Genomic DNA, 54,416 nt, shown 5'->3' with positions numbered 1-54,416 from the left:
CGAACTGGGCCAGGTCGCCGGCGTAGCCATGGCTTTGCAGCAGCCGCTGGGCGGCGGTGAAGATGCTGACCGGGCGCTGCAGTGTCTCCGCGCTGTGTGCCAGATGGGGTTCGGCCAGCACCGGCAGATCCTCGGGCAGGCGAGCCAGCAGTGGCTGCAACAGGCCGCCATCGGCATGCAGGGGCAGGACGACGAGGCAGGTCTGTGCATCCAGTCCGGTGGCACTCAGCTGGGGCAGGGTGCTGTCGCCCGACAGAAGCAGCTGGGCCTTGCTGCTGGGCCATTGTTCGGGCACCAGGCGGCTGGCGGCATGACCATGCTGCTCCAGGGCCTGCAGATGGGATTGCAGCCAGCCCTTGTCGCAGGCAGCCACCCAGCAGGTCTGACCCGCCGCCGAGCCAGCGTCCAGTGCCAGGTGCATGGCGGACGGCTCATCGAGCAGCTTTTCTTCCAGCAAACCCTCAAGCACGGCGCGCAGACGCTGCTGGCGCCGGCTTTGCACATTCAGCCCCAAAGGCAGGGTGACGGCATGCCAGGACAACTGAGCTGCGGGGATGACGGCGGTGATCTGGGCCGTGCGGCCCGTGGCCGGCAGCAGGGACGCCGCAGCCTGGCCGCTGCGCTGAATGCTTTGACCATCGTCGCTGAGGACGTAGAGATATTCTGTGGCGGAGTTGGCGTGCTTCGCCGACAGCTGTATTAGCAATGTGCTCATGAGGGAAGATGCAGCATTCTATGGGGGCAGTGTGACATCAGGGTGTCAGGGTCTGGCAACCGCGGGCATACCCCAGTCGGCGTGCTCCTGCCACAGGGTAGTCACGCTCATGTCCTTGCGCTGAATCAGTGAACGCTGGCTCAAGACGTTGTCCCCGAGGCGCAGGCGACCGCGGGCTTCGAAATAGCTGGTGGTCACGGAGTGCATGGCACTGTTGAAGACGCCGCTCAGGCCTATGGCCGCAGCCGCTGCATTCAGGGACTTGAAAGGCGAGGCGTCGCGCAACTGCACCAGCTGGTTGGCGCGGGCCCAGTCCAGGTCCTCGGTGCTGGCCCAGATGACCTCGGCGCTGGCCGTATTGAGATTGACCATGGTGCGCTCGGGCAACAGCGAGACATAGGGCTCGATGCGCGCGATGATGCGCGGATCGACGCCCAGCCAGCCCAGTTGCCCGACGGTGCGCGGCATCAGCGGCGCAGCCTGGCTCTTGCCGCGCAGGGCTTGCTGCAAGGCCGTGGCGATCTGCATGACGGAGCTGCCGGGCAGACCCAGGCGCTCGAACAGGCGCAGAAAAGGCTTGAGGTTCTCCTCCTTCACGCTCGAATCGGCCCCGCTAAGCAGATTGCGCAGATTCAGGCGCGACTGCAGATCCACGATCTCGCCCGAGAGAAAAGCGTCCTGCATGTCGGCAAGACCGTCATCGACCTGGCTGACATTGTTCTTGGCTGCCAGAAATGTGGACAGGCGAGCCTCCTTCAGCGGCACCGCCCAGGGCTCGCCCAGATGATCGACCGGGTTGCTGCGGTTGGCGCGCGAGTCCTCCTGCAGCACCACGCGCGACCAGTCCAGCGCGCCCAGCAGCAACCAGTTGGCCTGCACGCGATTGCGTTCGGCGGTCTCGATTTCCACATCGCGCCATTGCTGCCAGAGCGCGGCCGAGGCCAGGGTGGCAACCAGCACCACCGTCAGCATGGCTGCCAGCAGTGCTGCACCGCGCTGGCGCGCGTGTCTGAAACTGGCACGCCCCAAGCCGGAAACCCCGAGCATGGGCCGTCCCGTAGCGATGGCGTTGTCCCCCTGGGGGGAAGGCGCGAAGCGGCTCAGGGGGGATTTCATGATCTGGAGTTCGAGCGCAGCGGGTTGACCCAGTCCACCGTCATCACTCCATTGAGCGCGCGGCCTGGGGGCAGTGTCAGTTCTATGCGTATGCCGTCGGGCACGACGGGCAGCACGGGGTTGCTGTCGCTGCCGACGCTGCTGCCGTCATCGCTGCCCTGATCGCTGGACTGCGGATTGGTCCAGGCGTTGCTGCGGTAGTAGTAGACGCGCCACAGATCAAGCGGGATCAGCACGGTCTCGCGGCGCATCTGGTCGCTGGAAGGATTGCGGCCCCATTGGGCCGCCTGGTTCCAGGCATCGTTCCATTCGCTGACCGTGCGCGCGGGCAGCGATTGCCAGCGCACCCATTGGAAGCGGCCATCGACATTGCGACGGCTCCAGGCCACGATGAGCGCCCCGTTGTCGGCGGCTGCACTGGTCTTGCGCGTCAGGCGCAGCACCTGGCCGTCCCAGTCCAGCACCTGGCGGCCCTGCAGCGGCATCAGCGCGTTGAGGTCGGCATTCCACTGGGCCAGCACGGTCTGCATGACGGCGTGTTGCTCACCTTGCTCGCGTGTCACTTCCTGCGCCCTCAGCATGCCGTCGATGCCGCGCCAGCTCATGATGGCCAGCAGGGCCATGGCGGCCAGGGCGACCAGCAGCTCGATCAGCGTGAAACCTTGGTTTCTGTTGCGCATGCTGCTCATGATTCAGTAGCGACCGACGATGGTGGAGACGCGCAGCACCGCAGCAGCCTCGGAAAACACCTGGGCATCCACGCGCCTGAAACTGGGATTGGGCGTGGGGCGCACGCTGAGCTGTACCTGCATCTGTCTGCCGGCCTGCTGGCACTGGATGGTGGTGTCGCCGACGGCAGGCATCTGATTGAACAGGCGCAGTCGCACCAGTTCGTTCTGCGCGCAGAGCTGGGCCAGGATGACGTCGGACTGGCGTTGGGCGTTGCGCGTCAGGGCGCTGCTGGCCTGAAGTCCAGCCAGCAGGGTGACGCCGACAATGCCGACCGCGACCAGTACTTCGATCAGCGTGAATCCGCGCTGCAACAGGACGGGCTTCATGGCGTCACCTGCAGGCTTTGAATACTGAACGGGCGCAGCCCGTCGGTGGCCAGCCGCAGTGGTGCCGAGTTGCTGCCGGGCAGCGACAAGGTAATGCTCTGTCTTGGAATCAGCGGCTCCGGCCCCAGCACCACGGGTGTATTGGGCTGCACCAGCACAGGAGTCTGCAGCCATTGAGTGGGCATCTTGACGTTGGGTGGCAGGCCTTCAAACCGGAAGCCCTGCGGCAGCGGGCGCCAGACCACCAGGGCGCCATTGGTGCGGGCCTGGGCGCGTGCCGACTCCAGCAGCGTGGCCAGGCGCTGGGCTTCGCGTTCAAGCTGTTGCTCTCCGCTGTCGCGTATGGCCAGGCTCACACCCGCCGTCGCCAGTGCCATGATGGAAATCACCACCAGCAACTCCAGCAAGGTAAATCCGGCGTGTTTGAGTTGAGCCATGAAGGAGTGAGCGGCCGAATTGCTGATGTGAAGCGGGTTAGACGGAGGACGTTTCGCCGCCGGGCAGCCCCAAGGCGAAACTCGGCTTTAGCCGGTCAGGGCCCCTTGGGGGCAGCGACCACACGCAGTGAGGGAGCGTGAGGTCGATGCTCTTGTGGGGCCTCCTTAACGCTCATTGCCAGGAGCCAATATCCGCATCCTTGCCTTCGCCGCCGGCTTTGCCGTCAGCGCCCAGGGACATGATGTCGATGGGGCCCTTCACGCCTGGGTTCAGGTATTGATAAGGATTGCCCCAGGGGTCATTGGGCAGCTTTTCCAGGTAGGGCTTCCAGTTCTGCGGAGCGGGGCCGGTGGTGGGTTTGACCACCAGCGCCTGCAGGCCCTGTTCGGCCGTTGGATAGCGCTGGTTGTCGAGGCGGTAGAGCTTGAGCGCCTGGTTGATATTGGCGATATCGGTCTTGGCTGCGGTCACGCGGGCATCGTCGGCGCGGTCCAGCACATTGGGCACGATAAGAGCTGCCAGCACGCCAATGATGACCAGCACCACCATCAATTCGATCAGGGTAAAGCCGCGCGATGCGGCGTGGCGAATAGCAGACATCGGATGACGGCAGTTGGTGCTCATTGGAAACTGTAGGAAAAATGCAGTATTGCACCATCATAATCGTCGAATGCGACTGCAATCTTTCAATACCGGTCAGGGCCTTTCCATGCCGGTCAAACTCACGACCCTGCTGCTGTGGGCGATTGCCGCTGCGGTGGTGGTGTTCTGGACACTCCGGTTCGTCGGCAGTGGCAGTGAGCAGTTACCTTCGGTTGTACCTGCTCAGCCGGTACAGGCCAATGCCCAGGCCATGGCCAAGGCTTTGGGGGCGGTCGCCGCGCCTGTTGCCGCCGTGGCTGCACCGGTGGCCAGCCGCTATGCCCTGCTGGGGGTGCTGGCAGGGCACGAAACAGGTGGCGGTGCCGCGGTGATTGCCGTGGAAGGCAAGGGCAGCAAGGCCGTGCGTGTGGGCGAGGCCGTGGAGGATGGCGTGATTCTGCAATCGCTGGCGGCGCGCGAAGCGCGACTGGGCCCTGCCAACGGGCCGGCCAGCACGGTGCTGCAATTGCCCAGGCCGCCCATGGCCAGCTTCAACTGAGTTCGAGCTGCAGCCACTGTCCATAGGCGGGCGCCGGCAAGGTCCATTCATGGCTTTGCGGCAGCCGGCGGCCATGTTGCAGCAGCCACTGCGCACAGCGTGCCACACCGGCATGGCAGATCCACACCATATGCTCGCTGTCGCTGCTGAGCGCGTCCTGCAGCGCCTCGTGGACGCGCTGCAGCATCTGTTCCAGTGACTCGCCCTCGCCAGGTGCGTGCCGCGCCAGATCCTGCGCCCAGGCACCGATGGCAGCTTCGCCGATGTCATTCCAGCGCAGGCCTTCCCAATGCCCGAAGTCCATCTCCAGCAGTCTGCCGTCGGGGGTGGAGATGAAATCCGGCTCCAGTACCTGCAGATCCAACGCCAACTGCCTGCATCTTTGTAGCGGCGAGTGCCGGATCTGCAGCCTGCCATGCAGGGGCTGCAGAGATTGCTGCAGGGCCTGAGCGGCTTGCCGGGTGGCTTGTGCATCGGCGGCGATATCGAGGCGGCCGTAACAGCGCTCTGTATCGATCAAGGGGCGTGCGTGGCGCGCCAGCCATAGAGTCTTCATGGCTGTTCTATAGCAGTTGGCGCAGATAGATGCAACTGGCCAGCAGCAGAGCCAGTTCATTGAGCTGCTGGCAGGCACCCAGGCAGTCACCCGTCATGCCGCCAAGGCGCTGCAGCAACCAGCGCTGCAGCAGCCAGGTGGTGAGCAGCATGGCCGCCAGCAGGCTGGGCACAAAGCTCCAGACGCCGAGCCAGCCCAGCAGGCCCAGTGCCGGCAGGCACCAGAGGCTGCCTGTCAGCAGTCCTTGCCAGCCCAGCTGCCTGCCCGCGATATGCAGGGTCTTGCTGCTCGCGGCCAGGCCGACGTGGGGCAGGCTGCGCATCAGCACCAGCGGCGCAAAGCGCGACAGCACATGAATGCAGCACACGAGGATGAGCACCGGCACCGGTCCCCAGAACGGCTGCATGAAGGACAGCAGCAGGGCGATCAGCACGACCTTGGTGAGCAGGGCCATGAGCAGTGCCATCACGCCATAGGCGCCGATGCGCGAGTCCTTCATGATCTCCAGTGCGCGCTCGGGCGGGACCAGGCCGCCCAGCCCGTCGGCGACGTCGGCCAGGCCGTCCTCATGAAAACCGCCGGTCAGCCACAAGGTGCCGGCGGTGCTGATGAGAGCAGCCGCCAGCGGCGACCAGGGGCTTGCCGGCAGCAGCCAGAGCAGGGCTGCCAGCAGCAGCGCGGCCCATAGGCCCACCAGCCAGCCCACGCCCGGCAGATGCGCGGCGCTGGCACGCTGCATCTCGGGGCTCCAGCCCACCCAGGCGGCCAGACGTCCAGCCACGGGGATGCGGCTGAAGAACTGGACGGCCAGCAGATAGTGGCGCAGGGCTTGCATGGTGTTGCGAATAAAAAAGGAGCTGGTTCCGCTTGATACTTCTATGTTTCAGAGTCTTTTCTATCTGAAATCATTGTGGAGATTGCAGTAACAGCTCCTTTTTTTATTACTTCAGGAACAACTGGTAAGCAGGATTGCTGGTTTCCTCCACCCAGGGATAGCCGAGGTTTTTGAGGAAGCTGTCGAACTTCTTGTGGTCCTTGGCAGGTACCTGCATGCCGACCAGGATGCGGCCGTAGTCGGCGCCCTGGTTGCGGTAGTGGAACAGGGAGATATTCCAGGTCGGCGCCATCAGGCTCAGGAACTTGAACAGCGCGCCGGGACGCTCGGGGAAGACAAAGCGCAGCAGGCGCTCGTCCTGGGCCAGCGGTGAGTGGCCGCCCACCATATGGCGCAGATGTTCCTTGGCCATCTCGTCAAAGGTCAGGTCCAGCGCCTCAAAGCCGTTTTTCTGGAAGTTCTTGCAGATCTTCTCGGACTCGCCCCGGGTCGGCGTGGTCAGGCCCACGAACACATGGGCCTTGCTGTCGTGGCTGATGCGGTAGTTGAACTCGGTCACGTTGCGCGGGCCGCCGGGCAGCTTGCCCACCACCTCGCAAAAATGCTTGAAGCTGCCGCGCTCTTCGGGGATGGTGACGGCGAACAGGGCTTCGCGCTCCTCGCCGACCTCGGCGCGCTCGGCCACAAAGCGCAGGCGGTCGAAGTTCATATTGGCGCCGCTCAGTATGGCGGCGTAGGTCTCGCCCTTGGTCTTGTGCCTGGCCACGTACTGCTTGATGGCCGCCACGCCCAGGGCGCCCGAGGGCTCGACGATGGAGCGGGTGTCGGTGAAGATGTCCTTGATGGCGGCGCAGACGGCATCGGTGTCCACGGTCACATAGTCATCCACCAGGCCCTGGGTAACACGGAAGGTTTCCGCTCCCACCAGCTTCACGGCGGTGCCGTCGGCGAACAGGCCCACATCGGCCAGCTCCACGCGCTCGCCCGCCTGTACGGACTGCATCATGGCGTTCGAGTCCTTGGTATGCACACCGATCACCTTCACCTCGGGGCGCACGGCCTTGATGTAGTTGGCAATGCCGGCAATCAGGCCGCCGCCGCCGATGGGCACGAAGATGGCATCCAGGCGCTGGCTGCCCAGCTTTTGCAGCTGGCGCAGCAGCTCCATGGCGATGGTGCCCTGGCCGGCAATCACATCGGGGTCGTCAAAGGGGTGGACAAAGGTCAGGCCCTCGGACTTTTGCAGCTTGACGGCGTGTTTGTAGGCATCGGAGTAACTTTCTCCGGCCAGCACCGCCTCGCCGCCCAGGGCGATCACGGCATCGATCTTCACCTGGGGCGTGGTGGTGGGCATCACGATCACGGCGCGGCAGCCCAGCTTCTTGGCGCTCATCGCCGTACCCTGGGCATGGTTGCCCGCGCTGGCGCAGATCACGCCCTTTTGCAGCTGCTCGGCCGTCAGATTGGCCATCTTGTTATAGGCGCCGCGCAACTTGAAGCTGAACACGGGCTGCTGGTCCTCGCGCTTCAGAAGCACTTTGTTGTGCAGGCGGCGGCTGAGGTTCTTGGCAATGTCCAGGTCCGACTCCACGGCAACGTCATAGACGCGTGCATTGAGGATGCGAGTCAGATAATCGGCAGGGGTCAGGGCTTGAGTCATGGTGCAAATCGAAAGCAGAGCACCAGAGCCAGGGCAATCAGCCTGCCGGGTGCATGGAAGCCGATCATGATAGGCCCTTGCTTGCTGCGCTGCAGTACTCGCTCAAGAGGTGCATGCTGCTGCTCTGAGAAGCAGGATGAGCAGGCACGAAAAAAAGCCCCTAGCTCAGGAGCTAGGGGCTGAATCCACCATTAGAGGAGGTGGAGGAGACAAAGGGTGCGATACAGATCGGTATTAACCAGCAATCTGCAGTCTGCCTGCGGGTTTGACCTCACAGGTAACGCTTGAGTTGTATTGTATGAGGCTTGTGTTTTCTGTGCATCAAAAGATTCGGGTTTTTATGTATTTGATGCAAAATTGCAACAGTTTTGAGAGGAAAAACAATGGAATGCACGGTTAGTTGGACAGGCGCGGCCACCGGAACGCGCTCGGGCATGGGCTTTGTGGCAGAGACCGGCAGCGGCCATGTGGTCAATATGGATGGTGCGCCGGACGAGAAGAACCCGGCCAACGGCGGTCGCAACCAGGCACCGCGCCCCATGGAGATGCTGCTGGCCGGCGCCGGCGGCTGCACGGCCTACGACGTGGTGCTCATCCTCAAGCGCGGTCGCCACGATGTGAAGGGCTGCAGCGTGCAACTGACTTCCGAGCGCGCAGAGACCGACCCCAAGGTGTTCACCAAGATCCACATGCAGTTCACGGTCAGCGGCAAGAACCTGCCGGCCGGTGCCGTCGAACGCGCCATCGCCATGAGCCACGACAAATACTGCTCGGCCACCATCATGCTGGGCAAGACGGCAGAAATCACGACGGGTTTCGACATCGTCGAAGCCTGAACCGGACGTTCGATCGAAAAACGGGCCTCAACGGCCCGTTCTTGTTGAACGGGCGCTAATCAGATGCGATGCGCCGTAATCGTCATGACTTTGGCCGCCACACGCATCAGCCCCTGGGCAATCGGGGGCAGTTGCATTGCACCTTCGTCGATCGCTGCTGCAGCATGACGCTCTTCGTCATCCTTCATGCGCTCGACCACGGCACGCGAAGCCTCGTCCTCCTCGGGCAGGCGGCCCAGATGGCTTGCCAGGTGGGCGGAGACCTGGTTTTCTGTCTCGACCACAAAACCCAGGCTGGCGGCATCGCTGAATTTGGCAGCAATCGTGCCAATGGCAAAAGCGCCAGCAAACCACAGCGGGTTCAGCAAAGAGGGTCTGTCACCCAGGGCATGCAGGCGCTCGCGGGTCCAGGCCAGGTGGTCCATTTCCTCGCGAGCGGCATGCAGCAGATGCTCGCGCAACTCCATGTCCTTGGTCACCATGGCCTGGGCGTTGTACAGGGCCTGCGCACAGACCTCGCCCACATGATTGACGCGCATCAAGGCTGCGGAGAGCTTGCGCTGTTCATCGCTCAGATCGGCTTCGGCGATCCCTGCTGCAGGCGAGCGCTCTGCGGCCACGGGGTCGGCAAACAGAGTGCGAAGAGCTGCATCGGCAGCGGTCAGAAACTTGTCCATGGCTAAAAAGAACTCAGTGCGGCGCCTGTCTGGCGTCAATGCACATAAGGTACACCAGAGTGGCTCATCCGCAACTTGCGCTGGGGCAATCCTAGGCAGGAACCCCTAAGGGTGTGCCCGCTAGTGCGGCTTGGTGTTTGTTGCGGTGGTGCAACGAAAACGCGCCGAATCGAGCAGTTTTGGGTGAATTCCTTTGCGCTGGGCTCGGCGGTCTGGTGCAATAGACCCAACTTCCCCACCAGGAGGTTGGCGCGGGAAACCGGTGGAGCTCGAGGCTCAAGTCTCTCTCCCATAGAACCGGCGCCCTTCTAAACCTTGGAGTAACTCGTAATGAAAAAATCTCTGATCGCCCTGGCAGTGCTGGCCGCTTCCGGCGCCGCAATGGCTCAATCTTCCGTGACCCTGTTTGGTGTGGTTGACACCGGCGTTTCCTACGTCAAGGGCAATGGTAGCGCTGGCAATTCCAACTACGGTCTGCACAACGGTTCCAACGCTTCTTCCCGTCTGGGCTTCCGCGGCGTGGAAGACCTGGGTGGCGGTCTGAAGGCTGGTTTCTGGCTGGAAGGCGCTATCGGCACCGACGTGGGTGACGGTTCCGGCGCTGGCCTGTCGGCTGGTAAGGGCTTCCAATTCGGTCGTCGTTCCACCGTGAGCCTGATGGGCAACTTCGGTGAAGTGCGTCTGGGTCGTGACGAAGTGGTGGCTTACAACAAGCTGTCTGCTTACTCCAACTTCAGCGTGATCGGCGTGGGCGGTTTCCGCGGCTGGGCTAACAGCCAAGGCGATGCAATCCGTCAAAACAACAAGATCACTTACCTGACACCTAACTTCTCCGGCTTCACTGCTGGCGTGGACTACGCTTTTGGTGAAGTGGCTGGTGACGGCCAGCGCGGTCGCTACTTCGGTGGTTTTGTGTCTTACAACAACGGCCCTCTGGCTGTGACTCTGGGTGCTGACCGCAAGAACAATCCTGTCAGCGGTACAGGTGTTGATGCTGGTTACAACGGCTCCAATGCCAACTTCGTTGATGGCAACAAGCTGGACACTATCGGCCTGGGCGCTTCCTATGACTTCGGCGTGGCCAAGGTCAACGGCCTGTTCCTGCAAGCCAAGGAAAAGGGCGCTGCTGTGAACACCAAGCTGAACAGCTACGCTCTGGGTGTGTCCGCTCCCGTCGGTGGCGTGGGCGAAGTCAAGGCTCAATACGCTCTGTACGATCTGAAGAACGCAGCTGCTGGTAACGGCAAGGCTCACCAGCTGAGCCTGGGCTATGTGCACAACCTGTCCAAGCGTACAGCTCTGTACGGCACATACTCCTTCCTGAAGAACAAGGACAACGCTCAGTTCACCCTGGGTGGCGTTCCTTCCTACGCAGTTGGCGTTGGCAAGGCTAGCAACGGCGTGCAAGTTGGTATCCGCCACGCTTTCTAATCAATTGCTGGCATAAGCCAGTAATTGCTTAAAAGCCAAAAGGCCTGTCGAAAGACAGGCCTTTTTTATTTCTGGGGTTAAACCTGAAAGGGTGTTTGCTGAGAGGTTTGTCCCCAGAGGGAAAGGCCTGTGTTGCGCTTGTGCCAAAGCTCTCGTTGCTGGAGAAAGCATTTCTAGAATGAAATTTCCACCAACTGTTAGTGAATTAAGAGAGAGGCAACACAATGACATCTTCATTTGTGAAAAAAACATTGGCTTTGGCTGTGCTGGGTTCTCTGGGAACAATGGCTTATGCACAAAGCAGCGTGCAACTGTATGGCATTGTGGATGCAGCGATTCGTCACACGACTAATGAGGGGCCAAATAAAAGCGGTCTGACCAAAATGATCGGTGGTGGCATGTCGGAGAGCCGCTGGGGGATCAATATCAAGGAAGATTTGGGTGGTGGCCTGTCGGCTATTGCCAACCTGGAAAATCGTTTCTGGACGGATTCGGGCACGCCCAGCACCGCTCAGCCTTACTTTGCGCAGTCCTGGGTGGGCTTGCGCAGCACCAGTTTTGGTCAGGTGACCATGGGGCGCCAATACAACGTGCTGTTTGATCTGGTGACCTCTACCTATGCATCGTTCCCATATTCGCCTTATATGGATGCCTACAAGCCTGAAATCGGCATGTCTCTGGGCGCGCGTGCAAACAATATGCTGAAGTACGTTGCCGAGTTCGGGCCGGTTCGTGCGGGGTTGCAGTATTCTTTTGACGAAGGAAATACCTTTGCCAAGAAGGGCGGCAGTATTGATATGACGCCAGGTGGTCTGGCATTGAAGACCGCAGGTGGCTATCTGCGCTATTCTGCCGACGGCATTTCCGTGGGCGGTGCTTTCCAGCGCTCCACCTTGCCGGCCGGCACCGATGTGGATGCCTGGACATTGGGCGGCTCCTATCGCACCGGGCCTCTGTATCTGATGGCTGGTTACGGCCAGAACAAGGTCAAGGATAGTCTCGGTGCTGCGGGGGCTGGTGCCATTTTTGACGCCGCCCTGCTCAATGCATATTGGACAGGCTCTTCCAATGGTGGCTTTATCGCGGGTAATGCGCCCGGAAATTTTGCCAACAAGCGTGAGATGTTCAAGGTCGGTTTTGGCTACCAGGTCACGCCGCAGCTCAATGCAGGTCTGCATTACTACCATGCCAAGCAATCGGGATCGGCGACTGGCGCCTTCAATGGCAAGGCAGACTTTATCGTTGCCGTGGCTGACTATGCCTTCTCCAAGCGCACGGACGCCTATTTCGCGGTGGATCACACCAAGACCAAGGGCGGTGCGGGTGTGATGCTCGATTCCAATGGTGCGAAAAAGCGTACCGGTATCACCATCGGTCTGCGTCATCGTTTCTAAGGCGAATCTCTGGATACAAAAGCCAGCCCGATATCGGCTGGCTTTTTTATGCTCGGAGCAGCTCGTGAAGCTCGGCGCAAAAGAAAAAGGCCGCAAATGCGGCCTTTTTGTTGTGGGCAAACCAGGTGGAGCAAACCACCCGGTCAGCAGCAGAGCAATTACATGCCCATGCCGCCCATGCCGCCCATGCCGCCCATGTCGGGCATGGCAGGAGCTGCGTCAGCCTTGGGGGCTTCGGCGATCATGCACTCGGTGGTCAGCAGCAGGGAAGCCACGGAAGCAGCGTTCTGCAGAGCAGTGCGAGTCACCTTGGTGGGATCCAGGATACCCATTTCCAGCATGTCGCCGTAGGTGTCGTTGGCAGCGTTGAAGCCGTAGTTGCCGGAGCCGTTCAGCACGGCGTTCACGACCACCGAGGGTTCGCCACCGGCGTTGGCCACGATTTCGCGCAGAGGTGCTTCAATGGCCTTCAGAACCAGCTTGATGCCGGCGTCTTGTTCGGCATTGCCGGTAGCCAGGGCGCCAACGGCTTGCTTGGCGCGCAGCAGGGCCACGCCACCGCCGGCCACGATGCCTTCTTCCACAGCAGCGCGGGTAGCGTGCAGGGCGTCTTCAACGCGGGCCTTCTTTTCCTTCATTTCGACTTCGGTGGCAGCGCCAACCTTGATCACGGCAACACCGCCGGCCAGCTTGGCCACGCGCTCTTGCAGCTTTTCACGGTCGTAGTCGGAAGTGGCTTCTTCGATCTGGATGCGGATTTGCTTGACGCGGGCTTCGATTTCGTCAGCAGCGCCGGCACCGTCGATGATGGTGGTGTTTTCCTTGCCGATTTCGACGCGAGCAGCCTGGCCCAGATCTTCCAGGGTCACCTTGTCCAGCGACAGGCCCACTTCTTCAGCGATGACCTTGCCGCCAGTCAGGATGGCGATGTCTTCCAGCATGGCCTTGCGACGGTCGCCGAAGCCGGGAGCCTTCACAGCCACAACCTTCAGGATGCCGCGGATGGTGTTCACCACCAGAGTCGCCAGGGCTTCGCCTTCGACGTCTTCGGCAATGATCAGCAGGGGACGGCCGGCCTTGGCCACAGCTTCCAGCGTGGGGAGCAGGTCGCGGATATTGCTGATCTTCTTGTCGAACAGCAGCACGAAGGGGTTGTCCAGAATCGCGGCTTGCTTTTCGGGGTTGTTGATGAAGTAGGGCGACAGGTAGCCGCGGTCGAATTGCATGCCTTCGACGACATCCAGTTCGTTGGCCAGGCTCTTGCCTTCTTCAACGGTGATCACGCCTTCCTTGCCGACCTTGTCCATGGCTTGAGCGATGATTTCGCCCACGTCGGAGTCGGAGTTGGCGGAGATCGTGCCCACTTGAGCGATTTCCTTGGAAGTGGTGGTGGCCTTGGATTGCTTCTTCAGCTCTTCCACCAGGGCGGCGACAGCCTTGTCGATGCCGCGCTTCAGGTCCATGGGGTTCAGGCCGGCGGCCACGTACTTGGAGCCTTCGCGCACGATGGCTTGGGCCAGTACGGTAGCGGTGGTCGTGCCGTCACCAGCGATGTCGTTGGTCTTGGAGGCCACTTCCTTCACGAGCTGGGCGCCCATGTTCTGCAGCTTGTCCTTGAGTTCGATTTCCTTGGCCACGGACACGCCGTCCTTGGTCACGGTGGGGGCGCCGAAGGAGCGCTCCAGAACCACGTTGCGACCCTTGGGGCCCAGGGTAACCTTGACTGCGTTAGCCAGGATGTTCACGCCTTCAACCATGCGTGCACGTGCTTCACCGCCGAAAACTACGTCTTTTGCTGCCATTTTTTGGCTCCTAAAGAATGAGGTTCAATTGGGCTGCCAGCGCTTGTCAATCAGTCGCCGACAGCCATGAAGAGGAGAATGTGTTCGGGAAGGATTACTTCTCGACGACTGCGAACAGGTCGTCTTCCTTCATCACCAGCAGCTCGTCGCCGTGGATCTTCACGGTTTGGCCAGAGTACTTGCCGAACAGAACGCGGTCGCCGACCTTCACGTTCAGAGCGATCAGCTCGCCCTTGTCATTGCGCTTGCCGGGACCCACAGCCAGCACTTCGCCCTGGTCAGGCTTCTCGGTGGCAGCATCAGGGAGCACGATGCCCGAGGCTGTCTTGGTTTCGTTTTCGAGGCGCTTGACGATCACGCGATCGTGCAGGGGACGCAGGTTCATACCAACTCCTAAATACATCAACAAAGTTGAAACAAGACTTGCCAGCCATCCTGGCCGACATTCGGAATATCTAGGGTCAAGCTGTTAGCACTCAACCCCATCGAGTGCTAATAATAAGGCAAATTCCTGAGCTTTCAAGACCTCTCCCCCGTCGGTCGCAGGACAAATCAGCGAGGAAACAGGGTTTGTTCTTAGTCATGTGTAACGTGTTTTTACAAATAGGCCTGGCTTTTGCTCTGCCAAAACATGCCTCCAGAAACCATGACTGCCCCGGCGCAGCGCGCCCAAGACCTGTTGCAGACAGATGTCTTCATTCCCCATATGCGCCAGGTCGGGCGCTGCGAGAGTTCGCTCAGGGAGCTGAATCTGATGTGGCGGCTCATAGAGTCCTCCGCCAAGATGAACTGCCCACAGGAAGCGCAGGCCTTGCTGCCCATGATGGCCGCCACGCGCGGCGGCTTCGAGCGTCTGGAGCAGGACCTGGTGCAGTCCATGGTGATGCAGGCTGTGACGGGGGTGACGGCGGGGCTGGCCAGTCAGGCACAGCATCTGATCGATACCCTGGTGCGTAATCTCTACGAGCGCACGGCCGACGTGGGGTTTCTGGCGACCGACGCCATGCTGTGCCAGTTCATGGCCGCAGCGGATGGCGATGAGGCGGCCATCACCCAGCGTCTGCGTGCCTACCGCAGCAAGTACACGGTCTACGCGGACATTCTGCTGCTGGATGCCGAAGGCCAGGTGCGAGCGAGTGCGCGCGAGAGGAGTCAGGCCACAGATCAGCCATGCCGGGATGCATTGATTGCCCGCGCTCTGCAAAGCCAGGGCTTTGTGCAGAGTTTCGGCGCCACCGACCTGCTGTCGGGGCACGGCAGCGCGCTGATCTATGCGCATCGCATGCTGCACGCCGGCAACCGCCAGCCTATTGGCGTGCTGTGCCTGTGTTTTGACTTTGATGGCGAGATGCAAGGCATCTGGAGCGGCCGAGACCGGACAGACGGTAGCGGTGCGCCCGAAGCTCAGACCAGCATCGCCCTGTTGCTCGATGATCAGGGACTGGTGCTGGCCAGCAGCGATCCGCACTGGATTGGTGTGGGGGCGAAGCTGCAGGCTCACCGTGATGGTGCGGATCCACTGTATGTACACTGCGGGCGCACCTATCTGGTGCAATCGGCGGCATCGGGAGGCTATCAAGGCTATATGGGCCCCCAGGGCTGGCGGGCGCAGATCATGACGCCGCTGGAGCTGGCCTTCGGTCTTCAGTCGCAAGCGGGTCTGGGTGGGCTGGACGCGGCCGTGGCCCAGGGCCTGCTGGCGCATGCACGTCGCTTCTGTCCACCTCTGCACGCCATACGCAGCGCAGCGGACACCATACGCCGTGTGGTCTGGAACGGCCGCGTCATGACGGCAGGCAAGCAGATGGACAACACGCGGCTGCAGGCCGTGCTGGAGCAGATTGGCGAGACCGGGGCAAGGACCAACGAGGTCTTCTCCCAGTCCATTGATGCGCTCTACGGCACGGTGCTCAATACCGCACTGAGAGACAACAGCCTGTTGACCAGTCTGCTGGTGGATCTGCTCGATCGCAATCTCTACGAGCGTGCCAACGACTGCCGCTGGTGGGCCTTGACGCCGCAGCTGTCCGAATTGCTCGAGGACCAGGCCCTGGGCGAGACGGCTCCAGATCAGGTGAGCGAGGCCTGTGCGCTGCTCACCGCCATTCACGACCTGTATACGGTCTACCAGCAAATCATGGTCTATGACGTTCGCGGCAGGGTCGTGGCCGTCAGCCAGCGAGGCCGCCCGGATGCCGAGGTCCGTGGGCTGCTGGGCACTTATATAGAGATGGACAGCCTGCACCAGGTTCTGGCGCTGGGCGGGACCCAGGCCTATCACGTCTCGCCATGGCGCCCCTGTGTGCAGCACGAGGATGACGGCGCGACCTATGTCTATCACGCGGCCATACGCAATGCCGATGGCGTGGTGCTGGGCGGGATTGGCCTGGTGTTCCATGCACAGCGTGAGTTCAAGGCCATGCTGGAAGGCGTGACCCGCGCTCAGGCGGCAGGTGCAGGCAGCAGACAGGTGGCCTACCTGAACCGCTCGGGCCTGGTCATGTCCTCCTCGGATGTGCAGCTGCAGCCGGGCATGCAGCTGGATCTGCCGCCACAGATGCTGGCCCTGGCACCTGGACAGAGCATGGCCCGTGCCATGGTATATCAGGGCCAGTATTGTGTGGTGGCGATCACGGCGGGCAGCGGTTACCGGGAGTTCAAGCGCAGCGATGGCTATCGCGAAGAGGTACTGGCCTTGTCCGTGCAGGCGTTTGGTGCCGTGCAGGACGATGCGCTGGCAGCCGTCTCTCGACGCAACACCAGGGTGCAAAGCCTGGTGGCGGCCAGCCAGGGCAGTGCAGCCGGCATGGAGATGGCGACTTTTTTTGTGGGGCGCAGCGTGCTGGCCGTTGATGCGGCCTGCGTGCTCGAGGCCCAGAGCGCCTCGGCCATCGCTCCCGTTTCGGCCGGTCGCTTGCCGCACTGCGTGGGAACGCTGGCGCGGCGCAGCCAGGGAGTCGTGGCCGGCTATGTATGGGTCTTCGATCTGGGAGCCCTGCTCTTTGGCAAACCTGTCATCAGGACGGCGCAAAGCCAGGTGATCGTGCTGGAGCTCCAGGGGCTCAAGCTGGGCGTGCTGGTCAGTGATCTCGAAGGCGTGGTGCGCTTCGAGAGCGGGCAGTTGCGACTGGCTCCTGCAATGGCGGGTGCGGCGGATCAACTGGTTGACCGCTTGATCCGTGCCAATGACGGAGATCTGCTCATCCAATGCCTGAACGTGACGGCCCTGGTGCGCATGCTCAAGGCACCGCTGCCGGCGGAGCAGGGTGCCGGCGGCTGAACGGCCGGGCCGCTTATTGAACCGGGAACGGGTTTTTTTCGTCGCGAGGGGCGCTGAAGTCCACGGTAGGCGTGGTCTTGATCTCGTACTGGCCGCGATCCTTGCCTTCGATCCACTTCGGGGGCTTGCCGCGGCCGGTCCAGGTCGCACCACTTTCGGGGTCGTAGTACCTGGCTTCGACCTTTTTCTTTTCTTCAGGCTTCCAGGGGAAAACCTGCTGAGAGGTAAAGCCGAAGGTGGCGATCAGTTGCTTGACGGTGGCCAGGGCTTCCTTGGCTTCGGTGCTGCGCGCTTCTTCGATGCGCTTGTCCAGCGCATTTTTCTGAGCGATGAGTTCTTGATAGCTTGGCATTCTGGATTCCAGAGATAGTGTGAAAGGTCAGCACTGATTGCCGCCTTGGTTATTGCTTTGCAAAACCATTCATTCTGGCCCAAGCGCGAACGCGCCGCATTGTTGATGTTGCGTACACTCAATCTGCAAAGGGGCGCACATCACTTCGAAGGGCTGCACACATCACTCTGGATGATCCGGTCTGGGGCTCAAGCCTGTTTGTCACCCGTGGCCATGGCCTGCAGGGCCGAGCCCGTCATGCGATAGCGGATCCACTCGGTCTGTGGCAGAGCGCCCAGGCTGTCATAGAACTTGATGGAGGGCGTGTTCCAGTCCAGGCAACTCCATTCAAAGCGGCCGCAGTCCTTTTCCATGGCGATCCGGGCCAGATGCTGGAGCAGGGCCTTGCCGGCGCCGTGGCCGCGGGCGTCGGGAGTGATGTACAGATCTTCCAGATACAGGCCATGCTGGCCCTGCCAGGTGGAATAGTTGAAGAAATACACGGCAAAGCCCACGGCCTTGCCCTCGATCTCGCAGATCAGTCCAAAGACAGAAGGGTTGGCGCAGAACAGCGTGCGACGCACATGGTCGGGCGTGGCCTTGACCTCATGCTCGGCCTTTTCATAGATGGCGAGTTCGCGCACGAAGTGCAGGATCAGGTCGATGTCTTGCTCGGTGGCGGGGCGGATATGGAGCTGGCTCATGGAATAACAGGGAAAAGTAGCTCAAGCTCTTGATAGTAAAGCACTTTAAGCTATGGTTTTGTTCTATCAGGCGACCTGGAGCTCGGGCTCGCTCTGAGCCAGAGTCACGGGCAGGAACTGGCACAGGATCTGGAAATGGTCCTCGAAGAACTCGGCTTCCATGCGGGGCAGATCGGCAATCGGCACCCAGCGGGCCAGGGCGGCGTCGTCCGCGCCCTGTACCGGGGGCAGGCTGGGCTGCACGCCCAGGTCCAGATAGTGCACATGGGTGATGGTACGCCCGCGCAGGCTGCGGTCCGGGTGATCGAAGACCTGCACGGCCTGCAGGGCCGCCAGCAGATCGGCCTCGCTGATGGAGGAGCAAGTCTCTTCGCGCAGCTCGCGCATGCAGGATTGCCAGAGGCTGTCACGCTGCTCGAGAAACCCGCCGGGCAGTGCCCAGAGGCCCTGGCCCGGCGCATGGCCGCGCTGGATCAGCAGCACCTGGTCCTGGCCCTTGGCACGGCAGCGCAGCAGCGCGTCCACGGTGACGAACACCGGTGCATAAGGCGCCTTGGCCCAGGCCCGCTTGTAGTCCTGCAGCATATGCCATTCTTTTTGCAGGCGCAGATACAGCGGTGTCTGGGCCCAGCGGCGCAGAAAGTCCAGCGTGCTCTCGGGCATCTGGGAGGAAAGCCTGGCCAGAGCGGCATCCATGGTTTCGGGCGAGGCGCCGCCTTCGCCAAAGAAGATTTCGCGCAGCGGCGTGGCGTCGAACTGGCCCAGGCGCGGCAGGCTGATCAGCTCCCAGCCCGGAAAGCGGGCCAGATAGCTGCTGCTGGAGTCTTTGAAATGCCCGACCAGGGCCACGCTCGCGCCCTCGGGCACATGGGCCTGCACGGCTTCGCGCACGGCATGCACCCACAGCGGCTCGTTGTAATAGTCGCGCACGGGAACGCAGCGCACGCGCTCGGCATCCTCTTTCGATAGCGCATTGCGCAGCATCTGCGCGCGCTCCTGCCAGCTGAACGGGTTTTTGGGATTGGGTGCCTGCCAGGCGCTGCCCAGCACCACCACGACCTGGCGAGCCCGCTCCAGTGCGGCATGCAGCAAGGCCATATGGCCGTTGTGCAGTGGCTGAAAGCGGCCGATCAGCACGGCGGTATGCAGGGGCACGGAGGTGGGCAGGATCTCGGGGGCGGCGGCGATGACACGCTTGCTGGAGGTGTTGGGACTGGCTTGAGGCATGAGAGCGAAACCCGTACAGAAATCGGCGCCCGCAAGGGCAAATATTGGTAAAAACGCGCTAAATGCTTACTGGGTAAGCGAGAGTAGCTCACATTTTTAAATGTTTAGCCAGGCCCGGCACGGCCAAAGTCGGCATTCGAGACAGGCCGCCAGGCGTTTGGTCGCATCCAAGATGCGAGAAGGCTTTGCCACCATGTCTCAAGCAGATGCCGGGCATTGCTATTCGTAGTGTGCCGCAATCGGCATCTGCCGGCCCGTGCCAAAGGCCCGTGGGCGTACTCTGAGCATGGGCGGAGCCTGGCGGCGCTTGTATTCGCTGCGGAACACCAGCTTCTGCACGCGGGCAATGGTCTCGGGCCCGCCGGCCTGGGTGCGCAGCTTGGCCACAAAGGTTGCGGCATGCGCATATTCCTTGTTCGACAGATGCTGGCCCTCGATATGCCATTTGAGAATCTCGTCGAGCACGGCATAGGGCGGCAGGCTGTCCTCGTCCTTCTGGCCGGGAGCCAGTTCGGCCGAGGGCGGCTTGTCGATGATGGCCTGCGGGATCAGCTCGCGGCCCGCATGGCGGTTGATATGGCGTGACAGCTCGAAGACCTCGGTCTTGTACAGATCACCGAGCAGACCCAGACCGCCGTTGGTGTCGCCATAGAGGGTGCAATAGCCCACCGAGACTTCGGACTTGTTGCCCGTGGTCAGCAGCAGATGACCGAAGGCATTGGAGAACTCCATCAGCGTGGTGCCGCGTGCGCGGGCCTGCAGATTCTCCAGCGCCAGACCCTTGAGCGGTTCGCCAAAGCTGGCCTCGAACTGGCGTGCATAGGTGGTGACCAGCTCCTTGATCGGATGCTCGTAGAGTCTGATGCCCAGATTGCGGCACAGCTGCACGGAGTCGTCGACCGAGCCCGCCGAGGAGTAGCTCGACGGCATGGTGATGCCAACCACGTTGTCCGCCCCCAGGGCATCGACGGCCAGGGCCAGCGTCAATGCCGAATCGATGCCGCCCGAGCTGCCCACCACCACCTGCTTGAAGCCGCAGCGGCGCGCATAGTCGCGCAGGCCCAGCACGATCTGCTGGCGGTAGAACTCCATGGTGGGCAGGCCTTGCGTCGGCACGGCAGGCAAGGCAGTGCCGTCACAGGCCTGAAACCGGCCCTGCGCATTCAGCTCCAGCGTGCAGACATCTTCTTCGAAGCGCCTGGCTTCAAAAACCAGCCCCGCCTCGGGCTCGACGGCAAACGAGGCGCCGTCGAACACGATCTGGTCCTGGCCGCCGATCTGGTTGATGTAGAGGATGGCCAACTTGTGGCGGGCTGCCGCCTGGGTGAAGACCTCATGGCGCTGCTCGCGCTTGCCCAGGTGGCTGGGGCTGGCGTTGATGCTGATGACCAGATCGGGGGCCGCATCGCCCATGCGCACGAACGGGTTGGTGGCGTAGTCGGCGCCCTGGTCGTTCCAGCCGTCCTCGCAGACCAGAAAGCCCACCTGGCAGTTGCCCACGCGCAGCACCTTGGCCGTGTCGGCCCCGGGCTCGAAGTGGCGGCGCTCGTCAAAGATGTTGTAGGTGGGCAGCAGTTGCTTGTCGTACTGCAGGCGGATCTGTCCGTTCTTGAGCACCAGCAGGCTATTGTACAGCGGTTTGCCGGGGCCATCGTGGCGAGTGGGCGCTCCCACGACCCAGTGCAGATCGGGGAGTAGGCGCGTGGCCTGCAGCAACTCCTGCAGACCTGCATCGAGTCTTTGCAGAAAGCTGGGCTCGTCCAGCAGGTCGCCGGGGTAGTAGCCGCACAGCGACAGCTCGGAAAACACCACCAGATCGGCCTGTTCGGCCGCCGCCCTGGTTGCGGCTTCTCTCATGCGGCGGATATTGCCGCTGATGTCGCCCACCATGTAGTTGAGCTGGGCGAGGGTGACTTTCAGCATGGTTTTCTCCAGGGAATCAGGCGGCCTTGGCAGCAGGCTCAGGAATGTTGAAGACCTGGCGCAGATAGGCCAGATAGGTCTCGTCGTTGCACAGCGTCTTGCCGGGCGAGTCCGAAATCTTGGCCACGGGCTGGCCGTTGGCATGGGTCAGCTTCATCACGATATTGATCGTGGTCAGTCCCATGTCATTGGTCAATCGCGTGCCTATGCCGAAGCCGCACTGGATGCGATCGGCAAAGCGGTGGTAGAGCGCCAGTGCCGTGTCCAGATCGAGTCCGTCCGAGAACACCAGGCGCTTGCTCTGCGGCGCAATGCGCAGCTTTTCATAGTGGGCAATGGCCTTCTCGCCCCACTCGAAGGGATCGCCGGAGTCATGGCGCAGGCCGTCGAAGAGCTTGGCAAAGTACATGTCGAAGTCGGCCAGAAAGGCGTCCATGCCCACGGTATCGGTCAGGGCGATACCGAGGTCGCCGCGGTATTCCTGCACCCAGTCCTCGAGGGCGGCTACCTGGAAGTCGCGCAGGCGCACGCCCAGGGCCTGATAGGTCTGCAGATACTCATGGGCCATGGTGCCAATGGGCACCAGGTTCAGATCACGAGCCAGCAGCACGTTGGACGTGCCTTTGAACCACTGCGCGGTCTCCTGGGCAAAAGCCTGCACCACCTCGCGTTGCCAGGCTCCCGAGAAGCGGCGGCGCACGCCGAAGTCGAACAGCTCGAAGGGGTTGCGCAGCCTGGCCTCGACAGCCAGATGCTTGAGCTGGGCCAGCTTGACCTGCAGGCGCTTGCGGCCTTCGACCAGGGCGGCATCGGCATCGAAGCGGCGGAAGTATAGCTCGTTGACGATGGCCAGCACATAGATCTCGAAGCCCATCACATGGACTTGCGGGCCCTTGGCCACGATATGGAGCCGGTCGCCTTCGGCCCAGGCGCGGATGAAGGCACGCTGGAACTGGAAGATGCGCAGAAAGTCGATGAAGTCGCTCTTCATGAAACGCAGGCCGGCCAGGTAGTCCAGCTCGCCCTGGTCAAAGCGCAGGCTGCACAGGGCGTCCAGCTCGCGTTCCACCTCGGGCAGCAGCTCGGCCAGCGGGAAGGCCGTGGGCGTGCGGCAGACAAATTCGTACTCGGCCTCGGTCTGGGGGTGGCGGTGCAGCATGGCCTGCCACATCGTGAATTTGTAGAGGTCGGTGTCCAGCAGGCTGGTGATGATGGGCTTCATGCCGTTCTTCTTTTCAAAAATATGAGCTGCTAGCGCTTTATCCATGGTTGCTAGAGGCTGACTTGTCTCATAAGCCAAAGCTGGCACTGGTTTCGCAGCGTACACCGGTTGCGCGCATGCGCTGCAGGAAGTCCTGGTGCGCGGCCTCGAATCCGGCGACCGGGCTCATGCAGTCCGTCAGCAGCACGATACGCGAGTAGTCGTTGCTGCCCCAGTTCTCCACGATGTGCTCGGTGGTGGCGCGCACGCAGTGGCTGCTGGCCTCGCCCGCGATCACGAGGGTGCTGCTCTGGCGCAACTGGGCCAGCAAGGCAGTGTTGAGCCCGGTTTCGCTGTCCTGCGGATCGGGCACCTCGGCACGAATGGCGCTGTAGTGCTCGGTCCAGGGGTTCATGCCTTTGAAGATATGGCGGGTGGCACGGTGCTGCAGCTCTTGCCACTGGCGGCAGGCCGCGAGCACGCAGGCATGCACGCCATGGCCCCAGCTGCCGATCTCGCAGTGCAGCGGCCAGACCATGAGGGTGTAGCTTCCCTGGGCCTCCAGCTGATCCAGGTATTGCAGCGTGCGTTCGCGTTCGGCAGCGTTGCACGGTGCATAGTCGCCGGCACGCACCTGCGCTGCCGTGATCGAGGTGAATGGCAGGACGGCATGGCCATCGCGCTGCTGCCAGAAGGCGGGATGGGCAATGTCATAAGCCTGGTGCGAGTCCAGAGTGATGGTGATCTGGTCCAGCTTGTCTCCCTGGGCTGTCATCCAGCTGCTCAGGCGCTGCATATCGGCATGAGCGCCCGCCACCGCAAGGCTGGGTGCTATCAGCTGATGAGTGTCTGGTGAGCGGGGGCACCAGTCGGCAGGCAGGTCGCAGAAGTCGTTTTGCGGGTCAATGATGAGCAGCTGGGCTTGTGGATGACTCATGGTGTTCAGCTTTCATGCTAGATGCAATGTCTGCAGTCTAAAACACTTAAAATATTTTTGCAACTAAGTATTTTTAGATTGCTGTGAAATAATCAGGCAAGAAAAACTAAGTTGGTAAAAAAGTGAATCAAAGCGATGAGCGCAGGGAAGCCGTGCAGGTGAGTGTGGATGTGGTGCTGCTGACCCTGGTGGAGCAGCAGCTGCATGCCGTGCTGCTGCGTCGTCAGGCGGCGCCTTTTGCCGGGGTGTGGGCCTTGCCTGGCGGCTTTATTCATACCGATGAGGATGCGGACGCCAAGGCCAGTGCGGCGCGCGTGCTCAGAACCAAGGTGGGCATAGAAGGTGCATATCTGGAGCAGCTGGCCACTTTCAGCGGCCCGGCACGCGATCCGCGCGGCTGGTCGGTGGCAATCGCCTATTGCGCTCTGCTGCCCGTGCAGAACCTGCCCCCCGATCGCTTCGATATCAGCGTGGTGCCGCTCTCGGCTCTGCCGCAGCTGCCGTTCGATCACCGTGCCATTCTGGACGCAGCCTTGGAGCGCGTGCGCAGCAAAAGCCTGTATTCCTCCTTGCCCGTGCATCTGTGCGGCGAAACCTTCACGCTGCCGCAGCTGCAGCAGGTCTATGAAAACATTCTGGGCGAGCCGCTGAACAAGGTCAGCTTCAGGCGCAAGATGGACGAGATGGACTGGCTGGAAGCCGTGCCAGGGGCCATGCAGGGTGGCGGGGCGCACCGGCCCGCCCAGCTTTACCGGGCCAAGCCCGGCTTCAGCCAGACGCTGGCGCTGACTGCCCGGGGACTTTGAGGCCAGCCTGCATGAAAAATGCCTGCACAAGGCAGGCATTTGGGTTGGTGTTTCGGGGGCCGGCCGCGTCGACTAGCTGACTGCGCCAATGCCCAGCAGGGCAAGAACCACGAAGATCACGGCAACGGCAATGAAAATAAAGAACAGGATCTTGGCTATGCCGGCTGCGCCCGCGGCTACGCCGGTAAAGCCGAAAACACCGGCCACCAGGGAAATGATGGCAAAAATAATGGCCCACTTGAGCATCGGAACTCCTTTGTCTGAAGCGATGCTTCGAGACTAAGTCGCCAGGCGCGGACCCATGGTGCTCATTTGGGGAAAATCCTTGTCGGCTTGATCCGACAACAAAAAAGCCACCGCGATGGTTCGCGATGGCTTATTGACGAGGCTTGAGGGCTCAAGCCCTCATATCCTCAGGCCCGCTTTTGCGGGTGTCCGAATCACTTCAGACCGGCAGCGGCGCGCAGCAAAGCCGCCTTGTCGGTGCGTTCCCAGGTGAACTCGGGCTCTTCGCGACCGAAGTGACCATAAGCTGCGGTCTTGCTGTAGATGGGGCGCAGCAGATCCAGCATCTGGATGATGCCCTTGGGGCGCAGGTCGAAATGCGCGGCCACCAGCTTGGCGATTTCCGCATCGGGAATCACGCCCGTGCCTTCGGTGTACACGGTGATGTTCATGGGGCGGGCCACGCCGATGGCGTAAGCGACCTGCACCTGGCACTGGCGCGCCAGACCGGCGGCCACCACGTTCTTGGCCACATAGCGGGCGGCGTAGGCGGCCGAGCGGTCCACCTTGGTTGGGTCCTTGCCGGAGAAGGCGCCGCCGCCATGGGGGCAGGCACCGCCGTAGGTGTCCACGATGATCTTGCGGCCGGTCAGGCCGCAGTCACCCTGAGGGCCGCCCACGACGAAGCGGCCCGTGGGGTTGATCAGGTACTTGGTCTCTTGCAGCCACTCGGAGGGCAGCACGGGCTTGATGATCTCTTCGATGATGGCTTCGGTGAACGATGCCTTCATCTTGGTTGCCGTTTCCGACTGATCGGGGCTGTGCTGAGTGGACAGCACCACGGTGTCGATGCTGTGGGGCTTGCCGTCCACATAGCGCAGGGTCACCTGGCTCTTGGCGTCGGGGCGCAGGAAAGGCAGGCGGCCATCCTTGCGCAACTGGGCCTGGCGTTCCATCAGGCGGTGCGCGTAATAGATGGGCGCGGGCATCAGCTCGGGCGTTTCGTCGCAGGCATAGCCGAACATCAGGCCCTGGTCGCCAGCGCCGGTGTTCAGTTCGTCATCGCTGGCTTTGTCCACGCCCTGGGCGATGTCCTGGCTTTGCTTGTCGTAGGCGACGAGTACCGAGCAACCCTTGTAGTCGATGCCGTATTCGGTGTTGTCGTAGCCGATGCGCTTGATGGTGTCGCGTGCGACCTGGATGTAGTCCACATTTGCACCGGTGGTGATTTCACCGGCCAATACCACCAGACCGGTGTTGGTCAGTGTCTCGGCAGCCACGCGGCTGTGCGGGTCTTGGGTGAAAATAGCGTCCAGAATCGCGTCAGAGATCTGGTCGGCGACCTTGTCGGGGTGGCCTTCAGAAACCGATTCCGAGGTAAACAGAAAATCGCTGTTCGCCATTGATATAACTCCTTGTAGCTTGGGCAATTGCGTTGCCCGAGCTTCGAAGTCTGGCGAACGCTTTAGCAGTTTTGTTTTTACGTCGCCCTGCAAGTTGCTCTTTAACTCAGCGACCCCGCTATTCTAATGCCTTCCCTGTTTCGACTGTTTGCTGCACTGCCTTTATGGCTATTGCATGGCCTTGGTGCTGCCATGGGGTGGGTGACCTGGGCGCTATCTCCCACCTATCGGCGCCGATTTGCAGCCAATGCGGCGCAGGCTGGCTATGCATTTGCGCAGGTCAGGGCTGCGGTGGGACATGCGGGTCGCATGGTGTTCGAGATGCCGCGCATCTGGCTGGGCCAGTTGCCGGATTGCGATATCGTCAATGGAGCCGTGGCCGAGCAGGCCTATGCGCGTGGCAAGGGCATTGTGTTTCTCACGCCACATCTGGGCTGCTTCGAGATGTCCGTGCAGGCTGCGGCGCGGCGCTGGTCGGACCGGCATGGCGCAATCACCGTGCTCTACCGCCCCGCACGTCAGGGCTGGCTGGCCGAAATTCTGGAAACCGCGCGCAATCGTCCTGGCGTTCAGGCCGTTCCCACCACTCTCGCGGGTGTGCGTCAGATGATCAAGGCGCTGCGCCAGGGTGCGGCCGTGGGGCTGCTGCCCGATCAGGTGCCGCCCAACGGTCTGGGCATCTGGTCGCCTTTTTTCGGCCGTGATGCGTATACGATGACATTGGCGGCACGCCTGGTGCTGCAAACCGGGGCCACGGTCATCGTGGCGCGGTGCGAGCGCAAGTCCTGGGGGCGGGGCTACACGCTGTATCTAGAGGAATTGCCTGTGCCCGAATCTCAATCGCTGGAAGCCACCGTGGCGCTGATCAATCACGCCATGGAAACCACCATCCGCCAGTCTCCGCAGCAATACCTGTGGGGCTATGGCCGCTACAAGCAGCCGCGTGAAGACAAGCAACTCTCGGGGGAGAAGGCATGAGCGCCAGCAAGATCGCTATCGGCTGCATGCATGTGCTTGCCAAGCTGCCGCTGCCCCTGCTGCGCGGGCTGGGCAAGGTTGTGGGGCGTGTGCTGTTTGTGGTGGCGGGCCAGCGCCGGCGCATCGCGCTGCGTAACTTCGAGCTGTGCTTTCCCGATGTGCCTGAGGCACAGCGCAAAGCCTGGGCGAAGGAGTCTTTTGAAGTCTTTTGCCAGACCTTTCTCGACAGAAGCTGGCTGTGGTTCGGCTCCGAGGAGCTGGTGCGCAGCCGAGTCAAGCTGGTCGGGGCCACGCATGAGCTGGAGGGCGATACGCCCACCATCGTCTTCGCGCCGCATTTCTACAGCATGGATGCCGGTGGCCTGGCCCTGCCGCTCAATACCGAGCGCGAGTTCACCTCCATCTTTGCCACCAATCCCGATCCGGACCTGGATGCCTGGTTCATGAATGGCCGTCAGCGCTTCGGCAATGTGAAGATGCTCAATCGTGCCGATGGCGTCAAGCCCATCATCCAGTGCCTGCGCAAGGGCGGGCTGCTGTATCTGCTGCCCGATATGGACTATGGCAAGAACGATTCGGTGTTCGTGCCCTTTTTTGCGGTGGAAAACACGGCCACGATTCCATCGCTTTCGCGCTTTGCGCGTCTGGGCAAGGCCAAGGTGGTGGCGCTCTACAACCGCATGACGCCAGAGGGCTATGTGGCCGAGCTGACGCCGGCCTGGGAGAACTTCCCGACGGACGACCATGTGGCCGACACCGCCCGCATGAACCGCGAGCTGCAGGCCGCCATCATGACCATGGTTCCGCAGTATTACTGGGTGCACAAGCGCTTCAAGACGCGCCCCGATGGCGAGCCATCGCTGTACTCCGGGAAATAGGCGTCAAATCGTTTCCATGCCTGATGGCATGGGCGCCAGAGGCTTCCTTTTCAGGAGCGAGCTGGCGCTGAAAGAAACTCCGCCAGAGCGCGCTGCACGGCCTCCGGCCTCTCGTGGACCACCCAGTGACTGCAGCCTTGCAGATGCTCTATCGCAAGCTGCGGCACCCATTGCTCCAGCCCATGCAGCAGGGCGGGCTGCAGTGCCAGGTCGCTATCGCCCCAGAGAATGCGCACCGGCACAGGGATGTGCAGCATTTCATCGGGCAGGCTGAGCTCGCGAATGTCCTGCAGTTCATCGGCGCTGCCGCCGGGTCGGGGCGGTACCAGCGGGCTGGCAGCGTAGAACATGCAGGCACCGTGCACGCCCAGATCCCAATGCTCGCGGTATTGCTGCTGACGCTCGGGCGTCAGCCATGCGGGCATGCTGCCGTCGGGGTTCTGAAAGAATCCCAGCATGCGCTGCCAGCCGTTTTCGGCCAGCAGCTCGGGGGTGTCGGGCCGGCGCAGAAAATGCATGTACTGGCTGGCGGACTGCTGCACAGGGTTGGACTGAAGTTCGCGCAAGAAGCTGCCGGGATGCGGGGAGTTGAGTATGAGCAGCCGTTCAAGCTGCTGGGGGTAGCGGTTGGCCAGGCCCCAGGCCACGGCACCGCCCCAATCATGGGCAATCACGCAGGCAGCGCGCTTGGCAGGGCTTTCCAGCGCAATCAGGGCGGCAAGATCCTCCACCAGGTATTTGGCACGGTAGTCGCTGATGGCCGTGGGCTGGCTGGAGCGGCCATAGCCGCGCAGATTGGGCGCCACGCAGCGGTAGCGGCTGCCGAATTGCTCAAGCAGCCCATCCCAGATGAAAGCGCCTTCGGGGAAACCGTGCAGAAACAGCAACAGGGGCTGACCCGGCTCGCCGCTGGTGCGGCATTCCAGTTCAACCCCTGTGGACAGGGTATGCGTGCAAGTCATGACCATGAAGCTCTCCTTTTTGTAGCTTCTGGCGCTTGCAAGATAAGCGCCTATGGCTGATTTTGCGCAGGTGTCTCGTCTGCGGGCGTCGCTTGGGTGACGGGAGCCGTCTGGGGCATTCCCGCCTGGGGCGTCCCCGCCTGGGGCAACCCCTCGGGGTGGCACCAGTGCCACAGCAGCTGGGCCACATCGTCCACGCCCTGCTTTTTGAGGGCGGAGAACAGGCGCACCTCGCCACCGCCCGCATTGAGCTTGGTGATGGACAGGATCTTGGCCTGCTCGGCGCGGGTCAGCTTGTCGGCCTTGGTCAGCACGATGAGGAACTTCAGACCTTGCTCCACGCGCGGACGGATGGCATCCAGCAGGGCTTCGTCGAGTTCGGTCAGGCCCAGGCGCGGGTCGCACAGCAGCACCACGGCGGAGAGGCTTTCGCGGCTCATCAGATAGTTGAGCATGACGCGCTGCCAGCGCTCCTTGTCGGTGCGCGAGACGGCTGCGTAGCCGTAGCCGGGCAGGTCGGCCAGCACGGCATCGGTCACGCCCTGCTTGCCCAGAGCAAACAGGTTGATGTGCTGGGTGCGGCCAGGCTTCTTGGAAGCGAAAGCCAGCTGCTTTTGCTGGGTCAGCGTATTGATGGCGGTGGACTTGCCGGCGTTGGAGCGACCGACGAAGGCAATCTCGGGAACCTCGACCTTGGGCAGCTGGTTGAGCTGGGCCGCAGTCGTGAAAAAGCGCGCGGTGTGCATCCAGCCCATCGCAAGCTTGCTGTCGATCAAAGAAAGTGTTTTTCCGGCAGTGGTATCCGGGGAAGCATGGGTCATGACGGTAACTATTTCAGGGAGGCCCATTGTAGAATTTGACGGATTCGCGCTCTCAACAATAGACCCAGCCCCTTGATATGAAGTTGCTTGCCTCTTTGCTGACTGCTGCCATTTTCGCAGCACCTGCCTTCCCCGCATTTTCGGCGGGAGAAACACCTGTGAAGGCGGATGCTGCCAAAGGGCAAGCCAGTTATGGGGCGGTTTGCGCCGCCTGTCACGCCGCAGACGGCAATTCCACCATTCCCCTGCAGCCCAAGCTGGCAGGCCAGCACCCCGAGTATCTGGTCAAGCAGCTGCGCGAGTTCAAGGATGGCAAGCGCAACGACCCGGTGATGAAGGGCTTCGCCGCCACGCTCAGCGATGGCGACATGCAGAACATTGCGGCCTGGCTGCATACCCAGGCACCCAAGAACGGCTTCTCCAAGGACAAGGACTCCATCGCCCTGGGTGAACGCATTTATCGCGGCGGCATTCAGGATCGCCAGATTGCCGCCTGCGCGAGCTGCCACAGCCCCAACGGCTCCGGCATTCCGGCCCAGTACCCGCGTCTGTCGGGTCAGCATGCGGAATACACCGTGAAGTCGTTGACGGACTTCCGCGACGGCAAGCGCAGCAATAGCATTCCCATGGCCCAGGTTGCTGCCAAGCTTAATGATCGCGAAATCAAGGCCGTGGCAGACTATATAGCTGGCTTGCGTTAAAAATCCTTTTCACCAGATGCGCGGGTGACTCCGGGAACTTTCAGGCATCTGGCACCCCCCAAGTCAGGCGGGCCCATCGGCTAGTTCAGCAGATGGCCCGCCTTTTTGCGTTCGGCTCTATCTCATCCTCATGTCAGACCTTCCACTTCGCGATCGTGACTCCTCTCGCTCACAGGCAGTGCGCGCGACTCTGGAGTTGCTGGCCTCCATGCGCTTTGCGATTTCACTGCTCACGGTGATCTGCATCGCATCGGTCATCGGCACGGTGCTCAAGCAACATGAACCGCTGGTCAACTATGTCAACCAGTTCGGTCCCTTCTGGGCGCAGCTGTTTCTGGCGCTGAAGCTCAATGCGGTCTACAGCGCCTGGTGGTTTCTGCTGATTCTGGCCTTCCTGGTCATCAGCACCTCGCTGTGCGTGAGCCGCCATGCTCCCAAATATCTGGCCGACATCCGCAACTACAAGGAGAATCTCCGCGAGCAAAGCCTCAAGGCTTTCCATCATCGCGCCGAGGCGGATGTTGCTGGCAGCACCGAAGAGGCGGCCAAGCGCATCGGCCAGCAACTGGTGTCTGGCGGCTGGAAGGTCAAGATGCAGCAGCGCGACACGGCGGCTGGGCCCGGTACCGGCTGGATGCTGGCAGCCAAGGCCGGTGCGGCCAACAAGCTGGGCTATATCGCCGCGCATTGCGCGATCGTGCTGATCTGCATTGGCGGGCTGTTTGACGGCGATCTCATCGTGCGGGCCCAGATGCTGCTGGGCGGCAAAACGCCTTATACCGGCGGCGGCATGATCTCGGACGTGGCGCCCGAGCATCGTCTGTCGATCAAGAACCCGACCTTCCGCGGCAACCTCATGGTGTCCGAAGGCACGCAGTCCGGTACTGCGATCCTGAATCAATCGGATGGCATCTTGCTCCAAGATCTGCCATTTTCGGTGGAGCTCAAGAAATTCATCGTGGAGTACTACTCCACCGGCATGCCCAAGCTGTTTGCCAGCGATATAGTGATTCATGACCGCGCCACCGGCGAGAAGCTGGAAAAGCGCGTGGAAGTGAACCATCCGGCCAGCTACAAGGGCATAGAGATCTACCAGAGCAGCTTCGATGACGGCGGCTCCAGCGTCAAGCTGCATGCCGTGCCCATGGATGGCGTCTCCCAGCCCTTCGACGTGGAGGGCGTGATCGGCAACTCCACCGAGTTCGTGCGCAAGCTGGCCGATGGCCAGAAGGACAAGGTGACTCTGGAGTACACGGCGCTGCGCACCATCAATGTGGAGAACTTCGGCGGCCAGGACAAGGGCGGCACCGATGTGCGCAAGGTCGACCTGAAGCAGGCCATCGACGAGCGCCTGGGTGCAGCCCACAAGACCACGGACAAAAAGGATTTGCGCAATATCGGCCCCAGCGTGGGCTACAAGCTGCGCGATGCCTCGGGTCAGGCGCGCGAGTTCCAGAACTATATGCTGCCCGTGGACACGGGCGAGGGCCAGCCCGTCTTCCTGCTTGGCGTGCGTGAGAACCAGGCCGACCAGATGCGCTATCTGCGCGTGCCTGCCGATCCTGAAGGCACGATGAACACCTTCATGCAGCTGCGCCAGGCCATGCAGAACAAGGCCCAGGCCGAGAAGGCGGCGCGCGCCTATGTGCAGCGTGCGGTCGATGTCTCCAAGCCCGAGCTGGCCGAGCCGCTGACGCAGTCCGCGCTCAAGGCGCTGGAGCTGTTTGCCGGCCAGGACGCCAAGTTCAAGGGCCCTGACGGCCGCCAGCTGGGTGGTTTGCAGGCGATATCGGACTTCATGGACAGCAATGTGCCCGAGGCCGAGCGCGAGCGCGCCGGCGAGGTGCTGGTGCGGATTCTCAACGGCGTGCTGTTCGAGCTGGCCCAGCAGGTGCGCCAGCAGGCGGGGCTCAAGCCTTTCGAGAACGACGAGAAGACCCAGGCCTTCATGACGCAATCGGTGTTCTCGCTCAGCGACGCGCAGTTCTACCCGGCACCCGTTGTCTTCATGCTGCAGGACTTCAAGCAGGTCCAGGCCAGCGTGTTCCAGGTAGCGCGCGCTCCCGGTAAAAACATTGTTTACCTGGGTTGCCTCTTCCTGATCATCGGCGTTTTTGCCATGCTGTACGTGCGTGACCGCCGCATCTGGATCTGGCTGACCCCTGCGAATGGTGGCAGCCATGCGAACATGGCCTTGTCCACCAACCGCAAGACCATGGATGGCGACCGCGAATTCGTCATGCTGGCCGACAAGCTGATCGGGGCCAAGCCCTTACAAAAGAAGACTCCCGGAGGTTCTGTATGAACACCGCAACCACGACATTGACTCTGAACGAAGGCTATTTCGCCCGCCGCAACTGGTTTGACTGGTTGTTCGCGGTCGTGGTGGCTGTGGGCCTGGGCTATGCGCTGCAGCGCTACGCCGCCTATATGGATGTGTATGAGAAGGGTATTTTGCTGGCGACCATCCCGGCCATGATCTGGATGGGCTGGTTCTGGCGCCCGCTGGCGGTGCTGATGCTGACCGTGGCCGGCTTCTCGCTGATGGCCATCGGTCTGTACCAGGGAGGAGATGGCGGCGAACTGGCACGGTCGGAGACCGTCTTCGGCCTGAAGTACTTCCTCTCCAGCCAGTCCGCCATCCTGTGGATGAGCATGGTGTTCTTCATCAGCACGGCCTTCTACTGGATAGGCGTGTTTGCCAAGGGCGAGCGCTCGGTCATGTCGCTGCTGGGCTCTCGCCTGGCGTGGCTGGCCGTGGCCATGGCGCTGATCGGCACCATGGTGCGCTGGTACGAGAGCTATCTGCTGGGTCCGGACATCGGCCATATCCCCGTCAGCAATCTCTACGAAGTGTTCGTCATGTTCTGCTGGATGACGGCCATTTTCTATCTGTACTACGAGCAGCATTACGACACGCGTGCCCTGGGCGGCTTTGTGATGCTGGTGGTCAGCGCGGCCGTGGGCTTTCTGCTCTGGTACACGCTGGTGCGCCAGGCCCATGAGATTCAGCCCCTGGTGCCGGCTCTCAAGAGCTGGTGGATGAAGCTGCATGTGCCCGCCAACTTCATAGGCTACGGCACGTTTGCGCTGTCGGCCATGGTGGCGTTTGCCTATCTGATCAAGCTGCAGGCCACCGAGACCAAGTGGTACAAGCTTGCGCCGCTGTGGCTGCTGGGCGTGGTGCTGTGCTTCGAGCCCATCGTCTTTCGCAAGGGCGCGACCGAGAACGGCGGCAGCTACTGGATGGTGTACTTCGGCATCTCGGCCCTGATCGTGGCCGGCATCCTGCTCTCGCGCAAGCGCATTGCGGCCCGCCTGCCTTCGTTCGAGATTCTGGATGACGTGATGTACAAGGCCATCGCCGTGGGCTTTGCCTTCTTCACCATCGCCACCGTGCTCGGCGCCCTGTGGGCGGCCGAGGCCTGGGGCGGCTACTGGAGCTGGGACCCCAAGGAAACCTGGGCGCTGATCGTCTGGCTCAACTATGCAGCCTGGCTGCATATGCGCCTGATGAAGGGCCTGCGCGGCACGGTGTCCGCCTGGTGGGCGCTGGCGGGTCTGGCCGTCACCACCTTTGCCTTCCTGGGCGTGAACATGTTCCTGTCGGGCCTGCACAGCTACGGCGAACTGTAGGTCGCGTAACAAGCACTCCAAAAAACAGGAGCTGCTTGCGCTGATTGAGTAAGGATTTCAGGTTGAAAATACTCTGAATTCCTTGATCGTCAAGCGCAAGCAGCTCCTGTTTTATTAAGCACTTCGGGGGAACTTTGCTGACGCAGAGGACTTCCAAATCGCACTACTCTTGATTGTCGTTTGGGAGCATTCCTATGCTGATACGTCACCGCAACCAAGGCTTCGAGCATCCGCTGGGCAGCGAGATCACGCCTCAGACCCAATACCTGCAGCGCCGGGACTTTCTGCAGACCCTGGCCATGGGGGCGGCGGGCGCCACCTTGGCCGGCTGGGCCGGCCGCGATGCGCTGGCTGCGGCCGATCGCGTGCATCTGCCCGCCCTGAAGGGCGTGGCCAGCAAGGTGGCCGGCGCCATGACCGTGGAGGCGACCACCAGCTACCAGGACGTGACCAGCTACAACAACTACTACGAGTTCGGGCTCGACAAGGACGAGCCCGCACGCAATGCACACACGCTCAAGACCCGGCCCTGGACGGTGCGCATAGAAGGCCTGGTGCAGAAGCCGCAGACCCTGGACATCGACAGCCTGCTCAAGCTCGCGCCCATGGAAGAGCGCATCTACCGCCTGCGCTGCGTGGAGGGCTGGTCCATGGTCATTCCCTGGGTCGGCTACTCGCTGTCCGAGTTGCTCAACAAAGTGCAGCCGCTCTCCGGCGCCAGGTATGTGGAATTCGTCACCCTGGCCGACAAGGCCCAGATGCCCGGACTCAGAAGCGGCGTGCTGGACTGGCCCTATACCGAAGGCTTGCGGCTGGATGAGGCCATGCACCCGCTGACGCTGCTGGCCTTCGGCATGTATGGCGAGGTACTGCCCAACCAGAATGGTGCGCCGCTGCGTCTGGTCGTGCCCTGGAAATATGGTTTCAAGAGCGCCAAGTCACTGGTGGCGATCCGCCTGACCGACAAGGAGCCAGGCACCGCCTGGAACAAGGCGGCACGCAACGAGTACGGCTTTTATTCGAATGTGAATCCCGAGGTCGATCATCCGCGCTGGAGCCAGGCCACCGAGCGGCGCATCGGCGAGGGCGGACTGTTCGCCAAGCGCCGCAAGACACTGCTGTTCAATGGCTATGGCGATCAGGTGGCGTCGCTGTATGCGGGCATGGACCTGAAGAAGTTCTACTGATGCAGGCCTGCTTGCTCAGGCCCTGGGCCAAGCCACTGGTCTTCATGCTGTGCCTGCTGCCTTGTGCATGGCTGTTCTATGCGGCGTTCACCGACGGACTGGGGGCCAATCCGGCCGAAGCCCTGCTGCGCAGCACGGGCGACTGGACTCTGCGTTTTCTCTGCATAGTGCTGGCGGTGACGCCGCTGCGCCAGATCAGCGGCTGGAATCTGCTGGTGCGTTACCGGCGCATGCTGGGCCTGTACGTGTTCTTCTACGCCTGTCTGCACCTGCTTTGCTATGCCTGGTTCGACATGGGGCTGGACTGGGGCGATATCGTGGCCGATATTCCCAAGCGCCCCTTTATCTTGGTAGGTTTCAGCACCTGGCTGCTGCTGCTGGTGCTGACCGTCACCTCGCCAAAGTTCATGCTCAGGGCTCTGGGCGGCAAGCGCTGGCAGTGGCTGCACCGAGCAGTCTATGTGGCGGTGCCTCTGGCCTTGCTGCATTTTTTCTGGATGCGCGCCGGCAAGAACAATTTTGCCGAGGTGGCCGTCTATGCGGCCATTCTCGGTAGCCAGCTTGGCTGGCGAGTGCTGCGTGCACTCAGAAGCAATCAACCGGCCACGGCGCGCAGCGGCGGACGTACCTGACGCGAGACCGGGTCGATCTCGGCTGAAGGCAGCTGGTAAGCGCGCTGGTCGAACAGGTCGATTCCGCATTGCAGGCCTTCGAGCCAGTTGAACAGGTCGCCAATTGCCTGTTTGCCCATGATGGGCGCGCCATGCTGGGGCACGATCATGTCTATGGGCAACTGCCGTGCCATCTGCACCCATAGCCTCAGAATCTTGTTGGAGACCATGTAGCGGCGGTGAAAGCCTTCCATGCACGAGATATGGGGAGCGAGGTCGGTGACGGGCTTCTGCGCTTCTGCGCCGGTGGTCAGAGAAACGCCCAGGTCGCCCGTGAACAGAATCTTGCTGATGGGGTCGTAGAAGTGAAAGTTCCCCTCGGCATGGAGAAAATGCGCGGGCAGCAGCACCAGCTCGCTGTGACCCAGAGGCAGGCGTCCGCCCGAGTCAGGCACGCCGATGACGCGGTTTTCCGTCTTGCCCACCTTGGTGAAGTGCGGTGCAAAGCGCTCCCAGATGCGCGAGATGACCAGTTGTGCGCGCGTGCTGCTCATCCAGCGATCCAGCGAGGCGATGATGTCCGGGTCGGCATGCGAGGCAATCAGATAGGCGAGCTTTTGCGGCGGGAAATGCCGCGACATGCCCATGAACAGCTCGTTGAAAGCCAGGTTGCCGCCGGGATCAATGATGGCGCCCGTGCCGTTGTCCACGATCAGGAACTGGTTGGCCTGAATGGCCTGACCGTCCTCTTCGATGAGGTCGGTGAACATCAGACAGACGTGGTTTTTGTCGCGATAGAGCTCAATGGACATGGCAGTTTGTCAAAGGACAAGATGCCATCACTCTAGAGAGTAAGTCCGGGCGCCATGTTGATGTGCATCAAGCCTCAGGGCTTGGTATCGGTCTGGGGAATCTCGTCAGCCTCTATCGGCGTGGCTTTCGTTGCAGGTGTTGCTGCGCTGGAAGGCTTGGTGGAAATGCCCAGCGTTTCGGGCAGCGTGGCGCGACCCTGCGCCGCAGGATCTGTAGGCAGATAGAGTGGGCCTTTTTGCCCGCAGGCGGAAAGTGCTGCCAGGGACGCCGCACAAGCCGCAAGGGCAATGCTCCTGACTAAAATTTGGTTGGCTTTCAACATGGGCAAATTGTAATGACTGACCTTGAATATCTGGATCGCGCCGACCAACTTCTGCTGGCTGTGGAGCAATGCTGTGATCGCATCAATGACGAAACCGATGCTGACCTTGATGCCCAGCGTGTGGGCGGCATGGTGACTTTGGTGTTTGCCAATCGCAGCCAGATTGTCATCAACCAGCAAAAACCCCTGCATGAAATCTGGCTGGCGGCCAAGGCAGGTGGCTTTCACTATCGCTTTGACGAGGACAAGAAAGTCTGGCTGGACACCAAGGGTGCTGGCGAGTTCTTTGCCAATCTGACGCAATATGCAAGCGAGCAGTCGGGCATGGCTCTGGAGTTCAAGGCCCTGGCCTGAGTCTTCAGGGCGCTGGAATAAAAAAGCCTGCCTCGACGAGAGGCAGGCTTTTTGCTTTGCGAGGGCTTAGTTTCTGAACAGGTCCAGAATGCGGCTGCGCTCCTCTGCGGCAGGCGGCTGGGTGGCACCCGGGCCTGCGTTGCCAGGATCGGAGGCGCCTTCCATACCGAGGCTGGAGACGCCGCCGTTGCGGGCGTTTTCTTCGTAATACCAGTCGCCGCCCATATTGACCACTCCGGGCGGGGTCTGCACTTCGGCCACCGGCACACCCTTGAGTGCGTGCTGCATGAAATTGATCCAGATGGGCAGGCTCAGGCCGCCACCGGTTTCGCGCGAACCCAGGTTGCGCGGGGTGTCGTAGCCAATCCAGGAGACTGCGGCAATGCTGGGCTGGTAGCCGGCAAACCAGGCGTCCACCGAGTCATTGGTGGTGCCGGTCTTGCCATACAGGTCGGGGCGCTTGAGTGTGGCCTGGGCACGTGCAGCCGTGCCCACGCGTGCCACATCATTGAGCAGGGTGCCGGTGAGGAAGGCATTGCGCTCGGGGATGGCCTGGGGCAGTTCCTTCACCGCTGGCGGCGTGAACTCGGAGAGGATGCGACCCTTGTGGTCTGTCACTCGGGCAATCAGCCAGGGGTTGATGCGGTGGCCGCCGTTGGCAAACACCGAATAGGCTCCCGCCATCTGCAGCGGCGTGACGGAACCGGCGCCCAAAGCCATGGTCAGGTAAGCGGGCTGTTTGGCGGCTTCAAAGCCGAAGCGAGTCGCCCATTCCTGTCCGGTCTTGGGGCCGATGGCCTGCAGCAACCGGATGGAGATCATGTTCTTGGACTTGTTCAAGCCCGTGCGCATGGTCATCGGGCCGTCGTAGCGGCCGTCGTAGTTCTTGGGCTCCCAGGGCTGACCACCGGTGGTTGCCGCACTGAAGAAGATCGGTGCGTCATTGATCATGGTGGAGGGAGAGAAGCCGTGCTCCAGCGCTGCCGAGTAGATGAAGGGCTTGAAGCTGGAGCCGGGCTGGCGCCAGGCCTGGGTCACGTGGTTGAACTTGTTCTTTTCGAAGTCGAAACCACCGATCAGCGCGCGGATCGCGCCGGTTTGCGTGGACATGGCCACAAAAGCGCCTTCGACTTCGGGCAACTGGGTGATTTCCCAGGCACCCTTGGCGTTCTTGATGGCGCGGATCACGGCACCGGGGCGGATCTTGATATTGGGCGGTGCCTTGGGGCTGAGGCCGGATTCGGCGGGCTTGAGGTTGTCGCCCGTGATCTCGAAATGGGTACCGTCCGCACGGGCCGCGACAATCTTGCGCGGCGAGGCTTCCAGCACCACGGCCGCAACCACATCGCCGTTGTCGGGATGGTTGGCCAGGGCATCGTCGATGGCGTCTTCCAGCTCCTGAGCGTTGGCTGGCAGAGTGATGAACTTCTCGGGGCCGCGGTACTTCTGGCGGCGTTCGTAGTTCATGATGCCTTCGCGCAAAGCCTTGTAGGCAGCCTCTTGTTCACCAGCATTGAGAGTGGTGTAGACGTTCAGGCCGCGGGTATAGGCGTCGCTGCCGTATTGGGCAAAGATCAGTTGACGGGCCATTTCAGCCACGTACTCTGCATGTACACGGGTCGAATTGGCGGCAGTACGCAGCTTGAGCGGCTCTTCGCGGGCCTGCTTGGCCTGATCTGCCGTGATGAAGCCGTTTTCCTCCATGCGCTCGATGATGTAGAGCTGGCGGATGCGGGCGCGCTTGGGGTTGCTGATCGGGTTGTAGGCCGATGGAGCCTTGGGCAGGCCTGCCAGCATGGCGGCTTCGGCCACCGTGATGTCCTTGAGCGGATGGCCGAAATAGGCTTCACAGGCTGCTGCAAAGCCATAGGCACGGTTGCCAAGGAAAATCTGGTTCATGTAGATCTCGAGGATCTGCTCCTTGGTGAGCAAGTGCTCAAGCTTGAAGGTCAGCAGGATTTCGTAGATCTTGCGGGTATAGGTCTTCTCGGAAGAGAGGTAGACATTGCGTGCGACCTGCATGGTGATGGTGGAGGCGCCCTGGCTCTTGACCTTGCCCAGGTTGGCCAGCGCAGCACGCAGCATGCCCTTGTAGTCCACGCCGCCATGCTCGAAGAAGCGGGTGTCTTCGATGGCCAGCACGGCATCCGTCATGACCTTGGGGATCTCGTTGATGGGCGTCAGGGTGCGACGCTCCTCCCCAAATTCGCCCAGCAGAGCGCCTTCGCTGGAGTAGACCCGCAGCGGTAGCTTGGGGCGGTAGTCTGCAAGTTCGGAGACGTCTGGAAGATTGGGGTAAGCCATGGCCAGCGCCACGGCCACGGCCAGCAAAACGGCCAGGGCGGCGGCGACGGCAAGTCCGATCAGCCAGAAAATGGAACGCGGCAGCCAGTGCATGCGTTTTTTGGGAGTTTGAGACCCAGGCGCAGGTGCCTGGTGAGCAGAATGTTCTGATGGCGGCATTTCGCAGTATTGGCAAGGGGTAGGGCATTATAGAAATGCCGCCCGGAAAAGCATCGTGGCGGCCGGGTGGGGGCCGCGCTTTGATTGAATCCTAAATCACAGGGTAAGCACCAGTATGCGCAAGGGCTGAGGTTCTTGCGGTTTGACGTTACACAAGTTTGTCTTTTTTTGACCACGAAATACGGTGAAAAGCGCTGCAGCAAAGCATGTGCTGCTATAGCTTGCTGCTAGGATTCCGGGGTATTGCTGGCTTTTGTTTCCATTCTTACAAACCTGGGGGGGCATGTTGATTGCTCTGAGTTCTTTATTCAGCCGTCAGCCTGCACCTTTGCTTGGCATTGATGTCAGCTCCTCCAGCGTGAAGCTGGTCGAGCTGGCCAAAAGCAAATCCGGCGAGTGGCAACTGGAGCGTTGTGCGATTGAGCCTCTTGAAAAGGGCTGGATCACCGATGGCAATATTGAGAAATTTGATGAGGTGGCGGAGGCTGTGCGCCGCCTGGTCAAGAAAAGCGGAACGCGTACAAAGCAAGTGGCCATGGCACTGCCTGCCGCTGCGGTGATTACCAAGAAGATCACCTTGCCAGCCGGCTTGACCGAGCTGGAAATGGAAGTTCAGGTCGAGTCCGAAGCCAATCAATACATTCCGTTCTCGCTCGATGAGGTGAGCCTGGATTTCTGTGTCATAGGTCCGTCGCTGGTGTCGCCTGGCGATGTGGATGTGCTGATCGCTGCATCGCGCAAGGAAAAAGTGCAGGACCGCCAGGGCCTGGCCGAGGCAGCCGGTCTCAAGCCCATGGTGATCGATATCGAGCCCTACGCTGCCCGAATGGCGGCAACGCGTCTGGTGTCGCGTTTGCCCAATGCCGGGCGTGACGCCGTCGTGGCGCTATTCGAGGTGGGGGCCATGACCACCAGCATGCAGGTGCTTCGCAATGACGAGGTGCTGTATGAGCGTGATCAGGCCTTTGGCGGCGCACAGCTTACCCAGTTGATTGCACGCCAGTACGGTTTTTCTCCGGAAGAGGCAGAGGCCAAGAAGCGCAGCGGCGAATTGCCGGACGACTACGCGGCTGGTGTGCTCAAGCCCTTTGTGCAAAGCCTGACCCAGGAAGTGGCGCGAGCGTTGCAGTTCTTCTTCACGAGTACTCCCTATAACCGCGTCGATCATGTTTTGCTGGCAGGTGGATCGTCGTCCCTGCCGGGGCTGGTGGATGCCGTCAGCCAGCAGACGGGGTGTGCCTGCAGTCTTGCCAATCCCTTCGAAGGCATGGAAATTGGCAGCGGCGTGCGTCTGAAGAAGATGGCGCGTGAAGCGCCGTCCTATCTGACCTCTTGCGGTTTGGCCATGCGGAGGTTTCAAGAGTGATACTGATTAACCTTTTACCGCACCGCGAGGCGGCCAAGAAACGCCGTAAAGAGGCGTTTCAGGTCAATATGGTGCTGGGCGCACTGGGTGGACTGCTGATCGCAGCACTGATTTACTGGTACTTCCAGATGATGATCGAGGGCCAGCAGAACAAGAACAATCTGCTGCGCTCCGAAATCAAGGTCCTGGAAACACAGATCAAGGAAATCGAGGGGCTCGAGGCCGAAATCACCGCTCTGCGTGCACGGCAGAAGGCGGTGGAGGATCTACAGTCCGACCGCAACCTGCCGGTGTACATGCTCAATGAGCTGGTCAAGCAACTGCCGGACGGTGTCTACATCAGCAGCATCAAGCAAGAAGGCTTGTCGGTGACCATGCAGGGAACTGCACAGTCGAATGAACGTATTTCCGAGATGCTGCGTAATCTTACGGATGGCTCGCCCTGGTTCTCCAAGCCGGAGCTGATGGAAATTGTGGCCAAGACTGTTGATGTGACTGCCAAGGATAAGCGCCGTGCAGCTGCATTCACATTGCGCTTCAATCTGACCAGGGCCAGCGATGCGGAGAAAAATCTGCTTGCTGCAAGCTCTTCTGTGAAGGCGCAGTAATGGCAAAAAAGAAGAAATCTCTGGACATCGATTTCGCTGCGCTGCAAGAGAGGATTCAGCGCCAATTCCGGAATCTGGACCCCAATGACCCTTCGGTTTGGCCAGCCTTGCCCAAGGCACTGCTGTATGTGGCCGTTGCAGTCGCTGTCGCTGCCTTGCTGTGGTTCGTCGTTCTGAAGGATTACGAGGCAGAGCTCGACGCTGAGCGTGCGACCGAGGTGACTCTGCGCGAAGATTACTCCAAGAAAATGGTCAAGGCGGTGAGCCTGGAGGGCTTGAAGAAGCAGCGCGAGCAGGTGCAGCAGTATGTGACGCAGCTGGAAAAGCAACTGCCCAGCAAGGCGGAGATGGCTGCTCTGCTTTCCGATATCAACCAGGCCGGCTTGGGGCGTAGTCTGCAGTTTGAAGTATTCCGCCCTGGCGCCATGGTGACCAAGGAGTACTACGCCGAGCTGCCAATCACCCTGAAGGTGACGGGACGCTATCACGACATCGGTGCTTTTGCCTCGGATATCGCTTTCCTGTCCCGTATCGTGACCTTGAACAATCTGTCTATCGCCCCGGGCGGCAAGGACACGGATGTGCTGTCCATGGATGCCACGGCACGGACCTTCCGATATCTGGATGCGGACGAAGTCAAGGCGCAGCGTGACGCGGCCAAGGGGAAGAAATGAGCAGAGCATTCTTGAGCCCTGTCTGGCTGGTCCTGATGAGCAGTGCTTTGCTGGCGGGCTGCACCTCCTCCGAGGAGGAGCAACTGCGTGAGTGGATGGCCCAGGAGCGTGCCAATGCCAAGCCTCGCGTGACTCCTCTGGAGGAGCCCAAGCCTTTCAAGCCCCAGGCCTATACAGGGGCTGATGGCATGGATCCCTTCAATCCGCTCAAGCTGATCCAGGTGCTGCGCAAGGAGTCTGCGCAATCCAACATCAGCACGGCGTTGCTCACGCCAGAGCTGAGTCGCCGCAAGGAGCCGCTGGAGGCCGAGCCGCTGGACACCATGACCATGGTGGGCAGTCTCGACAAAAAGAACGTGCCCACGGCCTTGGTCAAAGTCGGCGGCCTGCTCTATCAGGTACGTGTCGGCAACTATCTGGGGCAGAACTACGGAAAGATCACCAAGATTACGGAAAACTCCATCCAGCTAAGAGAAATTGTCCAGGATGGCGGTGGTGACTGGATTGAAAGAACAAGCACTTTGGAGTTGCAGGAGGTCGGCAAATGATGGGTATTAATCGCAGCACTATGGCGAAGGCCCGTTGGGGTCTGACCCTGAGCGGCCTTTTGCTTTCTTCGGCAGCTTGGGCGCAAGCCCGCATTGAGGCTGTTACAGGTGCTTTGCAGTCAGGCTCCGAGGTCGTCCGTGTCGAGCTGTCCGAACCGCTGGCTGCAGACCCGACCGGATTCGTGGTTCAGTCTCCGGCGCGTATCGCTCTGGATTTTCCGGGTGTGAGCAATGGCTCGGGCAAGTCGTTGCTTGAATTCAATCAGGGCAATCTGCGCTCGGCAAATCTGGTGGAAGCATCGGGTCGCTCACGCCTGGTATTGAATCTGAAGACGGCTACGACCTATCGCTTGCAGCGCCAGGGCAAATCTTTGCTGATCTTGCTTGATCCCGCAGGTGCCGCGACAACCGCCGCAGCTGCGGCTCCTGTCATGGCTCCGGTGTTTGAGAACAAGACGGCAGCCTCTGATGCCGCTCCGATTCGCGGTATCGACTTTCGCCGTGGTAGCGATGGCTCCGGCCGGGTTGTAGTCAGCCTTGGCAGCAGCCAGGTGGGGGTGGATCTGCGGCAGGAGGGCAAGGGCCTGACGGTGGACTTCCTGCGTACAGCTCTGCCTGAAAATTTGCGCAAGAAGCTCGATGTGGGAGATTTCGGTACGCCTGTGCAAACGATCTCGACCACTCAGCAAGGCGATCGTGTTCGGATGCGCATTGACCCTGTGGGTGACTGGGAGCACAGCGCATACCAGAGCGACAATCAGTTCGTGGTGGAAGTGCGCCAGAAAAAGGTCGACACCAGCAAGTTGACGCAAGGCCCGGGCTACAGCGGCGAAAAGCTGTCGCTCAATTTCCAGAATATTGAAGTGCGCTCTTTGCTGCAGGTCATCGCGGACTTCACCAACTTCAATATCGTCACCTCGGATACGGTGACAGGTGCCTTGACTCTGCGTCTGAAGGATGTGCCTTGGGACCAGGCTCTTCAGATCATCATGGATGCCAAGGGGCTGGGCATGCGCAAGTCCGGCTCCGTGCTCTGGATCGCTCCCAAGGACGAGATTGACGCGCGTACCAAGCGTGACTACGAAGCGGCCATGGAAATCCAGAAGCTGGAGCCTTTGCGCACGCAAGGTTTCCAGCTCAACTATGCAAAGGCGGCGGACATCCTGCAGCAGATCACGACTTCGACAGGCGGCGGCGGTGCAGGCGGTACAGGGTCCAGCACGCGCTTTCTGTCGTCGAGAGGCTCCGCCATTTCCGAGCCACGCACCAATCAGCTGTTTGTGACGGATACGCCGACCAAGCTGGAAGAAATGAAGGCTTTGCTGGCAACGCTGGATGTGCCGGTGCGCCAGGTCATGATCGAGGCCCGCATTGTGGAGGCACGCGATACCTTTGGCCGTTCGCTGGGTGTGAAGTTCGGCGGAGGGGCTGTTGGCAGCAATGCTTCCATGACATCGTCTCAGTTCCTGCCTGATAGCAGCTCGGGAGCGAACACCAAGTTCCCCAGTGGCAATTTCGTCAATTTGCCCGCAAGTATTTCAGGAATCAACACTGTGGGGCAGGTCGCATTCTCTGTCTTCAATAGCTCGATGACGCGTTTCCTGTCCCTGGAGCTGTCCGCTTTGGAAGCAGAAGGCGACGGCAAGATCATCTCCAACCCCCGTCTGGTGACGGCAGACCAGAACAAGGCATTGATCGAGCAAGGCACGGAATACCCATACTCCGTGACTGCGCCGAATGGCGCCACGACCATCTCGTTCAAGAAGGCCGTGCTGAAGCTGGAAGTGACTCCGCAAATTACCCCTGAAGGCGACATCATTCTGGATCTGGATGTGAACAAGGACAGTCGCGGTGAGACCACGACTCAGGGCGTCGCCATTGATACCAAGCATGTCAAGACCCAGGTGCTGGTCGAGAATGGCGGCACGGTCGTGATTGGCGGTATCTTTGAACTGGAGGAAACCAACCAGCTCAACAAGGTACCGCTGTTCGGAGATCTGCCTGTGTTGGGGCATTTGTTCCGTAGCAACACCAAGGCTTCGAGCAAGCGTGAAATGCTGGTTTTCATCACTCCCAAGATGCTGAGCCAGGCGCGCAGCACCAGCAAATAACTGTTATCAGTTTTTACATAGGGCCCGCACGAGTTGATGCGGGCCTTTTCATTTGTAATATCTGCGGGCTGCGAGAATCATGGGCTGGCCAGATTGGCGGATGACGGTAACGCGATGACTGTTCTAAAGAAATTTCATATTGCCCTTGTGGGTTTGCCAGGCTCCGGCAAATCCACCATCGGACGCTATTTGGCCAAGCGTTGGTCTATGCCTTTTGTGGATGTGGACGTGGCCATCGAAGAGCATATCGGCTGCACGATTCGCGATTTTTTTGCCAAGGAAGGCGAGTCCAGATTCAGGGATGTAGAGCAAGAGGTGCTGGCAGCGCTGCTGGCGCGACCTGAGAAAACGGTGGTTGCCACAGGTGGCGGTGCCGTGCTGAAGGCTGAAAACCGGCAAGAACTGGCCGAGCATGCACAGGTGGTCTATCTGAGTGCATCACCGCATGAAATTGCCAAGCGCCTGCAGCGGGATACTCAGCGTCCCTTGCTGCAAGTGGACAATCCTTTGCAGCGCTTGCTGGATTTGCATGCCATCAGAGATCCGCTCTACAAGGAGGTTGCGGATTTTGTGGTGGCGGGCAGCGGCCTGTCCGCCACGCAGGTGGCCCAGCGAGTGGCCATGCAGATTGAACTTGGTCAGCATTCCGGATTGCGCTGAAAAGCTTGTTGGTCAATACACTGCGTGTGGTTCCTGCTATGTATTTTGAGAGAGGTTGAACGTGGAAACGGTGCATATTGATCTGGGAGAGCGCAGCTATCCCATCGTGATTGCAGAGGGCTTGCTGGCCCAGAGCTCCACTTGGCAGGGATTGCCCAAGGCGGCGGCGGCTCTGGTCGTGACGAATGATGTCGTGGCCCCGCTTTATCTGTCTGCACTCAAGCAGGCCTTGAGCGGCCAATACGCCCAGGTTCACGAGGTGGTGTTGCCCGATGGCGAAGCGCATAAAGACTGGCAGACTCTGAACCTGATTTTTGATGCCCTGCTGCAGCATGGTTGCGATCGCAAGACGGTGCTGTTTGCACTGGGCGGCGGTGTTGTGGGGGATATGACGGGCTTTGCTGCCGCCAGCTATATGCGTGGCGTGCCTTTTGTGCAGGTGCCGACCACGCTGCTGTCCCAGGTCGATTCCTCGGTGGGGGGCAAGACTGCCATCAACCACCCGCTGGGCAAGAACATGATTGGGGCCTTCTACCAGCCGCAGCTGGTGCTCTGCGATCTTGCTACGCTGGATACCCTGCCCGAGCGCGAGTTGAGCGCAGGTCTGGGGGAAATCATCAAATACGGCCCTATTGCCGATATGCAGTTTTTCGACTGGCTTGAGCAGAACATGGGTGGCCTGCTGCGCCGCGATCGCGACATGCTCGCCCATGCCGTCAAGCGAAGTGTGGAGATCAAGGCCTGGGTCGTGGGGCAGGACGAGAAGGAAGCGGGTCTGCGCGCGATTCTCAATTTTGGTCATACCTTCGGTCATGCGATCGAGGCCGGCATGGGCTACGGCAACTGGCTGCACGGTGAAGGTGTGGCGGCAGGCATGGTGATGGCGGCGGAGCTGTCCCAACGTCTTGGCCTGGTGGAGGCGAGCTTTGTCTCGCGTCTGCGCAAGCTGATTGAGCGAGCGGGCTTGCCGGTGCGCGCAGCGGTCATCGATGTTCAGGACAATGCTGGTCGCTATCTGGAGCTGATGCGGGTCGACAAGAAATCCGAAGCCGGTGAAATCCGCTTTGTGCTGATCGATGGTCCCGGCAAGGCGGTGATGAGGTCGGCACCCGACGCTCTGGTGCGTGAAGTGATCGAGAGTTGCTGCGCTTGATGGATGGCGCTATGTGAGCAGACCCTGGGGGAAGCGAGACCATAACTGTTAGAGTCATTGCATCGAGTTGTTGAGGCGATTTGCATGACCGCTCTGGCTTCCTATGCCTGCCATCCCCAGCAAAGCCGCGGGCGTCGCTTTGCTGAGCCCCCGGCTCCCACGCGCAGCGACTTTCAGCGCGATCGGGACCGCATTGTTCACTCCTCGGCATTCAGGCGACTGGTTTACAAGACCCAGGTCTTTGTGAACCATGAGGGCGATCTGTTCCGAACCCGGCTCACGCATTCTCTGGAAGTGGCACAACTGGGGCGCTCCATCGCGCGTTCTTTGCGGCTGGATGAAGACCTGGTTGAAGCCATCTGTCTGGCGCATGATCTGGGGCACACACCTTTTGGACATGCGGGGCAAGACGCGCTCAATGAGTGCATGAAGCCCCATGGCGGTTTTGAGCACAATCTGCAAAGTCTGCGTGTAGTGGACAGGTTGGAGGAGCGTTATCCAGCCTTTGACGGTCTGAACCTGACTTTTGAAACGCGCGAGGGAATTCTCAAGCATTGCTCGCTCAGCAATGCGCAATTGCTGAATGCACGTGAGCCCGGCGGCGTGGCTCAGCGTTTTCTGGATGGCACTCAGCCTTCTCTGGAGGCACAGCTATGCAATCTGGCGGATGCGATTGCCTATAACGCCCACGATGTGGACGACGGCGTTCGATCGGGTCTGATCACCATGGCCCAGCTGCGTGAAGCCGTGCCTTTGTTTGCCCGCTACTATGCCTCGACATTGGCGGATTGGCCCGATCTGGCTCTGCCGGATGCTCAGCGCAAGCTGCTCTATGAGAGCATTCGCCGCATGCTCAGTGACCAGGTCTATGACGTCATCCATCACTCACAGGCCGGTATTGAGCAGGCGGCTGTGCGCTCGGTGCAGGAGGTTCGTCAGCACGGCCGGACGCTGATCGGTTTCAGCGAAGAGATGAAAGCGCAGTCTCTGGTGCTAAAGCAGTTCTTGTTCAGGCAGCTCTATCGGCATCCTCAAGTCATGCAGACCATGAACAGTGCCCAGCAAGTTGTGAAGGAGCTGTTTGCTGCTTATATGGTGGAGCCTGAACGCATGAAGCCGCGCTTTGTTCAGCGTGCCCATATCGTCACTACCCTGCATGAACGTGCGCGAGTGGTGGCAGACTTTATTGCGGGTATGACGGATCGTTATGCGGCGCGAGAGCATGAGCGCATCACCGGGCTCAGGCTGCTGGGCGAGGCCTGAAGGAAGCTCCTCAACGGTCTTGCTGCCAGTGGCGAGCATGGCACAGGCCGGATCGCTAAAATAGCGGTGCTGTGTATCTAGAGCCGGAATATTTCCCGCCCAGTGCGCATTCTTTGGGGGCGATGGCCCCCGTTTGCATTTTGGAGGGCCCTGTCATGACCGAAACTTCAACCATCGCCGATCAGGCTTTCCCGCCGGAGCTTGTGATTGCGGATACCGTGCGCTGGCTGGAAAAGGCCGTGATAGGTCTCAACCTATGCCCTTTCGCCAAAGGCGTGCATGTCAAGGCTCAGATCCACTACGCCGTCAGCGATGCGACCGATGCGCAGGCTGTTGCCGAGGCTCTGCATCGCGAGCTTGAGGCCCTGGCCGAAGCCAACGCAGAAAAACGCGACACCACACTGCTGATACTGCCCCATGCCCTGCAGGATTTTCTGGACTTCAATGACTTTCTTGAAGTGGCGGATGCCATGATCGAGGAGCTGGATCTGGGCGGCATCTTGCAGGTGGCCTCGTTTCATCCTCAATTTCAGTTTGAGGGCACGGATGTGGACGACGTTACCAACTGCACCAATCGTGCTCCCTATCCCATATTGCACTTGCTGCGCGAAGACAGCATCGACAAGGCTGTGGAGGTGTTTCCGGAAGCCGAAACGATATACGAGCGCAATATGGAAACGCTGGAAAAGATCGGCATCGAAGGCTGGCTGGACCTGGATGTCGGGGCTCGCTGCCCCGTGACCGGCCATGGTCAGACGAAGGCAGAGAAGTGATGGGCAAGACCGATAAAAAGCAGAACCTGCAATAGCCCGCCAAAGCAGGGGCACTTGATATCGCCGAGCAACTGGGGCTCAAGCCCGGCCAGAGCCTTGAGTTGCTCAAGGCCCTGCATATTCTGACGCGCGAGGGCAAGCTCAATCAGGATTCGCGCCGCAAGCTCAAGCAGGTCTATCACCTCTATCAGTTCATCGAGCCTTTGCTTGCCGAGCTGTCCAAGGATGGGCATGCCGTGACATTGGCTGACCATGGTGCGGGCAAGTCCTATCTGGGGTTCATTCTTTACGACCTGTATTTCAAGGCCTTGGCTCAGGGTCGGATTTTCGGTATCGAGACGCGTGCGCCTTTGGTCGAGGCATCCCAGAAGCTGGCGATTGAACTTGGCTTCGAGCGCATGGAGTTTCTCAATATGTCGGTGGCCGAGTCCACGCGAGCAGACTTCATGCCTTCGCAGTTTGACGTGGTCACGGCCTTGCACGCCTGCGATACGGCGACTGATGATGCGATAGCCTTCGGGCTGGAAAAGCAGGCCAAGGCCATGGTGCTGGTGCCTTGCTGCCAGGCCGAGGTGGCTGCATGTCTGCGCCAGACCAAGGCCATGAGCCTGGCGCGCACTCCGCTGGCCGAGTTGTGGCGTCACCCGATCCACACTCGCGAGATGGGCAGTCAGATTACCAATGTGCTGCGCTGTCTGTATCTGGAGGCTTGCGGCTACCAGGTCACGGTCACCGAGCTGGTGGGCTGGGAGCACAGCATGAAAAACGAATTGATTGTGGCCCGTTATACGGGGCAGAAAAAGCGCAGTGCAGCGCAACGCCTGCGTCAGTTGCTCGCCGAGTTTGGACTGGAAGGTCTGGCTGGCGTGCGCTATCCCCATTTGCAGCAAACCAGCGCGGCCTGAGCAGGCTTGAAGCATGAGCTCTGCCGGGCTCGCTGCTTGTGATGCTCAGTGACTCTCCATCAGGCGCTTCATCAGCTCCTGCGTTGACGCGTCCACTCCTTCCCAGTCATTGTGGTTCTGGCGGGCATGAAGCTGCTTTGCCAGCTTCTTGCCCAGTTCCACACCCCACTGGTCGAAGCTGTTGATGTCCCAGATGGCGCCAGAGACAAAAATGCGATGTTCATACAGCGCAATCAAGGCGCCCAGAGAGGCGGGATCCAGTCTTTCAAGCATCAGGAAACTGCTGGGGCGATTGCCGGGGCAGTCTTTTTCCAGACCTTCGCCGCAGCGCCCCACCATCAGCGCCTGGGCCTGGGAAATCGCGTTGACCACCAGGCTTTGATGGTGCTCGCCCAGGTATTTGCCCCCGTCGCGCAGGGCAATGAATTCGACCGGTATGACATCCTGCCCCTGGTGCAGCATCTGGAAAAAAGCATGCTGCCCATTGGTGCCGGGCTCGCCCCAGATCACCGGTGCCGTGGGAGCTGTGAGCCGAACGCCATTCTTGTTGATGCTTTTGCCATTGCTCTCCATCTCCAGTTGCTGCAGATAGGCCGTCAGGCGGCGCAGTCCATGGCTGTAAGGTGCAATGCAGCGGCTGGAAAACTGGCAGAAATTGCGATACCAGATGTCCAGCAGTCCCAGGCGCACCGGGAGATTGCTCTCGAGAGGGGCTGTGAAAAAGTGGGCGTCCATCGCGTGCGCGCCGCCCAGCAGAGCCCTGAATTGCGCCGAGCCTATGGCGATGGCGATAGGCAAGCCGATGGCGGACCACAGAGAAAAGCGTCCGCCTACCCAATCCCAGAAACCCAGAGTGCGCTGTATGCCGAACTCTGCAGCCGCCTGTGTATTGGTGGTGAGGGCTACGAAGTGTCGGTCGATCGAGCATGGGGCCTGCGGATCTTCGCTGCCGCCATGATCGAGAAACCACTGCCTGGCCGAGCGAGCGTTCAGCATGGTCTCGGCCGTGGTGAAGGATTTCGAGGCAATCAGAAACAGCGTGCTTTCCGGTTTGACCCGGCGCAGCACATGTCCCAGCTCGTGGCCGTCCACATTGGAGACAAAGTGAAAGTTCTTGTCCTGGTCTATCCAGTCCTCAAGGGCATTGACCACGACTTCCGGACCCAGGTGCGAGCCGCCGATGCCGATATTGACGATATCGGTGATCTGTTGGCTGTCCCTGATCTGATCGGCCAGGGCGAGCATGCTATCCAGCGTCTCGTGCACCTCATGCAGAGCTGAACGCATGTCCTGGGGCCAGGTCCGAAGAACGGGGGACTGGGCGAGCTGCCCGCCGTTTGCAGGAGTGCGCAGCAACCAGTGCATCGCGCTGCGCTGCTCGCTGGTATTGATGGCTGCGCCGGCCAGCATGGCGTCGCGCTTGCTCGAGAGCTGGCTCTCGGCTGCAAGCTGCCTCAGCAAGGCCTCGGTCTCGCAAGTCCAGAGGTTCTTCGACAGATCGGCGAAGACATGTGGCGCCTGCATGCTCAGGGCGTCAAGACGTTGCGGGTCTTGTGCAAAAGCCTGGCGCAAATCCAGATGCTGGATCTGCGACCGGTAATGGGTTTGCAAAGCCTGCCAGGCAGGCAGCTCGTGACAAAGAGGCGTCAAAGGAAATTTCCGTCAATCTGCAGCCGCTTGCTGCATCAATGCTTCCAGCTTCAGGGTGTCCGCGGTGAAGGCGCGAATGCCCTCGGCCAGCTTTTCGGTGGCCATGGCATCTTCGTTCAGCGCAAAGCGAAACGAGGCCTGGTCATACAGAACGCGTTCCTGCGGCTGGGCTCTGGCCTTGTCCGGGTCCAGGGCGCGAGTCAAAGGCATGGCGTCGTCCTGCTGTGCGCGGAGCTGGGCCAGCAGCTCAGGTGCAATGGTAAGCAGATCGCAGCCCGCCAGAGCCAGAATCTGGCCGGTATTACGAAAGCTTGCACCCATGACCTCGGTGGAAACATCGAAGTGCTTGTAATAGTCGTAGATTTTCTGTACGGAGCGCACGCCCGGATCATTGGCGCCGGCCATGGTGGCTTCATCCCACTGCGCGCCGGCCTGCTTTTTGTACCAGTCGTAGATGCGGCCCACAAAGGGCGAGATCAGTTGGACCTTGGCCTGGCCGCAGGCAACGGCCTGGCAGAAGGAGAACAGCAGCGTCAGATTGGTGTGAATGCCGCGCTGCTCGAGAATGCGGGCCGCTTCAATCCCTTCCCAGGTGGCGGCGATCTTGATGAGCACACGCTCGGTGTGGATGCCGGCCGCCTGATACAGCTCGATCAGTCGCTCGGCGCGCGTGACCGTGGCCACGGTGTCGAAAGACAGGCGAGCATCGACTTCGGTGGAAACACGGCCGGGTATGGTGTTCAGAATCTCGCAGCCGAAGCGCACCAGCGTCCGATCCATGATTTCGTCAAGCCCCCGGTCTTTGAATTGCGCCACGGTGGCGCGCATCAGCGGCGCATATTCGGTCTTTTGAACCGCTTTGAGAATCAGGGATGGATTGGTGGTGGCATCTTGCGGTTGAAACTGCGCCAGTTGATGAAAATCACCGGTGTCCGCGACCACGGTCGTGAATTGCTTGAGCGCCTCCAACTGATTCATGTCCATCCTTTGCTGTGTTTCAAACTAACCAGCAAGTGTAGAGCGTGAATCCCTGATTGAGAATGAGCTTGCAGATACTCCGTTTGAGGATGCATCAAGGCAAACCCTGCTGAATATGCGCGCTCGCCTATTTATTTGCGGAAATATTCAAGTTTTGCTGCCATTTTGCGAGGCATGAGGCGCTTCGGTCTTATGCTCGCTTTTTTCTGCACTCATTCATTGCCTCCACCTCATCTGCGCCAATATGCTTGATCGGATTACTGCCTCCCTTCCGTCCCTGGCGCCTGCAGAGCAGCGTGTTGCACGCCTGGTACTGGCCGATCCGCGGGCCTTCGCGCATCTGCCGGTGCGAGAGCTGGCGGTGCGGGCGCATGTCAGCAAACCCACGGTGGTGCGCTTTTGCCGCAGCATGGGTTATGACGGCCTGGCGGACTTCAAGCTCAAGCTCGCAGGTAGCGTCAGCGAAGGCGTGCCCTTCATCCATCGCAGTGTGGACAGCGATGACAAGACCAGCGATGTCATGGTCAAGGTGGTGGACAACGCGGTTGCCGCTTTTCTGCAGTATCGCAATGCGGCCAGCACGGCGGCCATAGAGCAGGCTGCACAGGCGATTGCCGCGACCTGGCAGACCGGCAAGCGCATCGAGTTTTACGGCGCCGGGAACTCGGGCATCGTGGCGCTGGATGCCCAGCACAAGTTTTTCCGCCTCGGTGTGACCAGTCTGGCCACCAGCGATGGTCATATGCAGGTCATGAGCGCGACCTTGCTGGGTCCGGGCGACTGCGTGGTCATCATCTCGAACTCCGGGCGCACGCGAGATCTGATGGATGCGGCGGATATCGCTCGCAAGAACGGGGCCACCACCATCGCCATCACGGCCAGCGGCTCGCCTCTTGCCTCCGCTTGCCAGGTGCATCTGGCTGCCGATCACCCCGAAGGCTACGACCGCTACAGTCCCATGGTCTCGCGGCTGCTGCACCTGCTCATCATCGACGTGCTGGCGACCTGCGTGGCCCTGCGCATCGGGCCGGCACTGCAGCCGGCGCTGGAGCAGATGAAGAACAATCTGCGCGCCAAGCGCTATACCTGAGGGCCAGCAAAGGCGCGGCCTGTGCGCGTCGAGATGCCAAGCAAGAGGGCTCTCTTATTGAGAGCTTCTGTCGCCTTTCCATAAATGGTTTCACGCATAAAACACATTGAAATCATTCTGGGGAAGGCGCTTTAAGCTATCAAAATTTAAAAAGCATCCAGATCCCGCAAGCTTGCAGGGTGCGCGCCGGACGAGGGTGATGCATCTGCGGCTCGGGGACTTGGCTTGCCCGGGCAGCAGCTCGTATCGAGCCGCTTACACGGAGGCGACGCCCACGGTCATGCCGCCGCAGACATAGAGCACCTGTCCGGTCACAAAGCCGCTGCGCTCGTCGAGCATGTAGGACACGGCATGGGCCACATCCTCGGGAGTTCCCACCCGCTTGACGGGTACGGAAGCAATGATCTTCTGCGTGCGCGGGGCGTCGGGCGGATTGGCCTTGTCGAACAGCTCGGTGCGTATCGGGCCGGGGCCTATGGCGTTGGCCGTGATGCCCCATTGGCCCAGCTCCAGCGCCCAGACGCGGGTCATACCGATCAGACCGGCCTTGGTGGCAGCGTAGGCTGTGCGCAAGTCCTTGCCCAGCGCGGCGCGCGAGGACATGTTGACGATGCGCCCGAACCCCGCTTGCTTCATGCCGGGCAGCAGGGCCTGCATGCACTGGAAGGCGCAGCGCAGGTTCAGCGAGACGGCCAGGTCGAACTCGGCCAGGGTCTGCGAGGCGGCGTCGTTGGGTACGACCACGCCCACGTTGTTGATCAGACGCGTGATGGGGCCGGTTTCCAGAGCCTGACGCAGGGCGCGGGCCGTGTCCTCGGCGTTGCTGAGGTCGGCCTGTATGCCGCCGGGAACGTGATCGACCACGCGGTCGACGATGATGGGCTCGTAGCCGTCGGCGCGGCAGCGCTCGGCAGCGGCGGCGCCGATGCCGGCTCCGCCACCGGTGATCAACACGCGAGGGCGGTCAGTAAGGGAGGCGCTCTGGGAAGACATGGCAATAACTTTCAGACGGAAAACGGGGCGGTTGCGACAGGTGCGGGCCCGGGAGGGCAACAGCAGCCACCGGCATGCGCCGGCAGTGCTGGGGCCGGGACAGGCCGGCACCTGGGTGGGGTCAGACGCTGGCGCCGGAGTCCTTGACGACCTTGCCCCACTTCTTGGCTTCGGCGTCGATGAACTTGGCAAAGCCTTCCTGGGTGTCGATCACGACTTCGC

55 protein-coding genes (2 of these 55 only partly in view) are annotated in these 54,416 nt (G+C 60.9%); 25 read left to right on the top strand and 30 right to left on the bottom strand.

The genetic code is table 11. From position 1 onward, the window contains the following. The 6 genes from gspL to gspG form a co-directional block, all read right to left on the bottom strand. Positions 1-715, bottom strand: partial view of a type II secretion system protein GspL gene (gene gspL, locus JAO85_RS08945; RefSeq protein WP_202787908.1) — the 5' portion only. 512 nt of this gene lie to the left of the window's left edge; 715 of the gene's 1,227 nt are visible here — the first part of the coding sequence; its start codon is at positions 713-715; its stop codon lies beyond the left edge, outside the window. Between the two features lie 45 nt (positions 716-760). Next, positions 761-1,762 (bottom strand): type II secretion system minor pseudopilin GspK, encoded by a 1,002-nt coding sequence (gspK, locus tag JAO85_RS08940; protein WP_052263618.1) that lies wholly within the window; start codon positions 1,760-1,762, stop codon positions 761-763. 65 nt (positions 1,763-1,827) lie between these two features. After that, positions 1,828-2,520, bottom strand: a complete 693-nt coding sequence (locus JAO85_RS08935) for a type II secretion system protein J (RefSeq protein WP_202787907.1) — start codon at positions 2,518-2,520, stop codon at positions 1,828-1,830. Positions 2,521-2,523: 3 nt separating this feature from the next. Further along, positions 2,524-2,889, bottom strand: a complete 366-nt coding sequence (gene gspI, locus JAO85_RS08930; protein ID WP_039049562.1) for a type II secretion system minor pseudopilin GspI — start codon at positions 2,887-2,889, stop codon at positions 2,524-2,526. Then, on the bottom strand, positions 2,886-3,326 hold the full coding sequence (locus JAO85_RS08925) for a prepilin-type N-terminal cleavage/methylation domain-containing protein (protein ID WP_039049563.1): 441 nt from the start codon (positions 3,324-3,326) through the stop codon (positions 2,886-2,888). Before JAO85_RS08925 ends, gspI begins: the two co-directional genes overlap by 4 nt. Before the next feature lie 172 nt (positions 3,327-3,498). Beyond that, positions 3,499-3,927: a type II secretion system major pseudopilin GspG gene (gspG, locus tag JAO85_RS08920; RefSeq protein ID WP_080554087.1), complete on the bottom strand. Its 429-nt coding sequence runs from the start codon at positions 3,925-3,927 to the stop codon at positions 3,499-3,501. A gap of 70 nt (positions 3,928-3,997) precedes the next feature. Between gspG and JAO85_RS08915 the strand changes: the two genes are divergently transcribed. After that, complete coding sequence (locus JAO85_RS08915) at positions 3,998-4,468, top strand: hypothetical protein (RefSeq protein ID WP_012837012.1); 471 nt, start codon at positions 3,998-4,000, stop codon at positions 4,466-4,468. On the opposite strand, the gene JAO85_RS08910 is transcribed toward JAO85_RS08915, so the two are convergent. The 3 genes from JAO85_RS08910 to ilvA form a co-directional block, all read right to left on the bottom strand. Continuing rightward, positions 4,461-5,024 carry a histidine phosphatase family protein gene (locus JAO85_RS08910; RefSeq protein WP_202787906.1) on the bottom strand — a complete coding sequence of 188 codons (564 nt, stop codon included), beginning with the start codon at positions 5,022-5,024 and terminating at the stop codon, positions 4,461-4,463. The two genes, JAO85_RS08915 and JAO85_RS08910, sit on opposite strands and share 8 nt — an antisense overlap. Positions 5,025-5,031: 7 nt before the next feature. Next, a complete protein-coding gene (locus tag JAO85_RS08905; protein ID WP_202787905.1) occupies positions 5,032-5,859 on the bottom strand; it encodes an adenosylcobinamide-GDP ribazoletransferase in 828 nt (275 codons plus the stop codon). A 106-nt stretch (positions 5,860-5,965) separates the two neighbouring features. Then, a complete protein-coding gene (gene ilvA / locus JAO85_RS08900) occupies positions 5,966-7,519 on the bottom strand; it encodes a threonine ammonia-lyase, biosynthetic (RefSeq protein WP_003061943.1) in 1,554 nt (517 codons plus the stop codon). Between the two features lie 383 nt (positions 7,520-7,902). Between ilvA and JAO85_RS08895 the strand changes: the two genes are divergently transcribed. After that, positions 7,903-8,355, top strand: coding sequence for an OsmC family protein (locus JAO85_RS08895; RefSeq protein WP_012837016.1), 453 nt, complete (start codon positions 7,903-7,905; stop codon positions 8,353-8,355). Positions 8,356-8,414: 59 nt separating this feature from the next. Here JAO85_RS08895 and coq7 read toward each other — a convergent pair whose 3' ends face one another. Then, the gene (coq7, locus tag JAO85_RS08890) at positions 8,415-9,032 is read right to left on the bottom strand and encodes a 2-polyprenyl-3-methyl-6-methoxy-1,4-benzoquinone monooxygenase (protein ID WP_003061949.1); all 618 of its coding nucleotides are present in this window, start codon (positions 9,030-9,032) and stop codon (positions 8,415-8,417) included. Between the two features lie 330 nt (positions 9,033-9,362). On the opposite strand from coq7, the gene JAO85_RS08885 reads away from it, so the two are divergent. Next, positions 9,363-10,463, top strand: a complete 1,101-nt coding sequence (locus tag JAO85_RS08885) for a porin (RefSeq protein WP_039049566.1) — start codon at positions 9,363-9,365, stop codon at positions 10,461-10,463. Here the strand turns inward: JAO85_RS08885 and JAO85_RS08880 are convergent, their stop codons facing one another. Beyond that, entirely contained in the window at positions 10,464-10,715 is a 252-nt protein-coding gene (locus JAO85_RS08880; protein WP_171832473.1) for a hypothetical protein, read from the bottom strand. On the opposite strand from JAO85_RS08880, the gene JAO85_RS08875 reads away from it, so the two are divergent. Beyond that, positions 10,688-11,857 carry a porin gene (locus JAO85_RS08875; RefSeq protein ID WP_012837018.1) on the top strand — a complete coding sequence of 390 codons (1,170 nt, stop codon included), beginning with the start codon at positions 10,688-10,690 and terminating at the stop codon, positions 11,855-11,857. The two genes, JAO85_RS08880 and JAO85_RS08875, sit on opposite strands and share 28 nt — an antisense overlap. A gap of 158 nt (positions 11,858-12,015) precedes the next feature. Here the strand turns inward: JAO85_RS08875 and groL are convergent, their stop codons facing one another. Beyond that, entirely contained in the window at positions 12,016-13,659 is a 1,644-nt protein-coding gene (gene groL, locus JAO85_RS08870) for a chaperonin GroEL (RefSeq protein WP_003061955.1), read from the bottom strand. A gap of 94 nt (positions 13,660-13,753) precedes the next feature. Further along, positions 13,754-14,044 carry a co-chaperone GroES gene (groES, locus tag JAO85_RS08865; RefSeq protein WP_003058782.1) on the bottom strand — a complete coding sequence of 97 codons (291 nt, stop codon included), beginning with the start codon at positions 14,042-14,044 and terminating at the stop codon, positions 13,754-13,756. Positions 14,045-14,305: 261 nt separating this feature from the next. Between groES and JAO85_RS08860 the strand changes: the two genes are divergently transcribed. Further along, positions 14,306-16,939, top strand: a complete 2,634-nt coding sequence (locus tag JAO85_RS08860; RefSeq protein ID WP_202787904.1) for a chemotaxis protein CheW — start codon at positions 14,306-14,308, stop codon at positions 16,937-16,939. 13 nt (positions 16,940-16,952) lie between these two features. On the opposite strand, the gene JAO85_RS08855 is transcribed toward JAO85_RS08860, so the two are convergent. The 6 genes from JAO85_RS08855 to JAO85_RS08830 all read right to left on the bottom strand — a co-directional run bounded on the left by JAO85_RS08855 (position 16,953) and on the right by JAO85_RS08830 (position 23,262). After that, a complete protein-coding gene (locus JAO85_RS08855; protein WP_012837020.1) occupies positions 16,953-17,291 on the bottom strand; it encodes an H-NS family nucleoid-associated regulatory protein in 339 nt (112 codons plus the stop codon). Between the two features lie 188 nt (positions 17,292-17,479). Next, a complete protein-coding gene (locus JAO85_RS08850; RefSeq protein WP_012837021.1) occupies positions 17,480-17,974 on the bottom strand; it encodes a GNAT family N-acetyltransferase in 495 nt (164 codons plus the stop codon). 66 nt (positions 17,975-18,040) lie between these two features. Beyond that, a complete protein-coding gene (locus JAO85_RS08845; RefSeq protein WP_012837022.1) occupies positions 18,041-19,201 on the bottom strand; it encodes a bifunctional nicotinamide-nucleotide adenylyltransferase/Nudix hydroxylase in 1,161 nt (386 codons plus the stop codon). 219 nt (positions 19,202-19,420) lie between these two features. Further along, on the bottom strand, positions 19,421-21,124 hold the full coding sequence (locus JAO85_RS08840) for an NAD+ synthase (RefSeq protein ID WP_202787903.1): 1,704 nt from the start codon (positions 21,122-21,124) through the stop codon (positions 19,421-19,423). A gap of 16 nt (positions 21,125-21,140) precedes the next feature. Continuing rightward, entirely contained in the window at positions 21,141-22,346 is a 1,206-nt protein-coding gene (gene pncB / locus JAO85_RS08835; protein ID WP_054074456.1) for a nicotinate phosphoribosyltransferase, read from the bottom strand. 67 nt (positions 22,347-22,413) lie between these two features. Beyond that, the gene (locus tag JAO85_RS08830; protein WP_202787902.1) at positions 22,414-23,262 is read right to left on the bottom strand and encodes a cysteine hydrolase; all 849 of its coding nucleotides are present in this window, start codon (positions 23,260-23,262) and stop codon (positions 22,414-22,416) included. A gap of 122 nt (positions 23,263-23,384) precedes the next feature. Between JAO85_RS08830 and JAO85_RS08825 the strand changes: the two genes are divergently transcribed. After that, positions 23,385-24,068 carry an NUDIX domain-containing protein gene (locus tag JAO85_RS08825; RefSeq protein WP_046461049.1) on the top strand — a complete coding sequence of 228 codons (684 nt, stop codon included), beginning with the start codon at positions 23,385-23,387 and terminating at the stop codon, positions 24,066-24,068. A gap of 72 nt (positions 24,069-24,140) precedes the next feature. On the opposite strand, the gene JAO85_RS08820 is transcribed toward JAO85_RS08825, so the two are convergent. Beyond that, a complete protein-coding gene (locus tag JAO85_RS08820; protein ID WP_003058756.1) occupies positions 24,141-24,314 on the bottom strand; it encodes a DUF1328 domain-containing protein in 174 nt (57 codons plus the stop codon). Between the two features lie 194 nt (positions 24,315-24,508). After that, on the bottom strand, positions 24,509-25,696 hold the full coding sequence (gene metK / locus JAO85_RS08815; protein WP_039049572.1) for a methionine adenosyltransferase: 1,188 nt from the start codon (positions 25,694-25,696) through the stop codon (positions 24,509-24,511). Positions 25,697-25,822: 126 nt separating this feature from the next. On the opposite strand from metK, the gene JAO85_RS08810 reads away from it, so the two are divergent. Both JAO85_RS08810 and JAO85_RS08805 read left to right on the top strand, forming a co-directional pair. Further along, positions 25,823-26,674 (top strand): lysophospholipid acyltransferase family protein, encoded by an 852-nt coding sequence (locus tag JAO85_RS08810; RefSeq protein WP_034357391.1) that lies wholly within the window; start codon positions 25,823-25,825, stop codon positions 26,672-26,674. Continuing rightward, the gene (locus JAO85_RS08805) at positions 26,671-27,552 is read left to right on the top strand and encodes a lysophospholipid acyltransferase family protein (protein WP_202787901.1); all 882 of its coding nucleotides are present in this window, start codon (positions 26,671-26,673) and stop codon (positions 27,550-27,552) included. Before JAO85_RS08810 ends, JAO85_RS08805 begins: the two co-directional genes overlap by 4 nt. A gap of 50 nt (positions 27,553-27,602) precedes the next feature. Here JAO85_RS08805 and JAO85_RS08800 read toward each other — a convergent pair whose 3' ends face one another. After that, on the bottom strand, positions 27,603-28,520 hold the full coding sequence (locus JAO85_RS08800) for an alpha/beta fold hydrolase (protein WP_202787900.1): 918 nt from the start codon (positions 28,518-28,520) through the stop codon (positions 27,603-27,605). A 44-nt stretch (positions 28,521-28,564) separates the two neighbouring features. Next, positions 28,565-29,335 (bottom strand): ribosome biogenesis GTP-binding protein YihA/YsxC, encoded by a 771-nt coding sequence (gene yihA / locus JAO85_RS08795; RefSeq protein ID WP_237734769.1) that lies wholly within the window; start codon positions 29,333-29,335, stop codon positions 28,565-28,567. Between the two features lie 77 nt (positions 29,336-29,412). On the opposite strand from yihA, the gene JAO85_RS08790 reads away from it, so the two are divergent. The 5 genes from JAO85_RS08790 to JAO85_RS08770 all read left to right on the top strand — a co-directional run bounded on the left by JAO85_RS08790 (position 29,413) and on the right by JAO85_RS08770 (position 35,491). Continuing rightward, positions 29,413-30,036: a c-type cytochrome gene (locus JAO85_RS08790; protein ID WP_003061979.1), complete on the top strand. Its 624-nt coding sequence runs from the start codon at positions 29,413-29,415 to the stop codon at positions 30,034-30,036. Between the two features lie 130 nt (positions 30,037-30,166). Then, entirely contained in the window at positions 30,167-32,341 is a 2,175-nt protein-coding gene (locus tag JAO85_RS08785; protein WP_202787899.1) for a cytochrome c biogenesis protein ResB, read from the top strand. After that, positions 32,338-33,672, top strand: a complete 1,335-nt coding sequence (gene ccsB, locus JAO85_RS08780) for a c-type cytochrome biogenesis protein CcsB (protein ID WP_039049577.1) — start codon at positions 32,338-32,340, stop codon at positions 33,670-33,672. Before JAO85_RS08785 ends, ccsB begins: the two co-directional genes overlap by 4 nt. Positions 33,673-33,866: 194 nt before the next feature. Beyond that, entirely contained in the window at positions 33,867-34,859 is a 993-nt protein-coding gene (gene msrP / locus JAO85_RS08775) for a protein-methionine-sulfoxide reductase catalytic subunit MsrP (RefSeq protein ID WP_202787898.1), read from the top strand. Continuing rightward, positions 34,859-35,491, top strand: coding sequence for a sulfite oxidase heme-binding subunit YedZ (locus JAO85_RS08770; RefSeq protein ID WP_202787897.1), 633 nt, complete (start codon positions 34,859-34,861; stop codon positions 35,489-35,491). Before msrP ends, JAO85_RS08770 begins: the two co-directional genes overlap by 1 nt. Here JAO85_RS08770 and JAO85_RS08765 read toward each other — a convergent pair. After that, positions 35,455-36,282, bottom strand: a complete 828-nt coding sequence (locus tag JAO85_RS08765) for an MBL fold metallo-hydrolase (RefSeq protein ID WP_202787896.1) — start codon at positions 36,280-36,282, stop codon at positions 35,455-35,457. The genes JAO85_RS08770 and JAO85_RS08765 overlap by 37 nt on opposite strands. Before the next feature lie 74 nt (positions 36,283-36,356). Next, the gene (locus tag JAO85_RS08760; protein WP_012837036.1) at positions 36,357-36,605 is read right to left on the bottom strand and encodes a lipoprotein; all 249 of its coding nucleotides are present in this window, start codon (positions 36,603-36,605) and stop codon (positions 36,357-36,359) included. A 12-nt stretch (positions 36,606-36,617) separates the two neighbouring features. Between JAO85_RS08760 and cyaY the strand changes: the two genes are divergently transcribed. After that, a complete protein-coding gene (gene cyaY, locus JAO85_RS08755; protein ID WP_003061987.1) occupies positions 36,618-36,959 on the top strand; it encodes an iron donor protein CyaY in 342 nt (113 codons plus the stop codon). 66 nt (positions 36,960-37,025) lie between these two features. On the opposite strand, the gene JAO85_RS08750 is transcribed toward cyaY, so the two are convergent. Further along, complete coding sequence (locus JAO85_RS08750) at positions 37,026-39,356, bottom strand: penicillin-binding protein 1A (protein WP_003061989.1); 2,331 nt, start codon at positions 39,354-39,356, stop codon at positions 37,026-37,028. A 349-nt stretch (positions 39,357-39,705) separates the two neighbouring features. Here JAO85_RS08750 and JAO85_RS08745 point away from each other — a divergent pair, with 349 nt between their 5' ends. From JAO85_RS08745 to JAO85_RS08700, 10 genes are all read left to right on the top strand, one after another. Next, complete coding sequence (locus JAO85_RS08745) at positions 39,706-40,788, top strand: pilus assembly protein PilM (protein ID WP_012837037.1); 1,083 nt, start codon at positions 39,706-39,708, stop codon at positions 40,786-40,788. Next, a complete protein-coding gene (locus JAO85_RS08740; RefSeq protein WP_012837038.1) occupies positions 40,785-41,396 on the top strand; it encodes a PilN domain-containing protein in 612 nt (203 codons plus the stop codon). Before JAO85_RS08745 ends, JAO85_RS08740 begins: the two co-directional genes overlap by 4 nt. Further along, on the top strand, positions 41,396-42,070 hold the full coding sequence (locus JAO85_RS08735; RefSeq protein WP_003061994.1) for a type 4a pilus biogenesis protein PilO: 675 nt from the start codon (positions 41,396-41,398) through the stop codon (positions 42,068-42,070). The genes JAO85_RS08740 and JAO85_RS08735 overlap by 1 nt, the downstream gene beginning before the upstream one ends. Next, positions 42,067-42,618, top strand: a complete 552-nt coding sequence (locus JAO85_RS08730; protein ID WP_034357416.1) for a pilus assembly protein PilP — start codon at positions 42,067-42,069, stop codon at positions 42,616-42,618. Before JAO85_RS08735 ends, JAO85_RS08730 begins: the two co-directional genes overlap by 4 nt. After that, positions 42,615-44,729 carry a type IV pilus secretin PilQ gene (gene pilQ, locus JAO85_RS08725; RefSeq protein WP_039049582.1) on the top strand — a complete coding sequence of 705 codons (2,115 nt, stop codon included), beginning with the start codon at positions 42,615-42,617 and terminating at the stop codon, positions 44,727-44,729. Before JAO85_RS08730 ends, pilQ begins: the two co-directional genes overlap by 4 nt. Positions 44,730-44,843: 114 nt before the next feature. Then, on the top strand, positions 44,844-45,389 hold the full coding sequence (locus JAO85_RS08720) for a shikimate kinase (protein ID WP_039049583.1): 546 nt from the start codon (positions 44,844-44,846) through the stop codon (positions 45,387-45,389). A 55-nt stretch (positions 45,390-45,444) separates the two neighbouring features. Next, positions 45,445-46,542 carry a 3-dehydroquinate synthase gene (aroB, locus tag JAO85_RS08715; RefSeq protein ID WP_039049584.1) on the top strand — a complete coding sequence of 366 codons (1,098 nt, stop codon included), beginning with the start codon at positions 45,445-45,447 and terminating at the stop codon, positions 46,540-46,542. 84 nt (positions 46,543-46,626) lie between these two features. Beyond that, positions 46,627-47,805, top strand: coding sequence for a deoxyguanosinetriphosphate triphosphohydrolase (locus tag JAO85_RS08710; protein WP_003062008.1), 1,179 nt, complete (start codon positions 46,627-46,629; stop codon positions 47,803-47,805). A gap of 155 nt (positions 47,806-47,960) precedes the next feature. Beyond that, positions 47,961-48,578 carry a DUF1415 domain-containing protein gene (locus JAO85_RS08705; RefSeq protein WP_012837042.1) on the top strand — a complete coding sequence of 206 codons (618 nt, stop codon included), beginning with the start codon at positions 47,961-47,963 and terminating at the stop codon, positions 48,576-48,578. A gap of 59 nt (positions 48,579-48,637) precedes the next feature. Next, a complete protein-coding gene (locus JAO85_RS08700; protein ID WP_202787976.1) occupies positions 48,638-49,483 on the top strand; it encodes an SAM-dependent methyltransferase in 846 nt (281 codons plus the stop codon). Between the two features lie 45 nt (positions 49,484-49,528). Here JAO85_RS08700 and pgi read toward each other — a convergent pair whose 3' ends face one another. Together pgi and tal are read right to left on the bottom strand one after the other, a co-directional pair. After that, positions 49,529-51,133: a glucose-6-phosphate isomerase gene (gene pgi / locus JAO85_RS08695; RefSeq protein ID WP_202787895.1), complete on the bottom strand. Its 1,605-nt coding sequence runs from the start codon at positions 51,131-51,133 to the stop codon at positions 49,529-49,531. A 12-nt stretch (positions 51,134-51,145) separates the two neighbouring features. Then, complete coding sequence (tal, locus tag JAO85_RS08690) at positions 51,146-52,111, bottom strand: transaldolase (protein WP_003062018.1); 966 nt, start codon at positions 52,109-52,111, stop codon at positions 51,146-51,148. 244 nt (positions 52,112-52,355) lie between these two features. Between tal and JAO85_RS08685 the strand changes: the two genes are divergently transcribed. Continuing rightward, entirely contained in the window at positions 52,356-53,201 is an 846-nt protein-coding gene (locus tag JAO85_RS08685; protein WP_003058703.1) for an SIS domain-containing protein, read from the top strand. Positions 53,202-53,456: 255 nt separating this feature from the next. Here JAO85_RS08685 and JAO85_RS08680 read toward each other — a convergent pair whose 3' ends face one another. Both JAO85_RS08680 and JAO85_RS08675 read right to left on the bottom strand, forming a co-directional pair. Further along, positions 53,457-54,194 (bottom strand): SDR family oxidoreductase, encoded by a 738-nt coding sequence (locus tag JAO85_RS08680; RefSeq protein WP_087864868.1) that lies wholly within the window; start codon positions 54,192-54,194, stop codon positions 53,457-53,459. Positions 54,195-54,315: 121 nt separating this feature from the next. Further along, positions 54,316-54,416 carry the end of a tripartite tricarboxylate transporter substrate binding protein gene (locus JAO85_RS08675; protein WP_012837047.1) on the bottom strand. Its footprint extends 895 nt past the window's final position, so 101 of the gene's 996 nt are visible here — the last part of the coding sequence; its start codon lies beyond the right edge, outside the window; its stop codon occupies positions 54,316-54,318.

This window comes from Comamonas sp. NyZ500 (assembly GCF_016772095.1).
Taxonomy (GTDB): Bacteria; Pseudomonadota; Gammaproteobacteria; order Burkholderiales; family Burkholderiaceae_C; genus Comamonas; species Comamonas thiooxydans.
This window is presented reverse-complemented; position numbering and strand designations above follow the sequence as displayed.

What these genes read in the sequence shown, in the direction of transcription:
- gspK (WP_052263618.1), bottom strand. Translation starts at nt 1,762, where the DNA reads ATGCTCGGGGTTTCCGGCTTGGGGCGTGCCAGTTTCAGACACGCGCGC.
- JAO85_RS08935 (WP_202787907.1), bottom strand. Translation starts at nt 2,520, where the DNA reads ATGAGCAGCATGCGCAACAGAAACCAAGGTTTCACGCTGATCGAGCTG.
- gspI (WP_039049562.1), bottom strand. Translation starts at nt 2,889, where the DNA reads ATGAAGCCCGTCCTGTTGCAGCGCGGATTCACGCTGATCGAAGTACTG.
- JAO85_RS08925 (WP_039049563.1), bottom strand. Translation starts at nt 3,326, where the DNA reads ATGGCTCAACTCAAACACGCCGGATTTACCTTGCTGGAGTTGCTGGTG.
- gspG (WP_080554087.1), bottom strand. Translation starts at nt 3,927, where the DNA reads ATGTCTGCTATTCGCCACGCCGCATCGCGCGGCTTTACCCTGATCGAA.
- JAO85_RS08915 (WP_012837012.1), top strand. Translation starts at nt 3,998, where the DNA reads ATGCGACTGCAATCTTTCAATACCGGTCAGGGCCTTTCCATGCCGGTC.
- JAO85_RS08910 (WP_202787906.1), bottom strand. Translation starts at nt 5,024, where the DNA reads ATGAAGACTCTATGGCTGGCGCGCCACGCACGCCCCTTGATCGATACA.
- JAO85_RS08905 (WP_202787905.1), bottom strand. Translation starts at nt 5,859, where the DNA reads ATGCAAGCCCTGCGCCACTATCTGCTGGCCGTCCAGTTCTTCAGCCGC.
- ilvA (WP_003061943.1), bottom strand. Translation starts at nt 7,519, where the DNA reads ATGACTCAAGCCCTGACCCCTGCCGATTATCTGACTCGCATCCTCAAT.
- JAO85_RS08895 (WP_012837016.1), top strand. Translation starts at nt 7,903, where the DNA reads ATGGAATGCACGGTTAGTTGGACAGGCGCGGCCACCGGAACGCGCTCG.
- coq7 (WP_003061949.1), bottom strand. Translation starts at nt 9,032, where the DNA reads ATGGACAAGTTTCTGACCGCTGCCGATGCAGCTCTTCGCACTCTGTTT.
- JAO85_RS08885 (WP_039049566.1), top strand. Translation starts at nt 9,363, where the DNA reads ATGAAAAAATCTCTGATCGCCCTGGCAGTGCTGGCCGCTTCCGGCGCC.
- JAO85_RS08875 (WP_012837018.1), top strand. Translation starts at nt 10,688, where the DNA reads ATGACATCTTCATTTGTGAAAAAAACATTGGCTTTGGCTGTGCTGGGT.
- JAO85_RS08880 (WP_171832473.1), bottom strand. Translation starts at nt 10,715, where the DNA reads ATGTTTTTTTCACAAATGAAGATGTCATTGTGTTGCCTCTCTCTTAAT.
- groL (WP_003061955.1), bottom strand. Translation starts at nt 13,659, where the DNA reads ATGGCAGCAAAAGACGTAGTTTTCGGCGGTGAAGCACGTGCACGCATG.
- groES (WP_003058782.1), bottom strand. Translation starts at nt 14,044, where the DNA reads ATGAACCTGCGTCCCCTGCACGATCGCGTGATCGTCAAGCGCCTCGAA.
- JAO85_RS08860 (WP_202787904.1), top strand. Translation starts at nt 14,306, where the DNA reads ATGACTGCCCCGGCGCAGCGCGCCCAAGACCTGTTGCAGACAGATGTC.
- JAO85_RS08855 (WP_012837020.1), bottom strand. Translation starts at nt 17,291, where the DNA reads ATGCCAAGCTATCAAGAACTCATCGCTCAGAAAAATGCGCTGGACAAG.
- JAO85_RS08850 (WP_012837021.1), bottom strand. Translation starts at nt 17,974, where the DNA reads ATGAGCCAGCTCCATATCCGCCCCGCCACCGAGCAAGACATCGACCTG.
- JAO85_RS08845 (WP_012837022.1), bottom strand. Translation starts at nt 19,201, where the DNA reads ATGCCTCAAGCCAGTCCCAACACCTCCAGCAAGCGTGTCATCGCCGCC.
- JAO85_RS08840 (WP_202787903.1), bottom strand. Translation starts at nt 21,124, where the DNA reads ATGCTGAAAGTCACCCTCGCCCAGCTCAACTACATGGTGGGCGACATC.
- pncB (WP_054074456.1), bottom strand. Translation starts at nt 22,346, where the DNA reads ATGAAGCCCATCATCACCAGCCTGCTGGACACCGACCTCTACAAATTC.
- JAO85_RS08830 (WP_202787902.1), bottom strand. Translation starts at nt 23,262, where the DNA reads ATGAGTCATCCACAAGCCCAGCTGCTCATCATTGACCCGCAAAACGAC.
- JAO85_RS08820 (WP_003058756.1), bottom strand. Translation starts at nt 24,314, where the DNA reads ATGCTCAAGTGGGCCATTATTTTTGCCATCATTTCCCTGGTGGCCGGT.
- metK (WP_039049572.1), bottom strand. Translation starts at nt 25,696, where the DNA reads ATGGCGAACAGCGATTTTCTGTTTACCTCGGAATCGGTTTCTGAAGGC.
- JAO85_RS08810 (WP_034357391.1), top strand. Translation starts at nt 25,823, where the DNA reads ATGCCTTCCCTGTTTCGACTGTTTGCTGCACTGCCTTTATGGCTATTG.
- JAO85_RS08805 (WP_202787901.1), top strand. Translation starts at nt 26,671, where the DNA reads ATGAGCGCCAGCAAGATCGCTATCGGCTGCATGCATGTGCTTGCCAAG.
- JAO85_RS08800 (WP_202787900.1), bottom strand. Translation starts at nt 28,520, where the DNA reads ATGGTCATGACTTGCACGCATACCCTGTCCACAGGGGTTGAACTGGAA.
- yihA (WP_237734769.1), bottom strand. Translation starts at nt 29,335, where the DNA reads ATGACCCATGCTTCCCCGGATACCACTGCCGGAAAAACACTTTCTTTG.
- JAO85_RS08790 (WP_003061979.1), top strand. Translation starts at nt 29,413, where the DNA reads ATGAAGTTGCTTGCCTCTTTGCTGACTGCTGCCATTTTCGCAGCACCT.
- JAO85_RS08785 (WP_202787899.1), top strand. Translation starts at nt 30,167, where the DNA reads ATGTCAGACCTTCCACTTCGCGATCGTGACTCCTCTCGCTCACAGGCA.
- ccsB (WP_039049577.1), top strand. Translation starts at nt 32,338, where the DNA reads ATGAACACCGCAACCACGACATTGACTCTGAACGAAGGCTATTTCGCC.
- msrP (WP_202787898.1), top strand. Translation starts at nt 33,867, where the DNA reads ATGCTGATACGTCACCGCAACCAAGGCTTCGAGCATCCGCTGGGCAGC.
- JAO85_RS08770 (WP_202787897.1), top strand. Translation starts at nt 34,859, where the DNA reads ATGCAGGCCTGCTTGCTCAGGCCCTGGGCCAAGCCACTGGTCTTCATG.
- JAO85_RS08765 (WP_202787896.1), bottom strand. Translation starts at nt 36,282, where the DNA reads ATGTCCATTGAGCTCTATCGCGACAAAAACCACGTCTGTCTGATGTTC.
- JAO85_RS08760 (WP_012837036.1), bottom strand. Translation starts at nt 36,605, where the DNA reads ATGTTGAAAGCCAACCAAATTTTAGTCAGGAGCATTGCCCTTGCGGCT.
- cyaY (WP_003061987.1), top strand. Translation starts at nt 36,618, where the DNA reads ATGACTGACCTTGAATATCTGGATCGCGCCGACCAACTTCTGCTGGCT.
- JAO85_RS08750 (WP_003061989.1), bottom strand. Translation starts at nt 39,356, where the DNA reads ATGCACTGGCTGCCGCGTTCCATTTTCTGGCTGATCGGACTTGCCGTC.
- JAO85_RS08745 (WP_012837037.1), top strand. Translation starts at nt 39,706, where the DNA reads ATGTTGATTGCTCTGAGTTCTTTATTCAGCCGTCAGCCTGCACCTTTG.
- JAO85_RS08735 (WP_003061994.1), top strand. Translation starts at nt 41,396, where the DNA reads ATGGCAAAAAAGAAGAAATCTCTGGACATCGATTTCGCTGCGCTGCAA.
- JAO85_RS08730 (WP_034357416.1), top strand. Translation starts at nt 42,067, where the DNA reads ATGAGCAGAGCATTCTTGAGCCCTGTCTGGCTGGTCCTGATGAGCAGT.
- pilQ (WP_039049582.1), top strand. Translation starts at nt 42,615, where the DNA reads ATGATGGGTATTAATCGCAGCACTATGGCGAAGGCCCGTTGGGGTCTG.
- JAO85_RS08720 (WP_039049583.1), top strand. Translation starts at nt 44,844, where the DNA reads ATGACTGTTCTAAAGAAATTTCATATTGCCCTTGTGGGTTTGCCAGGC.
- JAO85_RS08710 (WP_003062008.1), top strand. Translation starts at nt 46,627, where the DNA reads ATGACCGCTCTGGCTTCCTATGCCTGCCATCCCCAGCAAAGCCGCGGG.
- JAO85_RS08705 (WP_012837042.1), top strand. Translation starts at nt 47,961, where the DNA reads ATGACCGAAACTTCAACCATCGCCGATCAGGCTTTCCCGCCGGAGCTT.
- tal (WP_003062018.1), bottom strand. Translation starts at nt 52,111, where the DNA reads ATGAATCAGTTGGAGGCGCTCAAGCAATTCACGACCGTGGTCGCGGAC.
- JAO85_RS08685 (WP_003058703.1), top strand. Translation starts at nt 52,356, where the DNA reads ATGCTTGATCGGATTACTGCCTCCCTTCCGTCCCTGGCGCCTGCAGAG.
- JAO85_RS08680 (WP_087864868.1), bottom strand. Translation starts at nt 54,194, where the DNA reads ATGTCTTCCCAGAGCGCCTCCCTTACTGACCGCCCTCGCGTGTTGATC.